The organism is Streptomyces sp. NPDC004610, from assembly GCF_040609715.1.
In the GTDB taxonomy this organism is placed as follows: domain Bacteria; phylum Actinomycetota; class Actinomycetes; order Streptomycetales; family Streptomycetaceae; genus Streptomyces.
The window spans coordinates 1-57,671 of record NZ_JBEXLA010000019.1 but is presented as its reverse complement, the minus strand read 5'-3'; the positions used below and the strand labels follow the sequence as shown (position 1 = coordinate 57,671).

The 57,671-nt window shown below is 71.4% G+C and carries 38 protein-coding genes (1 of these 38 running past the window's edge); 15 read left to right on the top strand and 23 right to left on the bottom strand.

Features of this window, described 5'->3' with window-relative positions:
• Window positions 1-1,869 carry the 3' portion of an AAA family ATPase gene (locus tag ABZX40_RS21785; RefSeq protein WP_355740862.1) on the top strand. Its footprint begins 963 nt before the window's first position, so 1,869 of the gene's 2,832 nt are visible here — the last part of the coding sequence; its start codon lies beyond the left edge, outside the window; its stop codon occupies window positions 1,867-1,869.
• A gap of 21 nt (window positions 1,870-1,890) precedes the next feature.
• Here the strand turns inward: ABZX40_RS21785 and ABZX40_RS21780 are convergent, their stop codons facing one another.
• On the bottom strand, window positions 1,891-2,643 hold the full coding sequence (locus ABZX40_RS21780) for a response regulator transcription factor (protein ID WP_355740864.1): 753 nt from the start codon (window positions 2,641-2,643) through the stop codon (window positions 1,891-1,893).
• The gene (locus ABZX40_RS21775; RefSeq protein WP_355740866.1) at window positions 2,640-3,971 is read right to left on the bottom strand and encodes a PspC domain-containing protein; all 1,332 of its coding nucleotides are present in this window, start codon (window positions 3,969-3,971) and stop codon (window positions 2,640-2,642) included. The genes ABZX40_RS21780 and ABZX40_RS21775 overlap by 4 nt, the downstream gene beginning before the upstream one ends.
• A 1,079-nt stretch (window positions 3,972-5,050) precedes the next feature.
• On the opposite strand from ABZX40_RS21775, the gene ABZX40_RS21770 reads away from it, so the two are divergent.
• Together ABZX40_RS21770 and ABZX40_RS21765 are read left to right on the top strand one after the other, a co-directional pair.
• Window positions 5,051-6,319, top strand: a complete 1,269-nt coding sequence (locus ABZX40_RS21770) for a PspC domain-containing protein (protein ID WP_355740949.1) — start codon at window positions 5,051-5,053, stop codon at window positions 6,317-6,319.
• Window positions 6,306-6,548 carry a hypothetical protein gene (locus ABZX40_RS21765; protein WP_355740868.1) on the top strand — a complete coding sequence of 81 codons (243 nt, stop codon included), beginning with the start codon at window positions 6,306-6,308 and terminating at the stop codon, window positions 6,546-6,548. Before ABZX40_RS21770 ends, ABZX40_RS21765 begins: the two co-directional genes overlap by 14 nt.
• Window positions 6,549-6,943: 395 nt before the next feature.
• Here the strand turns inward: ABZX40_RS21765 and ABZX40_RS21760 are convergent, their stop codons facing one another.
• Together ABZX40_RS21760 and ABZX40_RS21755 are read right to left on the bottom strand one after the other, a co-directional pair.
• Window positions 6,944-7,480 (bottom strand): DoxX family protein, encoded by a 537-nt coding sequence (locus ABZX40_RS21760; RefSeq protein ID WP_355740870.1) that lies wholly within the window; start codon window positions 7,478-7,480, stop codon window positions 6,944-6,946.
• Window positions 7,481-7,653: 173 nt separating this feature from the next.
• A complete protein-coding gene (locus tag ABZX40_RS21755) occupies window positions 7,654-8,931 on the bottom strand; it encodes a hypothetical protein (RefSeq protein ID WP_355740872.1) in 1,278 nt (425 codons plus the stop codon).
• Between the two features lie 281 nt (window positions 8,932-9,212).
• Between ABZX40_RS21755 and ABZX40_RS21750 the strand changes: the two genes are divergently transcribed.
• Window positions 9,213-10,391 carry a DUF4429 domain-containing protein gene (locus ABZX40_RS21750; RefSeq protein ID WP_355740873.1) on the top strand — a complete coding sequence of 393 codons (1,179 nt, stop codon included), beginning with the start codon at window positions 9,213-9,215 and terminating at the stop codon, window positions 10,389-10,391.
• Window positions 10,392-10,403: 12 nt separating this feature from the next.
• On the opposite strand, the gene ABZX40_RS21745 is transcribed toward ABZX40_RS21750, so the two are convergent.
• Window positions 10,404-11,198 carry a class II aldolase/adducin family protein gene (locus ABZX40_RS21745; RefSeq protein WP_355740874.1) on the bottom strand — a complete coding sequence of 265 codons (795 nt, stop codon included), beginning with the start codon at window positions 11,196-11,198 and terminating at the stop codon, window positions 10,404-10,406.
• 139 nt (window positions 11,199-11,337) lie between these two features.
• Between ABZX40_RS21745 and ABZX40_RS21740 the strand changes: the two genes are divergently transcribed.
• The gene (locus ABZX40_RS21740; RefSeq protein WP_355740875.1) at window positions 11,338-11,862 is read left to right on the top strand and encodes a pyridoxamine 5'-phosphate oxidase family protein; all 525 of its coding nucleotides are present in this window, start codon (window positions 11,338-11,340) and stop codon (window positions 11,860-11,862) included.
• A gap of 236 nt (window positions 11,863-12,098) precedes the next feature.
• Here ABZX40_RS21740 and guaA read toward each other — a convergent pair whose 3' ends face one another.
• Complete coding sequence (gene guaA / locus ABZX40_RS21735) at window positions 12,099-13,679, bottom strand: glutamine-hydrolyzing GMP synthase (RefSeq protein ID WP_355740876.1); 1,581 nt, start codon at window positions 13,677-13,679, stop codon at window positions 12,099-12,101.
• Between the two features lie 501 nt (window positions 13,680-14,180).
• Between guaA and ABZX40_RS21730 the strand changes: the two genes are divergently transcribed.
• Window positions 14,181-14,519, top strand: coding sequence for a chorismate mutase (locus ABZX40_RS21730; protein WP_355740878.1), 339 nt, complete (start codon window positions 14,181-14,183; stop codon window positions 14,517-14,519).
• A 796-nt stretch (window positions 14,520-15,315) separates the two neighbouring features.
• Window positions 15,316-16,329 (top strand): LAETG motif-containing sortase-dependent surface protein, encoded by a 1,014-nt coding sequence (locus tag ABZX40_RS21725; protein ID WP_355740880.1) that lies wholly within the window; start codon window positions 15,316-15,318, stop codon window positions 16,327-16,329.
• A gap of 171 nt (window positions 16,330-16,500) precedes the next feature.
• Here the strand turns inward: ABZX40_RS21725 and ABZX40_RS21720 are convergent, their stop codons facing one another.
• The 9 genes from ABZX40_RS21720 to ABZX40_RS21680 all read right to left on the bottom strand — a co-directional run bounded on the left by ABZX40_RS21720 (window position 16,501) and on the right by ABZX40_RS21680 (window position 34,802).
• On the bottom strand, window positions 16,501-18,312 hold the full coding sequence (locus tag ABZX40_RS21720; RefSeq protein WP_355740882.1) for a GMC family oxidoreductase: 1,812 nt from the start codon (window positions 18,310-18,312) through the stop codon (window positions 16,501-16,503).
• A 68-nt stretch (window positions 18,313-18,380) separates the two neighbouring features.
• Window positions 18,381-20,039 carry a succinic semialdehyde dehydrogenase gene (locus ABZX40_RS21715; RefSeq protein ID WP_355740884.1) on the bottom strand — a complete coding sequence of 553 codons (1,659 nt, stop codon included), beginning with the start codon at window positions 20,037-20,039 and terminating at the stop codon, window positions 18,381-18,383.
• A gap of 166 nt (window positions 20,040-20,205) precedes the next feature.
• Window positions 20,206-22,077 carry a serine/threonine-protein kinase gene (locus ABZX40_RS21710; protein ID WP_356162632.1) on the bottom strand — a complete coding sequence of 624 codons (1,872 nt, stop codon included), beginning with the start codon at window positions 22,075-22,077 and terminating at the stop codon, window positions 20,206-20,208.
• Window positions 22,078-22,331: 254 nt separating this feature from the next.
• Window positions 22,332-24,230 (bottom strand): serine/threonine-protein kinase, encoded by a 1,899-nt coding sequence (locus ABZX40_RS21705; protein WP_355740888.1) that lies wholly within the window; start codon window positions 24,228-24,230, stop codon window positions 22,332-22,334.
• A gap of 139 nt (window positions 24,231-24,369) precedes the next feature.
• Window positions 24,370-25,452, bottom strand: coding sequence for a serine/threonine-protein kinase (locus ABZX40_RS21700; protein WP_355740890.1), 1,083 nt, complete (start codon window positions 25,450-25,452; stop codon window positions 24,370-24,372).
• 314 nt (window positions 25,453-25,766) lie between these two features.
• Entirely contained in the window at window positions 25,767-27,479 is a 1,713-nt protein-coding gene (locus ABZX40_RS21695; RefSeq protein ID WP_355740891.1) for a serine/threonine-protein kinase, read from the bottom strand.
• A 167-nt stretch (window positions 27,480-27,646) separates the two neighbouring features.
• Window positions 27,647-30,466 (bottom strand): protein kinase, encoded by a 2,820-nt coding sequence (locus ABZX40_RS21690; RefSeq protein ID WP_355740893.1) that lies wholly within the window; start codon window positions 30,464-30,466, stop codon window positions 27,647-27,649.
• Window positions 30,467-30,646: 180 nt separating this feature from the next.
• Window positions 30,647-32,800: a serine/threonine-protein kinase gene (locus ABZX40_RS21685; RefSeq protein ID WP_355740895.1), complete on the bottom strand. Its 2,154-nt coding sequence runs from the start codon at window positions 32,798-32,800 to the stop codon at window positions 30,647-30,649.
• Between the two features lie 295 nt (window positions 32,801-33,095).
• Window positions 33,096-34,802 carry a glycerol-3-phosphate dehydrogenase/oxidase gene (locus tag ABZX40_RS21680; protein ID WP_355740897.1) on the bottom strand — a complete coding sequence of 569 codons (1,707 nt, stop codon included), beginning with the start codon at window positions 34,800-34,802 and terminating at the stop codon, window positions 33,096-33,098.
• 329 nt (window positions 34,803-35,131) lie between these two features.
• On the opposite strand from ABZX40_RS21680, the gene ABZX40_RS21675 reads away from it, so the two are divergent.
• Window positions 35,132-36,340, top strand: coding sequence for a nucleotide sugar dehydrogenase (locus ABZX40_RS21675; RefSeq protein WP_355740899.1), 1,209 nt, complete (start codon window positions 35,132-35,134; stop codon window positions 36,338-36,340).
• Window positions 36,341-37,198: 858 nt separating this feature from the next.
• Here the strand turns inward: ABZX40_RS21675 and ABZX40_RS21670 are convergent.
• From ABZX40_RS21670 to ABZX40_RS21655, 4 genes are all read right to left on the bottom strand, one after another.
• A complete protein-coding gene (locus ABZX40_RS21670) occupies window positions 37,199-38,323 on the bottom strand; it encodes a GuaB3 family IMP dehydrogenase-related protein (protein WP_355740901.1) in 1,125 nt (374 codons plus the stop codon).
• Window positions 38,324-38,430: 107 nt separating this feature from the next.
• On the bottom strand, window positions 38,431-39,936 hold the full coding sequence (guaB, locus tag ABZX40_RS21665) for an IMP dehydrogenase (protein ID WP_355740903.1): 1,506 nt from the start codon (window positions 39,934-39,936) through the stop codon (window positions 38,431-38,433).
• A gap of 221 nt (window positions 39,937-40,157) precedes the next feature.
• Window positions 40,158-40,745, bottom strand: a complete 588-nt coding sequence (locus tag ABZX40_RS21660) for a sigma-70 family RNA polymerase sigma factor (protein WP_355740905.1) — start codon at window positions 40,743-40,745, stop codon at window positions 40,158-40,160.
• A gap of 315 nt (window positions 40,746-41,060) precedes the next feature.
• Window positions 41,061-41,672: a response regulator transcription factor gene (locus tag ABZX40_RS21655; protein WP_003948568.1), complete on the bottom strand. Its 612-nt coding sequence runs from the start codon at window positions 41,670-41,672 to the stop codon at window positions 41,061-41,063.
• Window positions 41,673-42,052: 380 nt separating this feature from the next.
• On the opposite strand from ABZX40_RS21655, the gene ABZX40_RS21650 reads away from it, so the two are divergent.
• Window positions 42,053-42,388, top strand: coding sequence for a WhiB family transcriptional regulator (locus ABZX40_RS21650; protein WP_355740907.1), 336 nt, complete (start codon window positions 42,053-42,055; stop codon window positions 42,386-42,388).
• Between the two features lie 118 nt (window positions 42,389-42,506).
• Here the strand turns inward: ABZX40_RS21650 and ABZX40_RS21645 are convergent, their stop codons facing one another.
• Entirely contained in the window at window positions 42,507-43,430 is a 924-nt protein-coding gene (locus tag ABZX40_RS21645) for a LysR family transcriptional regulator (RefSeq protein ID WP_355740909.1), read from the bottom strand.
• Window positions 43,431-43,511: 81 nt separating this feature from the next.
• Between ABZX40_RS21645 and ABZX40_RS21640 the strand changes: the two genes are divergently transcribed.
• The 6 genes from ABZX40_RS21640 (at window position 43,512) to pglX (ending at window position 56,049) form a co-directional block, all read left to right on the top strand.
• Complete coding sequence (locus ABZX40_RS21640) at window positions 43,512-44,180, top strand: MOSC domain-containing protein (protein ID WP_355740911.1); 669 nt, start codon at window positions 43,512-43,514, stop codon at window positions 44,178-44,180.
• Window positions 44,181-44,267: 87 nt separating this feature from the next.
• Window positions 44,268-45,041: an SDR family oxidoreductase gene (locus ABZX40_RS21635; protein ID WP_355740913.1), complete on the top strand. Its 774-nt coding sequence runs from the start codon at window positions 44,268-44,270 to the stop codon at window positions 45,039-45,041.
• Window positions 45,042-45,149: 108 nt separating this feature from the next.
• Entirely contained in the window at window positions 45,150-49,598 is a 4,449-nt protein-coding gene (gene pglW, locus ABZX40_RS21630; protein WP_356162628.1) for a BREX system serine/threonine kinase PglW, read from the top strand.
• A 126-nt stretch (window positions 49,599-49,724) separates the two neighbouring features.
• Window positions 49,725-50,990: an ATP-binding protein gene (locus ABZX40_RS21625; protein WP_355740917.1), complete on the top strand. Its 1,266-nt coding sequence runs from the start codon at window positions 49,725-49,727 to the stop codon at window positions 50,988-50,990.
• A complete protein-coding gene (locus ABZX40_RS21620) occupies window positions 50,968-51,600 on the top strand; it encodes an RloB family protein (protein WP_355740919.1) in 633 nt (210 codons plus the stop codon). The genes ABZX40_RS21625 and ABZX40_RS21620 overlap by 23 nt, the downstream gene beginning before the upstream one ends.
• Window positions 51,601-52,218: 618 nt before the next feature.
• On the top strand, window positions 52,219-56,049 hold the full coding sequence (gene pglX, locus ABZX40_RS21615; protein WP_355740921.1) for a BREX-2 system adenine-specific DNA-methyltransferase PglX: 3,831 nt from the start codon (window positions 52,219-52,221) through the stop codon (window positions 56,047-56,049).
• A gap of 67 nt (window positions 56,050-56,116) precedes the next feature.
• Here pglX and ABZX40_RS21610 read toward each other — a convergent pair whose 3' ends face one another.
• From ABZX40_RS21610 to ABZX40_RS21600, 3 genes are read right to left on the bottom strand one after another with little or no spacing between them, the layout of a single operon-like run.
• Window positions 56,117-56,332, bottom strand: coding sequence for a DUF397 domain-containing protein (locus ABZX40_RS21610; protein ID WP_355740923.1), 216 nt, complete (start codon window positions 56,330-56,332; stop codon window positions 56,117-56,119).
• A 21-nt stretch (window positions 56,333-56,353) separates the two neighbouring features.
• Window positions 56,354-56,569, bottom strand: coding sequence for a DUF397 domain-containing protein (locus ABZX40_RS21605; RefSeq protein ID WP_355740925.1), 216 nt, complete (start codon window positions 56,567-56,569; stop codon window positions 56,354-56,356).
• Entirely contained in the window at window positions 56,553-57,395 is an 843-nt protein-coding gene (locus tag ABZX40_RS21600) for a Scr1 family TA system antitoxin-like transcriptional regulator (protein ID WP_355740927.1), read from the bottom strand. Before ABZX40_RS21600 ends, ABZX40_RS21605 begins: the two co-directional genes overlap by 17 nt.
• Window positions 57,396-57,671 lie beyond the last annotated feature (276 nt).

The window sequence follows — 57,671 nt, the reverse complement described above, 5'->3', positions numbered from 1 at the left end:
CCGGCGGACCACAGCCCGGCCTCGCCGACCGAGCCCGCGGAGACCCGCTACGACCCCACCACCCGCTTCTCGGCGCCGGATGTGCTGATCTCGTACCGCGCGGCCGACCGGGAGGCGGCAGGCCGGTTCCGCGATCTGCTCACCCGCGAAGGCGGGCTCCGGGTCGTCGAGCATCTGCCCGGCGAGCGGCTGGGGGACGGCTCGCGCGCCAAGCTCTGTGTGGTGCTCGTCGGTGCCTCGGGGCTGCTCAGCGTCTGGCAGTTGCGCGAGATCGAGAGTCTGGCCGTCCGCGGTGACGCGGGCGTCCTTCCGGTCCTGCTGCCCGGCGCCGAACAGCTGCCGGAGCAACTGACGGACCACACCGCCCTCGACCTCCGCTCGGGCTGGGACGACCCCCTGCTGGTGGAGACCGTACGGGCCGCGCTCCGGGCGGACGGAGCCGACCGCCGGGAGGCCCCCGAGGAACTCCGCGCCCCGTACCCGGGACGCGCCGCCTTCTCCATGGCGGACGCCGATCTGTTCTTCGGCCGGGAGTCCCTGGTGGAGCGGGTGCTCGCCACCCTGCACGAGTTCGGTATGTGCACGGTCGTCGGCGGCTCGGGCAGCGGGAAGACCAGCCTGGTGAACGCGGGTGTGATCCCCGCGCTGCGCGCGTCCGGCCTTTCCGGCAGCCATCTCTGGCCGGTCCTGGCCCAGGCTTCCATGGGGGACGCCCAGGACCTGCCCGCCCGGCTCCGCGCCCTGAGCGAGGAGCACGGACAGCCGGTCGTCGCCGTCCTGGACCACTTCGAGGAACTGTTCCGCTCCGTACCGCCCGGTGAACGCCATGCCCTGCTCTCCTCCCTGCGGTCCCTGACCGAGAACTCGTCGATCCTTCCGATCGCCGTGGTGCGCTCCGACTTCCTCGCCGATGTACGGCGCGAGGCGCACTCCTTCGCGGTGTGCACCGTCGAGGTACCGCCCTTCACCGCCCAGGAGATGCGGCAGGCGGTGGAACTGCCCGCCCGCACCTGTGCCGTCCAACTGGAGCCCGGCCTCACCGACCGGCTGGTGAGGGACATCGGCGAGGGCACCGGCGCCCTCCCCCTGCTCCAGGCGGTCCTGCGCAGGCTGTGGCTGCAACGCGAGGACGGCTACCTCACCCACCGGGCGTACGCGGGCAGCATCGGCGCGAGCCTCACCGACACGGCCGAGCAACTCTTCCAGGGCTTCTCGGCCGAGGACACCGACCGCGCCCGTGCCCTTCTGCTGCAACTGGTCGCCCTCGACACCGACGGCCGCCACCAGACGCCCGCCGTCCCCAAGTCCATCGCCGACGAACTCGACGCCGCCGACCTCTGCGACGAACTGATCCAGCGGCGGCTGCTCGTCAGCCACACCCAGGACGACCAGCAGCCGTACCTCCAGCTCGCCCACCCCGCCCTGACGACCGACTGGCCCCGGCTGGCCACCTGGATCGCGGAGTCCTCCGAGGCCCTCCGCGTACGGCCCCGCCTCTGGGCCGCGGCCCGTGAGTGGGAGGCCGACCCGGACGATCGGCGGGGACTGCTGAACGAGCGCAGCCTCTCCGCGGTCCAGACGGTGCTGGAGCCGACGCCGTTCCCGCTCTCGGCGGCGGAGACGAACTACCTGGCGGCGTGCAGGACCGAGGCGAAGAGACGGCGCAAGGGCTGGAGGATCGCCGTGTTCAACCTCGCGTATGTCGTGGCATCCAGCTGTGGGCTGACCGCCCTCGTCATCTGGGGCGACCCGAGCCTGTCCATGACGGCCGGTATCGGGGTGGCCGGCGCGACCATGCTCGCCAACCTCCTGGTCACCATGGTCGTGCTCCGCGCCCTGCGCGACGAACGCCGCTCCCTGACCCCCTGACCCGCACCCCGGGCGCCGGGCTCACACCAGTCTGCGTGCCGTCGCCCACCGTGTCAGCTCATGCCGGTTGGAGAGCTGGAGCTTTCTCAGCACCGCCGAGACATGCGACTCCACCGTCTTCACCGAGATGAACAGCTGCTTCGCGATCTCCTTGTACGCATAGCCCCGGGCGATCAGCCGCAACACCTCACGCTCGCGCTGGGTCAGCCGGTCCAGGTCCTCGTCCACCGGCGGCGCGTCCGTGGAAGCGAACGCGTCCAGGACGAACCCGGCGAGCCTCGGCGAGAACACCGCGTCGCCCTCCTGGACCCGGAAGATGGAGTCCACCAGATCCGTGCCCGTGATCGTCTTGGTGACGTACCCGCGCGCACCGCCCCGGATCACCCCGATCACATCCTCCGCCGCGTCCGACACCGACAGGGCCAGAAAGCGCACCGGCTGCTCGGCGTCCGCCATCAACGGCGCGCTGCGGCGCAGCACCTCCACCCCGCCGCCGCCCGGCAGATGCACATCCAGCAGGACCACCTCGGGCCGGGTGGCCGTGATCACCGTGACCGCCTGGTCGACGTCCGCGGCCTCACCGACCACCTCGACCCCGGTCTGCTCGGTCTGGCCGATCTCCGCCTGCACACCGGTACGGAACATACGGTGGTCGTCGACCAGGACCACCCGCACATGCCGCCCCGGGCCGCCCCCGGCGGGACCGCCGGGCTCGACAGCCTCGGCCGGCTCCGCCGCTCCGGCCGTACCGCTCGCCTCGGTCGGGTCGCTCATGTCGTGTTCTCCGCCCTCTCCATCTCCAGCTCGACCTCCGTGCCACCGCCCGGCACCGCGCGCAGCCGCGCCGTGCCCCCATGGCGCTCCATACGGCCGATGATCGATTCTCTGACGCCCATCCGGTCGGCGGGTATCGAGTCGAGATCGAAGCCGGGTCCCCGGTCGCGGACGGAGACGAACACCGTCCTGCCCTCGACCTCGGCGTAGACCTGCACGGCACCGCCCTCGCCACCGTACTTGGCGGCGTTCACCATTGCCTCGCGCGCAGCCTGCATCTGTGCCCCGATTCTGTCGTCGAGCGGGCAGTCACCGACCACGACCACCTCGATCGGGACGCCGTGCTTGTCCTCGATCTCTGCCGCGTTGCCCCGGACCGCGTCGGCCAGGGTGTCCGGCTCCTCGGCCTCTTCCTTGCCGGTGCCCTCGGGCTTGTAGAGCCAGGTGCGCAGGTCGCGCTCCTGGGCGCGGGCCAGGCGGCGCACCTCGCTCGCGTTCTCCGCGTTGCGCTGGATCAGGGTCAGGGTGTGCAGGACCGAGTCATGGACATGGGCCGCGACCTCCGCCCGCTCCTGGGCGCGGATGCGCATCAGGCGCTCCTGGGAGAGATCCTGCGTCATCCGCACCAGGTACGGACCGGCGAGCAGCGTTATTCCGACGAGAACGGCGAGCGCCGCCTGGAGCACCGACCCCAGATGGGCGGCCGAGCCCTGGAGGACGAAGATCGCGGTCACGCCGACGGTGACCAGCAGGACACCGGCGACCGCTCTGAGCAGGTTGAGCGTGCGCTTACGACGGCCCGCCTCGACCCAGCGGGCCCGGCGGGCGTTGTCCGCCTGCCGCCAGACCAGGGCGACACCGGCGCCGACCAGCACGGTCGGCCACAGATAGGCGGTGGCCCCACCGCCCACGTTGACATTGCCCACGAAGACCATGGCCACCACGACCATCAGCAGCAGGGCGATGATCTGGCCCTTGTCGGGCTTGCGGGCGACTATTCTGCGGCGGCCGTCGGGCGAGGTCTCGGTCGTGACGAAGGACGGCGGCCTCTGTGCCTCCACCCCTCCGACACCGAGCGGGACGAAGAACCAGAACGACGCGTAGAGCAGCGCGCCGAGGCCGTCCGCCATGAAGAGACCGACGAAGACCAGCCGCACCCAGATCACGGGCAGCCCGAGATGCCCGGCGAGCCCCCGCGCCACGCCACCCAGCCAGCGACCGTCGCTGCTGCGGTAGAGCTTGCGCGGCGGTCGCGGTTCGACAAGTGGTGGCGCTGCTGCGACGTCCGGCATGCCATCGATGTTCACACGGCCGGCGGAGCGGAGCATCAGGGTTGTCCCCCGAGACACCCCTGATCTTCGACCGGCCGTTCCGTCGAACGGTTCCCCCGGCCCGGCTCAGGGGCGATATCAGGGTCCGGCCAGGGTCATTCCGACTGCCGCGGCGGCGGCTCGGCCGTCACCATGGACTCATGACTGATCACCAGCACGCCGCGGACCCCGGGCCCGGCCCGAGCCCGTCCGGCGCCTCCGCCCCGCCCGCCGCGGAGAAGGAACCGCGCGCGCACGGGGGCGTGGGCGCGCGGGAGCGGGCGGGCGCGCATGGGAAGCAGGCGGAGTGGGCGGGCGCGCGGACGAAGCTGGAGGCCAGGGTCGAGGCGGTCCGGGACGCGGCGGGTTCGGCTGCGCATGGCCGCCCTGGCGACCCCGGCGACCGTGGTGCCGACGGAAGCGCGGGCGCCTTCGGTGGTGCGGGCGGTGCGGCTGGTGAGGGGGTCAGGGGTTCCGGTAGCAGCGACGGTGGGGGCAACGGCGGAGTCGCCGGCCGGGCCGACGGGCTGGGCAACAGCGCGGGTGGAAGCGGCGGCGCGGGGGGTCCGGGTCCGGGGGGTCCGGGTCCGGGGGGTCCCGGCAGCACCGGCGGTCCCAGCAGCTCCGACGATCCGGGCCCCGGCAGAGTTCCGGGCGACGCGGGCGATTCGGGGAGGCGGAGTGGGCCTGGCGGCCCAGGCAGTTCCGGCGCGGGCGATTCCCGCAGCACTGGCGGACGGGGCGGCGTCGCCGGACCGAGCAACGTCGCCGGACCCGGAAGCGCAGGCAGCCCTGGCGATCCGGGGGCCCCGGGTGAGTCGGTCGAATGGGGTGAGTCGGCTGACTCGGGTGAGTCGGCTGACTTGGGTGGTGCCGGTGGCCCTCGCCGCCCAGGCCATCCAGCGGACGCCCCACCTGGTCTCGGCGGCCCCGGCAATCCTGGCGGTCCCGGGAACCCTGGCAATCCTGGCAACCCCGGGAACCCTGGCGGCCCCGGCAACCCAGGCGGTCGCGGTGAGCCCCCCGCCGGTCGCGGGGGTGGGCCGGGTGCGGCCCAGGGGCCGGGTGAGCCGGGGCCCCCCGCTGAGCCGCAGCCGCTGCGCCGATTCCGCCGGGATCGGCCGCACAAGATGCTGGCGGGGGTGTGCGCCGGGCTCGGGCGGCAGTGCGACATGGACCCGGTGATCTTCCGGATCACGCTCGCCGTGCTCTCCGCGACCGGCGGCATCGGCCTTATCTTCTACGGCTTCGCCTGGCTCTTCGTGCCGTACGAGGACGAGGAGGAGAACGAGGTCAAGAAGCTCTTCACCGGCCGGGTCGACGGCCAGGCGCTGGCGGCCGTGCTGTTCGCGCTGGTCGGCTGCGGAGTCTTCCTGACCATGCTGGGCAACGGCGGGGTGCTGACCTTCGGTGTGGTCCTCTCGCTGCTGCTGGCGGGCGCGGGGTACTGGTCGCAGCGGCGCGGGGCGCCCGACCCCGATCCGCTGGCCGCGCAGGCCGCCGCCGACGCCCCGCCGGAGCCGCAGGCGCCGCCGGTCGGGGCCTCGTATCCGTCGTGGTGGCGGGACCCGATCGTCAAGGACGGAGGACATGTGGGTGGGACGGGATATCTGTGGGGTCCGCAGGACTCCCGGAGCCGGGACATCGCGGCGGCCGTCAACATCAGCCGCGGGCAGTCGGCGATCACCGCCCGGCTGGACCTGGCGCCGCGGCAGGGGTCCCCGAGGCAGCGGGGGCCGCGCTGGATCGGCGGCTGGACGTTCTTGCTCGCCCTGGTCGCGGGTGCCGTGGGGACGGGGCTGACCTGGGACGAGCACCCGCTCGGCACCAGCCTTCAGACGGGGCTGGTGTGCGCGCTGCTGGTCTTCGGGCTCGGGATAACCGTCAGCTCCTTCCTGGGGCGGACCGGAGCGGGCTCGGTGTTCTTGGCGCTGCTCACGGCCGGTCTGCTGGCCGGGGCGGCGGCGCTGCCCGCGGATGTCAGCACGCACTGGACACGGACGACCTGGCGGCCGGCGGCGGTGGCCCAGGTCGAACCGCAGTACGACCTCGGTACGGGCCAGGGCACCCTGGATCTGTCCCGGCTGGATGTGGCGAGGGGGCAGACCGTGGCGACGGGCGCGGACGTGGGTGTGGGGCGGCTCCGGGTGATCGTGCCCGCGGACGCCGAGGTGCGGGTGCAGGTGGATGTCGGGCTCGGTGACATCCAGTTGCCCGGCGAGAGACAGCAGGATGTGGATGTGGCGCCCGGCAAGTCCAGACAGGTCACGCTGGCGCCGACGCAGGACGCGAAGAACGCCGGCACGGTGGAGCTGCGGCTCCAGGTCGGCGTGGGACAGGCGGAGGTGCTCCGTGCTGCGTCATGAGTTCCAGCCCGGGAGGCTGGTCGCGGGTCTCGTGGTGATCCTGGCGGGTGTGGTCTATGCCGGGGACGCGGGCGGGGCGTGGGAGACACCCTGGTTCGCGATCTTCCCGCTGATGGTGGCGGGGCTGTTTGTGGCGGGTGCGGTGGGCGTGGTCGGCCGGGCGGTGCGGAGACGCCGGGCCGTGACGGACGGCACCGGCGCGAGTGGGCCGACGGAGGCCGGACCCTGAGCCGGGGCCGGCCGAACCGGGTCAGACACTGACAGCCGGACGGGCCGACGGAGGTCGGGCGCTCACAGACGGGCGGGCCGACCTGAGCGGCCCCGGACGGCCGAGCGGACCGACGGAGGCCAGGCATTGGCGACCGGGCGGGCCGACCCGAGCAGCCCCGGAAAGCCGGGCGGACCGACGGAGGTCAGGCACTGGCGACCGGGCGAGTAGACCCGGAAGGCCGGGCGGGCCAACGGAGGCAAGGCAGGAGGCAAGACACTGACACACCGGCGGGCCAACCGAGCAGACCCTGAAAGCCGCGCGGGCCACCCCGAGTCAGACGCCAACGGCAGGGAGGGCCGACCCAGGCCGGACCCCGACGGCAGGACCCAGGCCTCAACGGCAGGCCCCATGCCTCAGTAGTACCCGCCGCCGGACCTGGAGCGCCGTCGGGAGTGCAGGACGGCGTCCAGGGAGAGATAGGGGGCGCCCGCGAGGACCAGTGGCAGCCAGGCCATCAGATAGACGAGGTCGTTGCCGTAGTAGTAGGGGTCGGCGGACCAGCTGACGGTGAGCCAGAGGCTGAGCGAGATCAGGGCACCGCCGACGGCGGCGATCCGGGCGAGCAGCCCGATCAGGGTGCCGATGCCGACGGCGAGTTCGCCGAAGGCGATGGCGTAGCCGAAGCCGACGGGGTTGTCGAGGGCGGTGTCGATCAGGGCCGGGATCGCCGAGGAGCCGCGGACGCCGCGCATCAGATCGCCGATGGAGCCGACGCCCGATTCCTTCAGGAAGGCACTGTCCGTCAGCTTGTCCAGCCCGGCATAGATAAAGGTGACGCCCAGGAACACCCGGAGGGGCAGCAGGGCGTAGCGGGTGGCGTTGCTGCGCCAGTCCCGGCCGCCGCCGTCACCGTAGGGGGTGGGCGTATCCGTCCGGTAACCGTGCGTCATCGCTGTCAGCCACCTCTCACCGCGCAGTGCCGGGCCCGTCACTTGACCATACGTACGAAAGGAAGGAGCCGCTCAATGTCGTGGGCACAGTGTTTCGGGCCGTGGGCCTTCCGCGCCAGGGGGCGGGGAGGGGAGCCGTGCCGTGATCGGCCGGGGGCGGGGCGGTCGGCCGGTCAGTCGGTGACGTCGATGTCGTACGGATCGGTTTCCACGCCCGCGGCGGTGACGACCTGGACGGCGGCGCGGCCGGGTTCGACCTCGGCGGGGACGGGGACGGTGAGGCGGGTGTCGGACGGGTTGCTGAAGCCTCCGGCGACGGGGACCAGGGGGACATGGACATGGACGGCGCCGATGCGCACGACCATACGGGCGAGGCGGTCGGCACCCTGGGCGCCCGGCGGGACGAACCCGGCGCCGCGGATCTCGATGTCGTCGCCGGTGCGGATGGGCGCGTCCAAGTCCCCCGCCTCGCGGGCGCGGACGACGGAGAGGATCACGGGACGGCCGCCGTCGGCGTACTTCCCGGCGACATATGTGGCGGCCGAGACGAGGACGACGACGGCCAGGCCCCAGGGCAGGTCGGGGAGTTGGTCGGGGCGGCGGGCGAGCCGGACGGCGGCGAAGAGCAGGGCGACGGCGCTGATGACGACGTACTGGATGTCGGCGAAGGTGCCGCGGCCGGAGTCGTCGGTGAGCAGGTCGGCGGCGCGGGGGCGGTCCGCGCGGACCTTCTGGAGCCGTCTGTTCAGGACCCGCAGGCCCACCACCCGGCGGACGAGCACGGCGATGGCGCAGACCACGGCGAGGACAAGGACGGCTCCGGCGCCGCGGGCCAGGTCGAGGCCGGCGACGATGGCGTCGCGTTCGCCCGGGGTGGAGGCGGCGGCCAGCCGGCCCGCGAGGAGCAGGACGGCGTACGCGATGAACAGCACCCAGGCGGCGGCCACGGCGCGGGAGGTGGAGAGCCGGTTGTCCTCACCGATGACGGGGGCGAGGACGCCGCCGCGGGCGCGGTGGTACCAGGAGGCGGTGGTGAGCGCGGCGGCCACCAGGAGCGCGGCGAGGAGCGCGGCGGTGCGGGCGGCGGTCCAGCCGGTGCCGACGGCGGTGAGCGCCTGGCCGAGCAGGAGCAGGACGACTGCGGCCCAGACGGTGCAGGCGGTACGGACCCACAGCCGGTGGAGCCAGGCGTCGCCCTCGACGCGGCTGCGTTCGGCGACGTGCTCGGCGGATTGGGTCAGGGCCTCGGAGACCCATTGGCGGGACGCGGAGGCCGAGTGGGCGACGGCGGCCGGGAGTCCCTGTCCGGCGGCGAACTCGTCGCGGCGGCGGTGGAATTCGGCGACCGCGTTGCGATGTCCCGCGCGGACGCCGTGCGGGCAGTCCCCGCAGGTGCAGCCGCCGCCGTGCCCTCCCGTCCGGGAGCCCACCCCCGTCTCCTGCACCGCCACGCCCGACGACCGCCTTCCCCATGACTCGTTACGACACGCCCCGCCGCGACCGACCGACAGCGGCACCAGGACCGGCATCGGGACCGGCACCGGCACCGGGCGGCCCCGTCGACCGGTGATCCGGCCCCCCTCCGAGTCCCCGCCACCGGCGTGCAACTCCCCTGCGACGAAAGCGAATTGTGCCCTACCGGGGGCGGTGTCCGCCCGGCGGGTCCACGGACCGGGCCAGGGTGCGGGTGAAGCGCGGGTCGCCGTGTTGACCCGGCTGCGAGAATTTCCGTATGGCCGAGATCATCCAGCGGGACGGGACCTGGGCCTTCGACGGCACGACGGTACGGATCACTCCGGGGCTGCACCGCTCGGTGCCGCTGTTCCGGCAGACGTACGGGGAGATCACGGTCCCGCTGGAGGCGGTCGCGGGGGTGGTCTACGAGCCCGAACGCAAGCGGGGGCGGCTGCGGTTGCGGCTGCGCGAGGGGGCGGACCCGCTGCTCCAGGCGACCGGTGGGCGGCTGCCGGACCCGGCGGATCCGTACCGGCTGGCGGTGGAGACGGACCGGGCCGGGGTCGCGGAGTACATGGCGGAGGAGATCCGGCGGGCGCTGCTGCTGGACCAGATCCCCAAGGAGCCGACGGGGGCGTATCTGCTGGCGGGGCCGCCGGTGCCGGTGTCGGTGCGGTCGAGCGACGGGACGGTGTCGTTCGACGGGACACGGATCAGGATCGACTGGGCCGACACCTCGGACCGGGTGAAGCGGGCGACGGGGCCGCGGATCATCGATGTGCGGGACCTGGTGCAGGTGGAGTGGCTGCCCAACTCGGGTTACGAGGACGGGTATCTGCGGTTCGTGACCCGCGAGGCGGTGCTCGCGAAGCCGCCGCCGGAGAAGGATCCGTACGCGCTGGATCTATGGGGCAGTGTGCGGCGGGACCTGCTGACGGCGCTGGTGGCGACGGCGGTGACGGCCCGGCTGCCACATCCGTCCATCGGGCGGGATGCCGGGCGGGATACCGGACGGGACGCCTGGCGGGACTCCGGACGGGACGCCTGGCGGGACTCCGGACGGGACGCCGGGGGCGACTCCGGGGGCGACGAGATCGTCCGCGCCGGGAACCGCCGAGCACCGCCCCCGGCCCAAGCGCAAGCCCAAGGGCAATCGCAAGCCCGAGCCCGAGCCCGAGCAGAAGCCGAGGGTCCAGCGCAGGCATCCCCAGCGGCAGCGGCATCCGCAGAGGCATCGGCATCGGCAGCGGCAGCGGCAGCGGCAGCGGCAGCGGCAGAAGCGAAGGCCCTGCGCCGGGGCCTCCCCGGCGCGGGTGCCCGGCATCTCGGGGACGGTCACCATGATGTGCTGCTGCGGCGGCTGCGGGAGCTGGGGGAGCTGCACCGGGACGGGGTGCTCACGGACGAGGAGTTCGCGATGACGAAGGCCGTGGTGCTGCGGGGCTTCGAGGAGTGAGGGCGGGGCGGATCAGCTCAGCAGATCGGGTTCGCTGCGGCTGATCTCCTGCCAGAGGGGCTGGTAGTTGATCCAGGCCACCAGGTCGCCGCCGACTTGTTCGCGGGTGGCCACGGCGGGCTTGTGGTCGATCAGGACGGGGCGGCCGGCGGCCCGCGCGGTGAGCTGGACCTGGCTGGAGCGTTCCATGGACAGGAACCACCAGGCGGCGGCGTCGACCGAGTCGCCGACGGTGAGCAGACCGTGGTTGCGCAGGACCAGCGCCTTGCGGGTGCCGAGGGTGTCGGCGATCCGGCGGCCCTCGTCGGTGTCGACGGCGACTCCGGAGTAGCCGGCGTACAGGGCGTGGTCCTCGTAGAAGGCGCAGCTCTCCTGGGTGATCGGGTCCAGGAGGTCGCCCAGGGCGGCGAGGGCGCGGCCGTGCACGGAGTGGCAGTGGGCGACGGCGACGACATCGGGGCGGGCGGCGTGCACCTGGGCGTGGACGGTGAAGGCGGCCTGGTTGACATGGTGGCCGCCCTGGATGACCTGCCCGTCCCGATTGACGAGGACCAGGTCGCTGACGGTGACATGCCGGAAGGGCATACCGAAGGGGTTCACCCAGAAGCAGTCGGTGTACTCGGGGTCGCGGGCGGTGATGTGGCCGGATACCCCGTCCTCGAAGCCCTGGCGGCCGAAGATCCGCAGGGCGCCCGCGAGCCGTTCTTTGCGATGCCGGCGCTCGTCCTCCAGGGACTCGTGCATGGGTGGCATCGCGAAGCGGAGCCGGTCGGTGGGCAGGGGTGGGGGCGGAGTGGGGCCGAGCATGGTTCCTCCGGCAATGGAGCTGCTTTACGGGCGGGAAGTTACCGTCGGTCAGCCGAAGATGACAGAGCTGAGCGAGAAAGAGGACGCCTCTGGCCGATACCGGACAGTGGATGTCGGGATTCGGGGTGAGACTCGTCGTATGACGCGTACGAACGGTAAGAAGATCGTCGACTCTGCGGAGGGGAAGGCGGCGGGGGCGAGCTGGGGCCGCTTCGCCGCGGTGGAACCGGAGCTGGCGAGGACCGCGGAGGAGAGATTCGGGGCGTTCACCCACCATGTGCTGGCGACGCTCCGCAAGGACGGGTCGCCGCGCACGACGGGGCTGGAGGTGCGGTTCCTCGGCGGGGAGCTGTGGCTCGGGATGATGCCGGGGTCGGTGAAGGCGCTGGACCTGCTGCGGGACGGACGGTTCGCGCTCCAGGCGAACCCCGGGGAGGGGCAGTCGATGGGCGGGGGTGACATCCGGATCGCCGGGCGGGCGGTGGAGGTCACCGACCCGGCGCGGAAGGCGGCGTACAGCGAAGCGGTGGAACCGCCGGAGCCGTTCCACCTCTTCCGCACCGAGGTGACGGAGGTCGTACGGACCTTCGTCGAGGACGAGAAGTACCTGGTCGTGCAGGTGTGGCAGCCCGGAGCGCCGGTGCGGACGCTCAAGCGGACCTGAGGGGCCGCCGGGAGAGGTCACTCCCACGGACATGAGGAGTCACCTGGGGAAGTCCACCCCTGCGGACCAGACGAATCCCCTCCGGAGAAGACCACCCCCACAGACCAGACCAGTCCCCCGGAGAAAGCCACCCCCACGGACCAGACGAATCCCCCCGAGAAGACCACCCCCGCAGACCGGCCCGCTCACCCGGAGATGCCCACTCCCCCCAGACCAGACCACTCACCCCGAGAACATCACTCCCACTCGATGGTGCCCGGGGGCTTCGACGTGATGTCGAGGACGACGCGGTTGACGTCGGACACCTCGTTGGTGATCCGGGTGGAGATCTTCGCGAGGACGTCGTACGGCAGCCGGGACCAGTCGGCGGTCATGGCGTCCTCGGACGAGACCGGGCGCAGCACGATGGGGTGGCCGTAGGTGCGGCCGTCGCCCTGGACGCCGACGCTGCGGACATCGGCGAGGAGCACCACCGGGCACTGCCAGATGTCACGGTCGAGACCGGCGGCGGTCAGCTCCTCGCGGGCGATGGCGTCCGCGTCGCGCAGCAGATCGAGGCGGTCCTTGGTGACCTCGCCGACGATCCGGATGCCGAGGCCGGGGCCGGGGAAGGGCTGGCGCTGGACGATCTCGTCGGGCAGGCCGAGTTCCTGGCCGACCATCCGGACCTCGTCCTTGAAGAGCTTGCGGAGCGGCTCGATGAGCTGGAACTCCAGGTCCTCGGGGAGGCCGCCGACATTGTGGTGGGACTTGATGTTGGCGGTGCCGGTGCCGCCGCCGGACTCCACGACATCCGGGTACAGGGTGCCCTGGACCAGGAACTCCACGGCCGGGCCCGCGTCGGCGATGATCTCGGCCTGCGCCTGCTCGAAGACGCGGATGAACTCCCGCCCGATGATCTTCCGCTTCTCCTCCGGGTCGGAGACGCCCTTCAGCGCGGTCAGGAAGCGCTCCTCGGCGTCCACGACCTTGAGCTGGACGCCGGTCGCGGCGACGAAGTCCTTCTCGACCTGCTCCGTCTCCCCCTTGCGCATCAGACCGTGGTCGACATAGACGCAGGTCAGCTGGGAGCCGATGGCCTTCTGGACGAGGGCGGCGGCCACGGCGGAGTCGACCCCGCCGGACAGACCGCAGATCGCGCGCCGGTCGCCGACCTGCTCGCGGATCGCGGCGACCTGCTCGTCGATGACATTGCCGGTGGTCCAGTCGGGGGTGAGCCCGGCGCCCCGGTAGAGGAAGTGCTCCAGCACCTGCTGGCCGTGCGTGGAGTGCATGACCTCGGGGTGGTACTGGACGCCGTAGAGCTTCTTCTCGTCGTTCTCGAAGGCGGCGACCGGGACGACGTCCGTGGACGCGGTGACGGTGAAGCCCTCGGGGGCGGCGGAGCAGGCGTCGCCGTGCGACATCCAGACCGGCTGCTCGGCGGGGGTGCCCTCGAAGAGGGTGGACGACGACTTCGACACATGCAGCGGCGTACGGCCGTACTCGCGGGCGCCGGTGTTGTCGACCGTGCCGCCGAGGGTCTGGGCCATCAGCTGGAAGCCGTAGCACATGCCGAAGACGGGGACGCCGGCCTCGAACAGCGCGGCGTCCAGACGGGGCGCCTCGTCGGCGTAGACCGAGGAGGGGCCGCCGGAGAGGATGATCGCGGCGGGCTTCTTGGCGAGCATGTCCGCGACCGGCATGGTGCTCGGCACGATCTCGCTGTAGACCCGGGCCTCGCGGACGCGGCGGGCGATGAGCTGGGCGTACTGCGCGCCGAAGTCGACGACCAGAACGGTGTCGGGGGCCGGGGCAGCGGGGGGCGCTGATGACACGGGGTGCCTTTCGGCGGTGGGCGGGGCGGGGCTTGTACTTGCCGATTCTACCGAGGTGCGGGGTGGGGGTACGGGGGTGAGGGCGGGGGCGCGCTTCCCGCGGTACGGGTCGGGACCGTCCCGGGGCCGCCTCGGGGCCGCCCCGCCGTCGCCTCGGGACCGTCCCGCCGTCGCCTCGGGGCCGCCCCGCCGTCGCCTCGAGACCGTCCCGCCGTCGCCGAGGGCTCTGCCCCCGGCCCCTCGGCCTATGTCCACCCAGCCACCCCTCTCGGTGGAACAAAGGGTGCCGTGCCATACTCCCCCCATGCACAAGCACCCGACCTTCCTCTTTACCTATGGCACCCGGCCCGCCGGATGCCATGGTCGTGCCGCTTGAGCTGCTGACAAACGACCTCCCAGGCGCCCCGGGCCGACAAGGCCCGGGGCGTCTGGCGTTTCCCGGGTTCTGGTCGGTCCGGGCGCCACCCACCTCGACCGGCACCCACTCCAGGAGAACCCGACATGACCACCGCCCCCTCAACCCCGCAGAGCACCCCCCAGAGCACCCCGCGGAACGCCCAGGCAACCGCCCAGAAGACCGGCGCCCACACCGCCGAAGCCGCCGACGTCATCGCCGGCGCCCGCGAACGGATCGACGCCCTCGACGACCGGATCATCGGCCTGATCCAGGAACGGATGGCCGTCTCGGCCGTGATCCAGGACGCCCGTATCACCTCCGGCGGACGCCGGGTGAACCTCTCCCGCGAGATGGAGATCCTCGCCCACTACCGCGACGCCCTCGGCAAGCCCGGCACCACCCTCGCCATGACCCTGCTCGAACTGTGCCGCGGCAAGATCTGAGCCCCGAGCACAAGGGCAGGCAGGACAGACAGGGAACAAGGGGACAGAGGACACAGGGCACGCAGGGCACACAGGGCACACAGGGCACGTACGTACGCATGCCCTCTCACCCGTACGGCGCGTGACGCCCCGCGGGACCCTTCGTTGGTACCGATGTCCGTGTCAGCCAGGCGCGGGCCCGAAAGAACCACGCGTGGCTCGCTGGGGCGATGAGACATACGGATCGTGCCGTACGTCGTGGGACCTCGCTCCAGGGTCGTGACCGGACGGCAGGGGACAGCAGCCCGGTCACCCAAGAGAACGGCCGGCTCCGGGGACGCTCGGGGTCGGCCGGCGGGATCCGTCCATGAGTCCAGGTCCCGGGCAAACCGGTACGGCTCCGCCCTCACCATCTCCCCCAGCCCCACACCCACACCCACCACCCCGAAGCTCCCCACACCTCCCCCACGCCCGCCCGGCGTGCGAAGCCAGCGGCGCAACCCCCCGGCGCCGCTCCCCGGCACCGGCGCAGCCCTGACGCCGGTGCTGACGAAGGAAGGGCCCCGCGGCCAACCCCCGCGGGGCCCTTCTGCACACCGAAGGCCCGCCCCTCACCACCCACCCACACCTCCCCCACACCCACCCCCACCCTCCCCATGTGACCCAGACCACATAAATATTATGTGAATGAAGGACAACCATTCACAGGTGTCACTGATCCAACCCCTCGAATCAACGGACACACCCGCGCCCCACAAGCGGGGGCCGACCGATGCCTGCTGCGCGAGATCGCAGCACTGGATGTTTCGAGGTCTTCATGAAGCTCCGCCGTGCCCTGGCGGTGGCCGCCGCGACGGCCGTCATCTCACCGCTCGCGCTGCTCACCACTGCGCCCCTCGCGTTCGCCGACGGCGAGACGACCCCGTCCGCCACGGCGTCCGAGTCCCCCACGGACGAGGAGTCGCCGACCGCCTCGCCCACGGCGTCGCCGACGGACACCAAGACCTCGGAGCCGTCCGGCGGCACCACTCCCACCACCACCCCGCCGGTCGACAACTCCACCGAGCCGGGCGGCACCCCCACGGGCACGCCGACGACCACCCCCGCGACCACCCCGCCCGCGAGCACCACCCCGCCGGCGGAGACCGAGACGCCCGACCCCGAGCCCTCGAAGTGCGCGGACGAGACGGTCGATGTCAGCATCACCGGCCTCCCGGGCAAGATCCCGGCGGGCAGCGGCTGGCGCGAGTTCTCGCTGGACGTCCTGAACACCTCCGACTCCACCCTCACCGACCTGGGCTTCTTCGCCGGTGCCTCCTCCGACGAGGCAGGGCTCGACCTGTTCCTCACCAAGCAGGTCCAGCTCCAGGCGTGGGACCCGGAGAGCGAGACCTGGGGCGACCTCAGTGAAGAGGGCTACGCCGTCGGCTACGTCGGCTACACCGACGAGCTGAAGCCCGACTACGAGGTCAACATCCCGCTCCGGATCAATGTGAAGTCCTCCGCCCCGGTCGGCTCCGGCTTCTCGCTCGGCGCGACGATCTACGGCGACCCGGACGCCGAGTGCACCGGCTACGGCGAGGTCGCCTACCGCTTCCAGATCGTGGCCGCCGGCACCGACACCGAGGGCAGCCGCCCGCAGGAGGGCGGCAAGGTCCCCATCACCGACGAGCGGCCCAGCGGCAACACCCCGCAGGTGACCGGCAACCTCGCCGAGACCGGTTCCAGCTCCGCGCTGCCCGTCATCGGCCTGGTCGGCGGCGCGGCTGTCGTGCTCGGCGCCGGTGCGGTGTTCGTGGTCCGCAAGCGCAAGACCGGCAGCGTCGCATAACACCGTCAGCGTCGCGTAACACCGCTGACGTCCCGGACACCGGGAACAGAAGGACCTGCGCTCGGAGGGGGGCGCAGGTCCTTCTTGCTGCCCGACAAAAACCCGTGCCCCTCGCACCCCACCCGCTCCCCCCTCCCCCACCCGCACAACCCCCTACGCCCGCCCCCACCCTCACACCCCCTTACCCCCCTCCCATCCCCCCGGCATCCCCAAAAACGTCCGCAGTTCCCCGAACGCCCCCGCCGGTACCGCCGGACTCCTCGGCGCCACCGCCGCCACCGGGACGTACCCCTCCCCCGGCGTCGGACGCGGATCGGCGTCGCCCTTGTTCGGCCAGTAGGCCATCGCCCGCTCCGCCTGCGCCGTGATCGTCAGCGACGGATTGACGCCCAGGTTCGCCGAGACCGCCGCGCCGTCGACGACCGAGATGCCCGGGTGGCCGTACAGCCGGTGGTACGGGTCGATCACGCCGGTCTCGCGGGACGCGCCGATGGGGCAGCCGCCGAGGAAGTGCGCGGTGAGCGGCGTACCCATCAGTTCGCCGATGTTGGAGCCCGCGAAGCCGTTGATCTCGGCGGCGAGGGCCGAGGCGCCCTCGACGGCCGCCCTGATCTGCTTGGGGTTGGGTTCGCCATGGCCCTGGCGGGCGGTGAGCAGGCCCTTGCCGGGGCCGGACGGTTTCAGATACGTCGTCAGGGAGTTGTCCAGCGACTGCATCACCAGGCCGATGATGGTCCGCTCGGACCAGCGGCGGTTGGAGAGCGAGCGCAGGACCAGCAGCGGATGCCGGACGGCGTTGCCGAGCCAGGCGGCGACCCGTGACGACCCCTCGGCGTAGGGGACCTGGAGTATGGACAGGCCGCCCATGGAGTTGGAGCCCTTGCCGTAGCGGACGGGTTCGATATGGGTGCTGGCGTCGGGGTGGATGGAGGAGGTGATGGCGACGCCACGGGTGAAGTCGGCCCTGGGCTCGCCGCCGAGCCTGCGGTAGCGCCGGTCGTCGGTCTGGGCGCCGACCAGCGCCTCGGAGTTGGTCCGGGTCAGCTCACCGAGCCGGTCGGAGAGGTACGGCAGTTGCCCGCCGGCCTTCATCCGGTGCAGCAGGGTCTGGGTGCCGTACGTCCCGGCGGCCAGGACCACCCTCCGGCAGGTGAACACGCGCCCCCGCCCCCTCCGCCGCTCCGTCGGGAGGGTCGTCACCGCGTACCCGCCCCGCGAGTCGTCCGTCACCGCGACCACCGTCGTCAGCGGATGCACCACCGCGCCCGCCCGCTCGGCGAGATGGAGATAGTTCTCGTTGAGGGTGTTCTTCGCGCCGTGGCGGCAGCCGGTCATGCACTCACCGCACTCCACGCACGCCCGCCGCTCGGGCCCGGCCCCGCCGAAGTAGGGATCCGCCACCTTCTCCCCCGGCCGCGCCCGCCGCGAGGAATCTCCGTCCCCGTCCTCGCCGTCGCCGAAGAACACCCCGACCGGCGCCATATGGAAGGTGTCGCCGACACCCATCCGCCGGGCCGCCGCCCGGAGATGGACGTCCGAGGGGGTCATCGTCGGATTGAGCCGGACGCCGAGCATGCGCCGCGCCTGGTCGTAGTACGGCGCCAGCTCCCGCTGCCAGTCGGTGATGTCCCGCCACTGGGGGTCGTCGAAGAACGGACGCGGCGGTATGTAGAGGGTGTTGGCGTAGTTGAGGGAGCCGCCGCCGACGCCCGCGCCGGCCAGGACCATGACATTGCCGAGCAGATGGATGCGCTGGATGCCGTACATGCCCAGCGCGGGGGCCCAGAGGTAGTTCTTCAGGTCCCAGGAGTTCCGGGGGAGGGTCTCGGGGGTGAAACGGCGGCCGGCCTCCAGGACCCCCACCCGATAGCCCTTCTCGGTCAGCCGCAGCGCGGTGACGGACCCACCGAAGCCCGAGCCGACGACAATCACGTCATAATCGCACGAATCGCCGCGTTCAAGGGCATACGAATCCTGCGGCACGGGGTCTCCTCACAAACGAAGGAAAGGGAAAGGGGAAGAGAAGATACGAGAAGATAAGAGAAGAGAACTCAGCGGAACCGCAGCGCCTTCATCACCCGAAGGCTCGTACTCATGAAGCGCGCGTACTGCTCATCGCTCATCCCCAGCGCGGGCGCCATCGGCAGGACCCGCTGCGCCGCCACCGTCTGGGCCTCGGTGCACTTGAGGATGCCCTCGGAGCCGTGCCGGCGGCCGAGGCCGGAGTCCTTCATGCCGCCCATCGGGGACTGGACGCTGCCATAGGCCGAGGCGTACCCCTCGTTGACATTGACCGTGCCGGTGCGCAGCCGGGCCGCGACCTCACGGCCCCGCCGGGCGTCCTTCGTCCAGACCGACGAGTTCAGGCCGTACGGGGAGGAGTTGGCGCGTTCGATCGCGTCCTCCTCGTCCCGGAAGCGGTAGAGGGAGACGACCGGGCCGAAGGTCTCCTCCGCGCAGACCGCCATCGGGGCGGAGACGTTGTCGAGGATGGTCGGCTCGTAGAAGTACGGGCCGATGTCGGGGCGGGCTACGCCTCCCGCGATCACCGTCGCCCCCTTCTCCACCGCCTCCGTCACATGCCGCTGGACGGTCTCCAGTTGCCGTTCGCCGACCAGGGAGCCCATGTCGGCACCGTAGGCCAGGGCGGTGCCCAGCCGCATGGCGCGGGTGCGGGCGGCGAACCGCTCCACGAAGGCGTCCGCGACCGACTCATGGACGTACAGCCGTTCGATGGAGACGCACAGCTGGCCCGCGGAGGAGAAGCAGGAGCGGATCGCGCCCGCCGCCGCCTTCTCGATGTCGGCGTCCGCCAGGACCAGCATGGCGTTCTTGCCGCCGAGTTCGAGGGAGACACCGACCAGCCGGGCGGCGGCGCCCTGGGCGACCTCGCGGCCGGTGCGGGTGGAGCCGGTGAAGGAGACGTAGTCCGCGTGACGTACCACTTCCGGGCCGATGACCGGGCCCTCCCCCAGCACCACCTGGAACACCTCGGCGGGCAGCCCGGCCTCGATCAGCAGGTCACGGGCCCACAGCGCGGTCAGACAGGTCTCCGTGTCCGGCTTCATCACCACCGCGTTGCCCGCCACGAAGGCCGGGAGGGCGTCGCCGACACTCAGCTCCAGGGGGTAGTTCCAGGGAGCGATCTGGCCGACGACCCCGCGCGGGTGGCGCAGTTCGGTGACCCGGGTGAGGGCGGGGATCGCGCCGGTGTGCCGCCGGGGGCGCAGATAGGCGGGGGCCCGGCGGCCGTAGTGCCGGGCGGCGACGGCGACGGCCTGCACCTCCTCATGGGCGTGCAGCCGCGCCTTGCCGGTCTCCAGCTGGATCAGGTCCAGCACCTCGGCCTGCCGCTCCAGCAGCAGATCGTGGAAGCGCAGCAGAACCGCCGCCCGCCGCCGCACCGGGATCCGCGCCCACACCGCCTGCGCCGCCCGCGCCGCCTCGAACGCCCCCGCCACATCCTCCGGCGTCGACTCCGGCAGCTCGGCCAGCCTCTCCCCGGTGAAGGGGGTGTGGTTCGCGGTCCGGCCCGAGCCGGTCACGCCCTTGGTGAGCTGGGCGATCAGCTCCGGGGTGACCACATCGGCGGCGGTGCGCACACCGGCCGGGACGGGAGCGACCGGGTTCGTACCGGGGGCGGCGGGGACGGCGGTGGTGGTGGCGGTGGTGGTGGCCTGCTCGGCAGCGGGCTGCGGCGCATCGGTCATGAGCGGCAGGGTATGCCGCCGCGCAGGCTTTGGGTACCCGTCCGTACCCGCCGGTAATGGAGATTCACCGAGCACCCCCAACCCGCCAGTGATCACTGGCAACGAAGCCCCTGATCAGCGCGTTGCGCAAGGACCGCCGACCTCCGGCACCGATCGGGGCCCGGCGCTACGAGGTCAGTTCCAGCCGATCCCGCACGCCCTTGAACACCGCCGTGCCGCGCCGCTCGTCCGGCGTCCCCTTGGGCATGTCCACCCGCAGCTCGTACAGCCGCCCGTCCCCCGGGAGGATGATCAGCTGCATCACCCGGGCGGTGATCCCCTCGGAGGTGTACGTGGTGTCCGCGATCACCGCTTCGGCGCCCTGGAAGCTGGTCCGGGTGTACTGCGTCCGCGCCTCGGCGTCGTACCCCGCCCAGACCTCGTGCGCCTCCTCCGCCCGCCCCATCGCGTCCTTCGGCGCCCGGTCCCACTGGGTGAGACGTACGTCCACGGATCCGGCCGAGTAGACCACCAGCCGCGGCTGGTCCTCGGGCCCGCCCTGCCGCGCCAGTTCCCGGTACTCGGCCGGGAGTACGAGGACGGCGGCCATCTCGGGTTCCTCGTAGGGCACCCAGGCGGTGGCCGAGGCGCTCACCGAGGGGCTGCCCCCGACCGACTCCGCCGCCTGCGACGCGCCCGGCGTCCGGGACGCCTCCGCCCCTTCGGCTCCGGCCCCCTGGCCGTCGATCAGCGCGACCCCGGCCCCCACCCCGCCGACGAGCAGCGCACCGACCAGGGCGAGCGCGAGGGGGTGGCGGTGCGCGGGGCGGCGCCGTGGTGGTGGTGCCGGCAGGGGTATGCGGTCCTCCGGAGGGGCGGAGGCGGGGTCGCCGGGCTCGGCGGGCGCGGCGGGCTCAACGGGGCCGGTGGGCTCGACGGGCGCGGTGGGCTCGACGGGCTGAGGCTCAGCGGCAGCAGCCGCTTCCCCCTCACCAGCCGCCGCCTCCTCCCCGGCAACCACAGCCACCCCCTCCGCAGCCGCCGCCTCCCCCAACCGCACAGTCCCCCGATCGTCCCCGAACTCCCGCAACCCCTCCGGCCGCTGAGCCTCCACCGACTCACCTGACTCACCCGACTCCACCAGCTCACCCGACTCACCCAACTCCCCCAGCTCACCAAACTCCCCCAGCTCACCCAGCTCACCCGACTCCCCCAGCTCACCCAACTCACCAAACTCCCCCAACTCCCCCGCCGCCCCCTCCCCCACCACCCCCCGCAGCACCGCCGCCGTCTCCGCCGGGCCCGGCCGCTCGTCGGGGTTCTTGCGCAGCAGCCCGGCGAGCAGCGGCCCCAGCCCCCCGGCGTGCTCCGGCTCGGGCGGATCCGCGGAGAGGATCGCGGCGAGCGTCGATTCCAGCGTCGTCCGGCGGAACGGCGAGCCGCCCTCGACGGCCGCGTACAGCAGGACACCCAGCGACCAGAGATCGGACGCGGGCCCGGCGCCGCGCCCCGACATCCGCTCCGGCGCGATGAACTCCAGCGAGCCCACGAACTCACCGCTGACGGTGAGCGACTCCTCCCCCTGGACGTGCGCGATCCCGAAGTCGGTGAGGACGACCCGGTCATGTGGGCCGAGCAGCACATTGGCCGGTTTCACATCCCGGTGCACGATCCCCACGGAGTGCGCCGCGCGCAGCGCGCCCAGCACGGCGAGCCCGATCCGCGCGCACACGGCGGGCGGCAGCGTGCCGCGCCGCAGCCGCTCGTGCAGGGACTCGCCCCGGATCAGCTCCATGACGATCCAGGGCAGCCCGTCCTCCACGACCACGTCATGGATGGTGACCGCGGACGGATGGTCGACGCGGGCGGCGGCCCGCGCCTCCCGGTGCAGCCGGTGCGCGGCCCGCTGATGGGCGGGGTCCTCGGGATCGCCGGGCAGCCGCGGCTGCTTGACGGCGACCTCCCGGCCGACCAGTTCGTCGTACGCCCGCCACACCGTGCCCATACCGCCGGAGCCGATCCGCTCGACGAGCCGGTACCGCCCGCCGACCAAAGACAACGGCCCCCCGGCCATCCGCTCCCCGGTCAACCGCTCCCCAGGCACCCCTCCCCCAGCCAACCGTCCCCCGGGGAGCCCTCCCTCGGGGGGCCTTCCCCCTGGGTGCCTTCCCCCGGTCAACCGCCCCTCGGGCAACCGCCCTTCGCCCGCCGCCCCGTCGGGCCGATGCGCCCCACCGTCACTCATGCCCCATGCCTACCGCGCGGACCCGGCCGTTGTCGACGCGGGCCCCGGTGCCGCAGCCCGGCCCCGGCTCACAGCTCGGAGATCTCCAGGTTCTCGATCGCCGTCCGCGCCACATCCCGCCCGCGCGCGGTGAAATCGCCCTTGCCCGGATACCCGACGGTGAGCTTGTACATGTCCCCGCCGGATGTCTTGTAGTAGAAGATCCGCACCTCACGGGGGCGTGGATTCTGGGTGTCGGTGGTGGTGTAGGTCACGGTGTTCTCGGCGGCCTTCCGCTCGCCCTCGTACGCCATGTCCGGCCGGGGCGCGGTCCTCGGCGCCTCCGGCATGCTCAGCTCGTACGAACCGGTCTCCTTGAAGCCCGCGTTGTCGTCGTACATCTCCGCCGACGCCGAGTCCGCGATCTCCCCGCTCGTGTCCTCGGCCTTCCGCTCCAGGGTCAGCCCGATCCACACGGCCCCGCTCGCGTCGGTGTACGTCACCCAGTGCGACTCGTCGTCCTCCTCCGGCACCGCCCGCTTGTAGTCGCCGGGCACGGCGAGGGTGGCGCCGAGCGCCTTCTCCTGCCGGGTCTGCCAGCCCTCCGGCAGCGGCCCGGCGAACGGATCCGCGACCACGACGTACGACGTCACCGCCGCCGCGGCCACCAGCGCGCCCAGCGCGGTCCAGGCCACCGCACGGAACCGGCGTCCCCGGCGGGGCGGTCCGGCCGGGATGACCACCTGCGTGGGCGTCGGCGGCAGGGGCGCCGGCGGGACCGGCGAGCGGACGGCGGCCTCCAGCAGCGCCCGGACCCGGGCGGCGTCCGGACGGCGGGCCGGGTCCTTCTGGAGCAGGCCGTTGATGGCCTCGGCGAGCGGCCCGGCCGCGACGGCGGGCGGGGCGGGCGCGGCGTTGAGGACGGACTGGAGGGTGGCGGGGGTGTTGCTGCGACGGAACGGCGAGACGCCCTCGGTCGCCGCGTACAGCACCACCCCCAGCGACCAGAGATCGCTCGCCGGTCCGGGCCGCTGGCCGAGCACCCGCTCCGGCGCGATGTACTCGGGCGAGCCCACGAACCCGCCGGTGTCGGTCAGATTGGTCTCGCCCTCGATCTGCGCGATCCCGAAGTCCGTGAGCACCACGCGGTCGTGCCGGCCGAGCAGGACGTTGTCCGGTTTGACGTCCCGGTGCAGGATCCCGGCGGCATGGGCCGCCTCCAGCGCGCCCAGCACCTCCAGACCGACCCGGGCGGCCTCGCGCGCGCCGAGCGTGCCCTCCTGGAGCGCATGGCCGAGGGAACGTCCCTGCACCAGCTCCATCACGATCCAGGGCCGCCCGTCCACGACGGCCACGTCGTACACGTTCACCACGGCCGGATGGTCGAGCCGGGCCGCGGCCCGCGCCTCGCGCCGCATCCGCTCGAACGCGTTGTCCCGTTCACGCTCGGGAAGATGATCGGGGACCCGGGGCTCCTTGACGGCGACCTCGCGGTCCACCGTCTCGTCCTTGGCCCGCCAGACCGTGCCCATGCCGCCGTGCCCGAGCTTGGAGAGCAGCCGGTAGCGACCGTCGATCAGCCGCCCGGCCCCGGGATCCTGCGCCCCGTACGGGACACCGGCGACCTGCGGCGGCGGCAGCACGGCCCGCGATGGAACGGAGGGCTGCGGGACGGGGGGCTGCTCGGCCGGATGCGGGTGCGGGTGCGGATGCGGGTGCGGATGCGGGTGCGGATGCGGGTGCGCCGACGGCTCGTGCCCGGACTGGGCATGCGGCGGGACGGGCGGCCGGGGTTGGGGTTGGGGCTGAGGATGGGACTGGGACTGGGGCTGAGGCTGGGGCTGGGCCGGGGGCACCGGGGTCGCATACGGGTTGCCCGGCTGCGGAGCGCCCTCGCGCGGCTGCCGGTCCGCCGCCGGGCGTGGCGGTTGCAGTTCGAAACTCGTCGGCTCATCGGCCCCGTTACGGGCTCCCCCGTTGCTGCTCATGAGCCCATCCATATCGCGCGGAACGCCCCCGTATCCACCACGAAAGCGGTCCGGTCACACACCCGTGACCAAGACCGCAACTTATCTCCCTTTTATGGCACTGTTCATGGCTGTGCCATGGCAGCGCTCATGGCACTGCTCATGGCAGCGCGCCCGTGCTCGCCGTACTCGCCGTGCTCAAGGGCGGACGCGCGGACGGGCTCACCGGTGCCGGTGAGCTGACCCCGCCGCTCGGCCGCCCGCCCGGCTTCCCGTCCCCGTCGTCGTCCCCCGCCGCCAGCAGCGCCGCCGACACCCCGGCCCCGATCAGCGCGGCCACCAGCAGCGCCGCGGCCAGCAGACTCCGGCGCCGGGACAGCAGCCGGTCCCAGCGACGCCGTTCGGCCCGGCCGGTGTCCAGGAAGACCCGCAGCATCCGCTCGGCCCCGGCCGCGTCCAGCCGTCGTTCCGGATCCCGCTCCAGCAGCCGCCGTACGACGGGCAGCAGCGGGCCCGCCTCGGCCGGCAGCCGGATCTCGCCGGAGGCCACCGCGTTGAGCGTGCCGCCCACCGAGGCCCGCTGGAACGGCGAGTCACCGCTCATCGCCGCGCACAGCAGCGCGCCCAGCGACCACAGATCGGACGCCGGTCCGGTGCCCGTGCCCGAGATCCGCTCCGGCGCGGTGTACTCCGGCGACCCGACGAACGTGCCGCTCTCGGTGAGCGTGGAGGCCCCGGCCACCCGCGCCACCCCGAAGTCGGTGAGCACCACCCGCCCGGTGCCGGACTCGATGAGCACATTGGCGGGCTTGAGGTCGCGGTGCAGCACCCCCGCCGAGTGGGCGGTGCCGAGCGCGCCCAGCAGGGCGACCCCGATCCGGGCGGCCTCCCGGGGATCGACGGGACCGTCCGCCGCGACCCGGTCGGCGAGCGAGCCGCCCGCGATCAACTCCATGACGAGAAAGGGCCGCTCCTCGTGCTCCACCACGTCATGGACGACGATCAGATGCGGATGGTGGAGACGGGCGACCGTACGGGCCTCGCGCAGAATCCGCTCGCGCTGCGACCGGGCCCGGTCGGGCGAGAGGGAGGAGGTGTCGAGGGTGAGTTCCTTGACCGCGACCAGACGGCCGAGCAGTTGGTCGGTGGCCCGCCAGACGATCCCCATACCGCCCCGCCCGAGGAGACCCTCCAGCCGGTAGCGGCCCGCGATCACACGACCATCCGCGCGCTCGGTCCCCATGCGCCCCATGATGCCCGACCCGGAGCCACCGCTTCCGACCCACGGGCCCCCAGGTGGCCGACAACCGACGCCCGTCCTGGCACGTCAGCGCCGGTCCGACGCGACAACTACCGCGAGCCACCGGGGGATCACCCTACGAAACCCGATCCCCCGACACGACCGAATCCCGCCCCCACCGATGGCCCAACGACCCCCACCCTGAGCCCCGTACGACCACCCCGAGCGAGCCCCGTACAACCAACCGCCCCGCTCATGCGCCACCGGCGCATTACGCGGTACCCAGCACCCAGCACCCAGCACCCAGCACCCGCGCACTACACCCCCGGCTCGCTCCAACTGCGCAGGATCGTCTCGAACTCCGCGAGAGCCGTCTCCCACTCCTCCGCCGGGGCGGCCATGTAGAGGGCGTACTCGACGCCGTCCCGGGCCAGATACATCTGGTCCACCGCCCGGTACGCGCCCGGGAACGCGGTGTCCTTGGCGAGGGCCGTCCAGTTGTACTCCCAGCGGGCGCCGGGCCGGTCCCGGTAGGTGTTCCGGTCCAGCGCGGTCCGCCGGTAGTCCACCAGCCGGTCGCCGAGCTGCTGGTCGAGATCGACCAGGTGCGCGTAGGGATCGGAGTAGTCGGGCGAGCTGTCGACGGCTACGCGCAGGAAGTACCGTCCGCCGTCCGGGGTGTAGTCGACGTGCTGGAGATCGCCGGAGACGCTCGGCTCCTGGCGCTCCCAGCCCTGCGGCAGCGCCAGCCCGAACCCGATCGGGTCCGAGACCGTCGCCCAGCCCTCGGGCAACGCGCCCAGATCCTGCCCGTTCTGGGTCGGTGACGGGCCCTCGACCGGCGCGGAGTCGTCACCGGCCGGCTGGTCACCGCCCGCCACCGGGTCGTCGGCCGTCGCCGGGTCGTCGGCCGTCGTCGTGGACCGCGACCCGTCCGCCCGGCCCTCGTCGCCGTACCGCTGCTCCAGTACCACCGCGGTGCCGCCGCCGACCAGGGCGGCGACCGCGATCACCAGCGCGAGGGTGCGCAGCCGGCGCTGCCGGCGCGGCGGGACGGACCGTGCCGGGGGCGGCGCCACGGAGGTCGGCCCGGTCCCGGACGGATACGCCGCCGGTACGGAACCCGGTGCCGGACCCGGTGCCGGACCCCCGTCGGTGGCCGTCGCCCCCGCCGGGTTCAGCATGGTCGGCACATATGCCTGGGCCTCGCGCGGACGGCGTCCTTCCGCGGCCTCCGCGAGGAGTTGCTCGGTCTCGTCGGTGCCGGGGCGGGTGGCCGGATCCTTGCGCAGCAGCGCGGTGATGACGGGGCCCAGCGCCCCGGCGCTGCGCGGCGGCTCGGGTTCCTCCTCGACCACCGCCTGCATGGTGCCCAGCGGCGAGGTGCGGCGGAACGGCGAGAGACCCTCCACCGCCGTGTAGAGGGTCGCCCCGAGGGCCCAGAGGTCGGCGGACGGCCCGGGATCGTGGCCGCGCACCCGCTCAGGAGCGAGATAGTCGACGGAACCGACGACCTCGCCGGTCCGGGTGATGGTGCTGTCGCCCTCTATCTGCGCGATCCCGAAGTCGGTGAGCAGCACCCGGCCGTCCCGCGCGAGCAGCACATTGCCCGGCTTCACATCGCGGTGCAGCACCCCGGCGGTGTGCGCGGCGCGCAGGGCCCGCAGCACCCACAGCCCGACCCGGGCCGCCTCGACCGGTGCGATCCGGCCGTTCTCCTTCACCGCGTCGGCGAGCGAACCGCCCTCGACCAGCTCCATCACGATCCACGGCCGGCCGTCGTGTTCGAGGACGTCATGGACGGTGACCACGGCCGAGTGGTTGATCCTGGCCGCCGCCCGCGCCTCGGCCCGGGTGCGCGCCAGCAGCACCGTCTGGTCGCTGTCGGAGGCGTAGAGGGCGGCCGTCAGTTCCTTGATGGCGACCATCCGGTGGAGCACTTCGTCATGGGCGCGCCACACCCGCCCCATGCCTCCGCTGCCGATGGTGTCGGTCAGCCGGTAACGGTCCCCCAGGAGCAGGCCCTGCATCTGATTCACGTTTCCCCGCAATGCTCTTGACAGGGTCAGCGTAGGGACCGCCCCGGCCGCGCGGAACCGGTGGGTGGGCACGGAGACAGCACTGTGACGGTTGTCGCTTTCCGTGACGGGAGTGAACCACCCCCGCACACCGCCCTACTGCCCCGTCCCGCCAGGGCTCAGTCCGTCACCTGATAGGTCGCCGCCGCCTGTTCGTACAGCCGGGTCACCTCGTCGCGCTCGGCCTCCGGGCCGCGCAGCTGCACCACGTGGTACCGGCCGTCGACCAGGATGGCGAGATTGCGGACGAACAGCTCCCGGCCGTCGTCACCGGTCCAGGTGAACTGCCCCTCCGCCATGCTCCGCCCGCCCACCTCTATGGACTTCAGCCCGGTGGCGACGGCCCAGCTGGAGTCGCGGTACGGCTGGAGTTCGGGCTCGCTCTCCCGCTGGTACTCCATGGGGTCCGAACCGAACTCGGCGGCCGAGTCCCGCCCGGGGACCAGGATCAGCTCGAAGGAGCCCTGTGTGTAGACGACTTGCCCGCGTCCGTTCTCCGCCGTGCGGTCCCAGCCGTTGGCGACGGCCACCCGGAAGCCCTCCGGGTCGTTGCGCAGGGTGAATCCGTCGGCGACGTCCGGTCCGGCGGTCTGGGTCTCCGCCGAGCCGGTGGACCCCTCGGTGTCCTCGCCGCCGGGTGTGGTCTGGTCCGGGCGCGGTTCGCTGCTGGCGTCCGGCGGCGCGGACTCCTCGCTCACCCCGCCGGCCGCGCCGGTCCGGTCGGTGCCGCTCGCGCCGTCCGCCCCCTCCTCGCCGGCCTTCGGCAGGAACAGCGCCGCGTACGCGATGGCGCCCGCCATCGCCAGCAGCACCAGGACGAGCAGGGTGCGGCCGAGTCTGCGGGGCGGCCGGTTCTCCTCGCGGGCCCGCTTGTGCCGCCCATGGGCCGCCGGGAGCCCGGCCTTGCGCCGGCGCACCAGCTCGCCCCGGCGGCGCACCACCGGCAGCCGGCTGGTCCCGGCGGGGGGCGCCGCCACCACATGCACCCCGGCCTCCGGCTCGGGCGCCGAACGCACCAGCGAACGCAGCCAGCCCCGCAGCTCCTCGAAGTCGATCCGCTCGGTGGGGTCCTGACGCAGCAGCGACTCCACGACCGGCCGCAGCGGCCCGCACTCCTCGGCGAAGGCGGGCGGCTCCGCGCACACCATCTGCACCAGCTCGGCCGTCGACTCCTCCGGATAGGGCGCATGGCCCTGTACGGAGCGGAAGAGCAGCGCGCCGAGCGCCCACAGGTCGGTCGCGGGGCCGATCGGCGCGGCCAGCTGCCAGTTCTCGTGCACCGGCCCGGCCTGCTCCGGCGCCCAGCGCTCGGTCACCGGTCCGACCACGGCCATCCGCGCCTGCCGGGCCCGCTCGGCGGCCAGCGCGGTCGCGGGCCCACGCCGCACGGGCCGCGCCCCGACATCCGGTTCGTCCCAGCGGGCGGTCCCCGGGGCCTGCGCTCCCGACACCTCGACCGGCGCCGGGCCACCCTGGGCCGGTACGCCGTGGGCGTGGACGTCGTGGATGGGCACGCCCTGCGCCGGGACTCCGTGGGCAGGCAGTCCGTGAGCGGGCACTCCGTGGGCCGGGACGCCCGCCCCGTACCCGCCGTGTCCGGCGGATGGGCCCTGGCCGCGTGGTGCCGCGGGCGGCAGCGCCCCGGCCGACGCGGGCCCCGGCTCGACCTGGCGCCCGCTGTCCCGCACCCCGTAGGGATCGGCGATCTGTCCGGGCGGCCCGGACGGCTGCCCACCCTCCGGCGCCGGACGGGCCTCCGGCAGCGCCGTCCGTCCGCTCTGCGTCTCCTGCACCCGGGCCGCCGCCCGCGCGCCCGCGCGGTACGCGGCGATGGCGCCGGCCCGCGCCGCCCTGATGTCCCCGCCGTTCTCCGGCTCCCGCCGGGCCGGCACCGCCGGACTCCCGGCTCCCCGCTCGCCCCCGGCCACCGGCAGCCCACCGGCCGCCCGCGCCTCGATCGCGGCCCGCCGCGCGGCCTCGGGATCCCCGGCGGCGAACCCGGCGGACCCACCCGGAGCCGCACCTCCCGAGTGCCCCGCCGGTGGCAAGGGACCGCCGGGCGCACCGGCCCGCCCCTGCCCGAGCGGCGACGCACCACCGAAACCCACGGCACCACCGGAACCGACCGCACCCCCGGCGCCACTGGCAAACGTCCCCGGCACACCCTGCGCACCCGGCATGCCCGGCACACCCGTCCCACCGGGCAGCCCCGGCGCCCCGTGCGGCCCACCGCCACCCAGCGCACCGGGCGGCACCCCGGGTCCACCAGACCCTCCGGCCGCCGCCCCGCCACCCGCACCGCCCCCGTCATCGCCCTCCGGCGGCGGCACCGGGTCGTACCCGCACAGCGCCTCCTCCGCCGCGCCGACCGCGAGACCGGTCAGCAGGACCCGGCCGTCGTCGCAGACCAGCACCGTGCGCGCGGTGATGTTGCGGTGCACCCAGCCATGGGTGTGCAGCACCTTGAGCGCCATCAGCACATCCGAGGCGACCTCGGCGGCGCGGTAGGGGGTCAGCGGCTGCTCGGCCAGCAGCGCGGCGAGCGGCCGGGCCGGTACCAGTTCACTGACTATCCACAGCGACCCGCCCTCGGCGAACACATCGAAGACCTGGTCGAGCCGGGGATGGTCGGGAATCCGCGCCGCGGCCTGTGCCGCCTCGACGGCCCGCCGTACGGCCGGATCGGCCGGCCTGCGCGGACTCGCCCCGCGCGCGGGCGGCCTGCGTCCGGGACCACCGCGCGCGGTGAATCCCTCGGGCAGTCCCTCCGCGTCGAGCACCTCCGCCTCGACGATCTCCGGCAACGGCACCTGCCGCACCAGGACTTCCTGTCCGCTGTAGGTGTCGAAGGCGCGGCTCTCGGCGAGTTCGTACTCGTCGGAGGGCGGCAGCGGCAGGCGGTAGCGGTCGGCGAGCACCCGTCCCGCGTAGTCGTCCACGTTGCCTCCCCCGGGCGTCGGGTCCGGTCCCTTCCGGGTCGGTCAATTCCGTTCGTCAGGCGTCCCGTTCCGGATGCGTACGGTTCGCAAGCACTCACGATACGTGCCGGAGGCAATTCGCATTGAAGGATGGGACATCTCATCGTCCCTACCCGCTTTCCGCCCCCGGCTCCCACCCGCTCACGGCTTGGGTTCGAAACTCTCCGTCAGCGTCCGCCAGGTGTCGGCGCGTTCACTGTCGCCCCAATTGGCCGCTTTCGCGGTGTACATCAGCGCATAGCCCTGATCGTCGTCCACGACGAACCCCCGGTCGATCGTGCGGTACTTGGTACCGCTCTCGGAGTAGGTGAACTCCCAGTCGGCCGTGTTCCAGCCGCGGTAGTCCACCGCCGCTATTCGGATCCGCTCGTACTGCGCGCGGGACATCGAGCGCTCCTGGTTCTTCCAGTCCGCCACCGGGTCGTCCTTGGGCGTCGAGGTCCAGCCGATCAGCAGCCGCTGTCCGTCGGGGCCGGTGAAGCGGTCCCCAGCGGCATCGGAGGACGTGTACTTCCAGCCCTCGGGCAGCCCGATCGAGTAGCCCTGCTGCCCCTCGTGGTTCGTGGCCGCCCCGCTGTCGCCGCCCGGCGCCGAACTCTCCGAGTCCTCACCGGCGTCGTCGGAGGCGTCGTCCGACTGCTCGTCGTCGTCCGGCTGGGCGCCGCCACCGCCCGCCGCGGGCGAACCGCCGCCGGTCGCCGGGTCGGTGGCCCGGTCGTCGGGGTCGGTGCCGCCGCTCTCGTCGGACCGGGTGTCGGCGCTCGCCGAGGCACTGGAGTCTGCCTTCGCGCCGCCCCCGGACTGGGCGTCCGAGTCGTCGTTCCCGGCGAACGCGATGGTCAGCACCACGCCCAGCACCGCCAGCACCGCGACCACGGCGATGACGATCAGCGTCCGCTTCGGCACCACATCGGTGAGGGACGCCTTCGGCGCCGACCGCGCGGGCAGATCCGGCGGCGGCACCACGGGCCACCCGGACGGACTCCGCCCCGCCTGCGCACCGTTCGAGGACGAGGAGGAACCGACGGAGGCGCCGGACGGGGAACCCGAAGCGCCGGAACCGGAGGACGAACCGGAACCGGAACCGGAGGACCCCGAAGACGCCCCCGCCCCGGAAGCCGCACCCGCACCCGTACCGGAACCCGTACCCGCCGAGCCCCCCTTCGTGGCCGCCGGCATCCCGGACGTCACCGAGGCAGAACTCTCCCCGGCGGTCGCACCGGACGCCCCCGCACCACCATCCTGCGCACCCGCACCCGCACCCACCGCCGCAGCCGTACCGGCAGCCGCCGCCGCGCCCTTGCGTCCCGAGAGCAGCGACCCGCGCCGCCGCTCCGTCGGTTCACCGGCCTTCTTGCCCCCCGGACGCCCCTGCTCCGCACGCCGGTCGGGCTGGGGCGGGAGCGGCACCAGCTTGGTGGCGTCGGCCGCCTCGCCCGGTTCGGGCGCCCGGATCACGGCCTGGAGCCCGGCCCGCGCCCCGGTGTCGTCGAGCCGCTTGGCGGGGTCCTTGTTGAGGAGACCCCGGATGACCTCGGCCAGCGCCCCGGCGTTCTTCGGGTCTTCCAGGGGCTCGGTCATCACCGCTGTGAGCGTGGCGATGGCGGAGCCCTTGTCGTAGGGCGGGGCGCCTTCGACGGCCGCGTAGAGCAGTCCGCCGAGCGACCAGAGGTCGGCGGCCGGGCCGGGCTTGTGGCCGCGGGCGCGCTCCGGGGAGATGTAGGAGGGGGCGCCGACGAGCATGCCGGTCGAGGTGATGGAGGGGTCGCCCTCGACCTGGGCGATCCCGAAGTCGGTGAGGACGACCCGGCCGTCCTCGGCGATCAGTACGTTGGACGGCTTCACATCGCGGTGCAGGATGCCCTCGCGGTGCGCCGAGCGCAGCACGTCCAGGATCGCGAGGCCCACCTCGGCCGCGCGCCTCGGCTCCAGCAGCCCGTCCTCACGGATCACCTCGGCCAGGGACTTGCCTTCGACCAGCTCCATCACGATCCAGGGCCGGTCGTCCTCCTGGACCACGTCGAAGACCGTGACCGCGCTGGTGTTCCGGATCCGGGCGATGGCCTTGGCCTCGCGCAGGGTACGGGTGATGAGGCGGCGCTTCTCCTCCTCGTCGATGCTGGAGGGGAACCGCAGCTCCTTGACGGCCACCGTCCGCCCCAGTGTCTCGTCCTCGGCCCGCCAGACCGTGCCCATGCCGCCGCGGCCGAGTACGCCGCCCAGCCTGTACCGCCCGGCGAGGAGACGTGCGCTCTGGTCCTGTCGGGGTGCCCCCGCTCGCTCCGCGTCCGACATGCGTCCCCTCATGCAACCCGCCCTGACAGAGCCTCCATTGTCTCTCACCCGACAAGTGCTCGGCGCCCCGGGTGTCCTTCGCCCACCCCCACAGGAGTCCCTCCCTCCCCCACCACCCCAATGCGGCCCGCACACCGCCCGACACCCGATGAACGAACCGCCCCCGAACAGAGATCCCGAGCCACTACACCCGTTCGAGTGACATCGAAGACAGGGGAGGCAGGGGACGCAGGGAAGACCGCCTCCCTCCACGCCCCCACCCCCACCACACCCCCACCCACCCACCCACCCACCGTCAGCGCGGCACGATGTCCGGTGCCCCCAGCCGCGCCGCGTCCGCCGTCAGGTCGTCCGGCTGGCGCTGGGACTCCCGCTCGGCCTCCACCCGCTTCTCGTAGTGCTCGACCTCGCGCTCGATCTGGTCCTTGTCCCAGCCGAGCACCGGCGCCATCAACTCCGCGGCCTCCCGGGCGCTGCGGGTGCCCCGGTCGAAGGTCTCGATCGAGATACGGGTTCGGCGGGTCAGCACGTCGTCCAGATGCCGCGCGCTCTCGTGCGAGGCGGCGTAGACGATCTCGGCGCGCAGATAGTCGTCGGCGTACTTGAGGGGCTCGCCCAGCGAGGAGTCGGCGGCGATGAGTTCGAGGACCTCCTCGGCCAGCGACCCGTACCGGTTGAGCAGATGCTCGACCCGCACCACATGGATCCCGGTCCGGGCGGCGATCCGCGCCCGCGCATTCCACAGCGCCCGGTAACCCTCCGCGCCGATCAGCGGAATGTCCTCGGTGACGCACTCGGCGACCCGCATGTCCAGCCCGCGCGCCGCCTCGTCGACGGCGTCCTTGGCCATCACCCGGTACGTCGTGTACTTGCCGCCGGCCACCACGACCAGGCCGGGTGCCGGATGGGCCACGGTGTGCTCGCGGGACAGCTTGCTGGTGGCGTCGGACTCGCCGGCCAGCAGCGGGCGCAGCCCGGCGTAGACCCCTTCGACGTCGTCGCGGGTCAGGGGCACGGCGAGGACCGAGTTGACGTGCTCCAGCAGATAGTCGATGTCGGCGCTGGAGGCGGCCGGGTGGGCCTTGTCGAGGTCCCAGTCGGTGTCGGTGGTGCCGATGATCCAGTGCCGCCCCCAGGGGATGACGAACAGCACGGACTTCTCGGTGCGCAGGATCAGCCCGGTGGTGGAGCTGACCCGGTCCTTGGGGACGACCAGATGGATGCCCTTGGAGGCGCGGACGTGGAACTGGCCGCGCTCGCCGACCATCGCCTGGGTGTCGTCGGTCCACACCCCGGTGGCGTTGACGATCTGTTTGGCGTGGATCTCGTACTCGCCGCCGCCCTCGTCGTCCTGCACCCGGGCGCCCACGACCCGCTCGCCCTCGCGCAGGAAACCCGTCACCCGCGCGCGGTTGGCGACCTTCGCGCCGTAGGCCGCCGCCGTCCGGATCAGGGTGGCCACATAGCGGGCGTCGTCCATCTGGGCGTCGTAGTACTGCAACGCCCCCACCAGGGCGTCCTTCTTCAGGCAGGGGGCGACGCGCAGGGCGTGACGGCGGGTCAGATGGCGGTGTACGGGCAGCCCCCGGCCATGGCCCCGGGCCATCGACATGGCGTCGTAGAGGGCGACGCCCGAGCCCGCGTAGAGGCGCTCCCAGCCGGCGTGCTGGAGCGGGTACAGGAACGGCACCGGTTTGACCAGGTGCGGGGCGAGCCGCTCCAGCAGCAGGCCGCGCTCCTTGAGGGCCTCGCGCACCAGGGTGAAGTCCAGCATCTCCAGATAGCGCAGCCCGCCGTGGATCAGCTTGCTGGACCTGCTGGAGGTGCCGGACGCCCAGTCGCGGGCCTCCACCAGACCGGTGGCGAGCCCGCGTGTGACGGCGTCCAGCGCGGTGCCCGCGCCGACCACCCCGCCGCCCACGACCAGCACGTCCAGTTCACGCTCGGCCATCGCTGCCAGGGACTCCGCACGCTGCTCCGGCCCCAGTGTCGCTGTCCTCACCACTGCCTCCCGCTCGTCGGTCGCGCCGGCCGTGCCGGTCGGGCAGGGCTCCGTCCGAGATACCCCTGCCCAGATTCTGACCGTCCTGCCCGACTCCGGCCAGCACACACCTCCAGCCTGTGGACAACCCGCCCGCCCGCGCAACGCGAGCGGGTCGCCGGAACGGGCGTCCCGCCCGACGACACAAGGGCGCAATGCCGTATTTCGGTCATATTTACTCCTAGTCTGACATTGCGCTGCCCCGTTCTGTCCACAGGGCTTGCGCACCCGCCCCACCCCTGCTAGCACCCGCTACTCGTTTTCGGCCCCTGGGAAGGACGGCTCACGCCATGCCCGCAGATCTCGCCGTCATCGGACTCGGCGCGCTCGGCCTCCCCCTGGCCCAGGCCGCCGTCGCCGCAGGCATCCCCACCGTCGGCTACCCCACGGGGCCCGGCACCGGCGGCCTCAGCCCCGCCGACATGCGCCGTATGCTCGCCGAGGGCTACCGCCAGGCCCCCGCCCCCGCCGAGCTGGGCCGCGTCCGCTACGCCGTCATCTGCGCGCCCACCCCGCGCGGTGCCGACGGCGACCCCGACCTCACCCAGGTCGAGAGCGCCGCCCGCGCCCTCGCCGCACGGCTGCGCCCGCACACCACCGTCATCCTGGAGTCACCGGTCCACCCCGGCACCACCGAGACGTTTCTGCGCCCCCTCCTGGAGACCGGCTCGGGCCTGCGCGCGGGCCGCGACTTCCACCTCGCCTACTCCCCCAGCCGGGTCGACCCCGGCAACCGCGACGCCACCCCCGCCACCACCCCCAAGGTCATCGGCGGCCTCACCCCCGCCTGCACCGAGTCCGCCGCCGCCTTCTACAGCCGCCTCACGGACAAGGTGGTACGCGCGCGGGGCCTGCGCGAGGCCGAGACCGTCCAGCTCCTGGAGACCAACTTCCGCCACGTCAACATCGCCCTCGTCAATGAGATGGCCGTCCTCTGCCACGACCTCGGCGTCGACCTCTGGGACGTCATCCGCTGCGCCGAGACCAAGCCCCACGGCTTCCACGCCTTCCGCCCCGGCCCCGGCGTCGGCGGTCACACCGCCCCCCAGGCCCTCACCGGCCCCTCAGGCCGCGGCCTGCGCCTGGTCGAACTGGCCCGCGACGTCAACGAACAGATGCCCCGCTACGTCGTCCAGCGCGCCGCCACCCTGCTCAACGAGCACGGCAAGTCCGCCCGCGGCGCCCGCGTCCTGCTCCTCGGCGTCACCTACAAGCCCGACCTCGCCGACCAGCAGGGCACCCCGGCCCATGAGATCGCCATCCGCCTGATGGAACTCGGCGCCGCGGTGAGCTACCACGACCCCCACATCGCGTCCTGGAACATCCTCGACCGCCCCGTCCCCCGCGCCGACTCCCTCTACGAGGCCGCAGCCGCCGCCGACCTCACGATCCTCCTCCAGCAACACCGCACCTACGACCTCCAGGGCCTGTCGGTGAAGGCCCAGCTCCTCCTGGACACCCGGGGAGCGACCCCGACGGGGGCAGCGCACAGGTTGTGAACAAGGGGCGCGCAGAGGCACGGGGCGGGAGGGGTTGGTGGCATACGGGGGGTGCGGCCAGTACCGTGGGGAGAGGTGGAGCCCACCGCAGTGGCCACTGCGGCAGGCTCCTGGATGGATCACGGAGTGTCCGCCCCTAATGTGCTTGGGGACGGCCGCTCACCATCCGAAAAGGTGGAGCCCACCGCAGTGGCTTCTGCGGCGGGCTCCTGGATGGATCACGGAGTGTCCGCCCCTATTGCGTATGGGGGCGGCCGCTCGCCAACCGAAACAGGTGGAGCCCACCGCAGAGGCTGCTGCGGCGAGCTCCTGGATGGATCACGGAGTGTCCGCCCCTAGAGTGCTTGGGGGCGGCCGCTCACCATCCGAAAATCCGCAAGATCCACCTCCTTCGGCACTTCACCAGCGAAAGCCGGATCCGGTCCCAACGGGTGGGCCTGCGGTGACGTCCCATGGACGCCCCCTTCCACGATGCCGCCCATTAGCCCGGTAGGCGGTCCGCTGGATATCGGGCCGGGCCCCGAGGGGCCGGGGTCCGGATCGCATCCTTGGAAGGGGGCGTCCCACACAACTGGGGCGCCACACAGGAAAGTTATCGCCCCGATTAACCCGTTCAGCCCAGAAACCCCCTGAACACCACCGCGCGCCCCCGGCGCGCACCGCACGCCCCCGTCACCACCCCGAATCACCCCGGAATCACCCCGGAATCACCCGACGATCTCCCCCGCGATTTCCCCGTGATCTCCTCCGCGTGATCTCCCTCGCGATCTTCTCCGCACAGCAAAAGGCCCGGACCGATTAAGGTCCGGGCCTTCTCCGACAACGGCGTCAGCCGTGCCGCCTCTTGCCTACGATTACCTACCGCCGGTGCTGTGAATCCGCGACCGTGACCTCCACCCGCTGGAATTCCTTCAGCTCGCTGTAGCCGGTCGTGGCCATCGCCCGCTTCAGCGCGCCGAAGAAGTTCATCGAGCCGTCGGGGATATGGGACGGGCCGGTGAGGATCTCCTCGATCGTGCCGACCGTGCCGAGGTCGACCTTCTGGCCGCGCGGCAGTTCGGCGTTGACCGCCTCCATGCCCCAGTGGTGGCCCTTGCCCGGCGCGTCGGTCGCACGGGCGAGCGGCGAGCCCATCATCACCGAGTCCGCGCCGCAGGCGATGGCCTTGGAGAGGTCGCCGGACCAGCCGACCCCACCGTCGGCGATGACATGGACGTACCGGCCGCCGGACTCGTCCATGTAGTCCCGGCGCGCGGCGGCGACATCGGCGACCGCCGTGGCCATGGGGACCTGGATGCCCAGGACATTGCGGGTGGTGTGCGCGGCGCCGCCACCGAAGCCGACCAGGACACCGGCCGCGCCCGTACGCATCAGATGCAGGGCGGCGGTGTAGGTGGCGCAGCCGCCGACGATCACCGGGACGTCGAGCTCGTAGATGAACTGCTTCAGGTTCAGCGGCTCGTGGGAGGAGGAGACATGCTCGGCGGAGACCGTCGTACCGCGGATGACGAACAGGTCGACGCCCGCGTCGACCACGGCCTTGGAGAACTGGGCCGTGCGCTGCGGGGAGAGCGCGGCGGCGGTGACCACGCCCGCGTCGCGCACCTCCTTGATGCGCGCGCCGATCAGCTCTTCCTTGATGGGGGCGGCGTAGATCTCCTGGATGCGCCGGGTGGCGGCCTCGGCGGGCAGCTCGGCGATCTCGTCCAGCAGCGGCTGCGGGTCCTCGTAGCGGGTCCAGAGTCCTTCGAGGTTGAGGACGCCGACGCCGCCCAGCTCGCCGATGCGGATGGCGGTGGCCGGGGAGACGACCGAGTCCATGGGGGCGGCCAGGAACGGCAGCTCGAAGCGGTAGGCGTCGATCTGCCAGGCGATCGAGACCTCCTTCGGGTCCCGCGTACGGCGGCTGGGGACGACGGCGATGTCGTCGAAGGCGTACGCCCGGCGGCCGCGCTTGCCGCGCCCGATCTCGATCTCAGTCACGTGTGTGGCCTTTCCCTGATGCGTTGCAGCGCCTTCCAGTATCACCGACGGGCACGGCGAGGGCGGCCCCGGAGCCTGCCGGGGCCGCCCTCGCCGGGAGCCGGTGACTAGGCGCGGCTGTAGTTCGGCGCCTCGACCGTCATCTGGATGTCGTGGGGGTGGCTCTCCTTGAGTCCGGCGGAGGTGATCCGGACGAACCGGCCGCCTTCCTGGAGGTCCGGGACGGTCCGGCCGCCGACGTAGAACATCGACTGGCGCAGGCCGCCGACCAGCTGGTGGACGACGGAGGCGAGGGGGCCGCGGTAGGGGACCTGGCCCTCGATGCCCTCGGGGACCAGCTGCTCGTCGGAGGCGACGCCCTCCTGGAAGTAGCGGTCCTTGGAGAAGGACTTGCGGTCGCCCCGGGTCTGCATGGCCCCGAGCGAGCCCATCCCGCGGTACGACTTGAACTGCTTGCCGTTGATGAAGAGCAGCTCGCCCGGCGACTCCTCGCAGCCCGCGAGGAGCGAGCCCAGCATCACCGTGTCGGCGCCCGCGACCAGGGCTTTCGCGATGTCGCCGGAGTACTGGAGGCCGCCGTCGCCGATGACCGGGACACCGGCCGCCTTGGCGGCGAGGGCCGCCTCGTAGATGGCGGTGACCTGCGGGACGCCGACGCCGGCGACCACGCGGGTGGTACAGATCGAGCCGGGTCCGACGCCGACCTTGATGCCGTCGACCCCGGAGTCGATCAGGGACTGGGCGCCGTCGCGGGTGGCGACATTGCCGCCGATGACATCGACGCCCGACGCGTTCGACTTGATCTTGGCGCACATGTCGCCGACCAGCCGGGAGTGGCCGTGGGCGGTGTCGACCACGATGAAGTCGACACCCGCGTCGACCAGCGCCTGGGCCCGCTCGAAGGAGTCCCCGGCGACCCCGACCGCGGCACCGACCAGCAGCCGCCCCTCGGAGTCCTTCGCGGCGTTCGGGTACTTCTCGGCCTTGACGAAGTCCTTGACCGTGATCAGGCCCTTGAGGATTCCGCCGTCGTCGACCAGCGGCAGCTTCTCGATCTTGTGGCGGCGCAGCAGCTCCATGGCGTCCACCCCGGAGATGCCGACCTTGCCCGTGACCAGCGGCATCGGCGTCATGACCTCGCGCACCCGGCGGGTGCGGTCGCTCTCGAAGGCCATGTCACGGTTGGTGACGATGCCCAGCAGCCGCTTGTCGCCGTCAGTGACGGGGACGCCGCTGATGCGGAACTTGGCGCAGAGCGCGTCGGCCTCGGCGAGGGTGGCGTCCGGGTGGATGGTGATCGGGTCGGTCACCATGCCGGACTCGGACCGCTTCACCAGATCGACCTGGTTGGCCTGGTCCTCGATGGAGAGATTGCGGTGCAGTACGCCGACGCCGCCCTGGCGGGCCATCGCGATCGCCATCCGCGATTCGGTGACCTTGTCCATGGCGGCGGACAGCAGCGGGATGTTCACCCGCACATTCCGGGAGACATGCGAGGCGGTGTCGATCTCGTCGGGAGCCATGTCCGACGGGCCCGGCAGCAGCAGCACGTCGTCGTAGGTCAGCCCGAGGGTCGCGAATTTTCCGGGCACTCCGTCGACGTTGGCAGTCATGACACCTTCCCCATATGGCCTTGCTCGGTGCGGATGTCCATGCTAACGGGAAGCGGGGGGCTCGAATTCCACGGCCCCGGGCCACCCCGGGCTTCGTATGTTCATACGGGAGAGTGCGAGATCGGGAGGCTGTACATCATTTCCGGGCGGCATTTCGCGATTCCTCCGCAGGATTGCCGTACGGGAGGCCGTGCCGAACCGTTCAGCCGGGGGCTTCCGGCCTACTGCTCCGCCAGGGCTCTGAGCCGGCTGAGAGCCCGGTGCTGGGCCACCCGGACGGCGCCCGGTGACATTCCCAACATCTGCCCGGTCTCCTCCGCCGTCAAGCCCACGGCGATCCGCAGCAGCAGCAGCTCACGCTGGTTCTCGGGGAGGTTGGCGAGGAGTTTCTTGGCCCATTCGGCGTCGCTGCTGAGCAGGGCGCGCTCCTCGGGGCCGAGGGAGTCGTCGGGGCGCTCGGGCATCTCGTCGGACGGGACGGCCGTGGACCCGGGGTGGCGCATGGCGGCGCGCTGGAGGTCGGCGACCTTGTGCGCGGCGATGGCGAAGACGAACGCCTCGAAGGGGCGGCCGGTGTCGCGATAGCGCGGCAGGGCGAGCAGCACGGCGACGCACACCTCCTGCGCCAGGTCCTCCACGAAGTGCCGGGCATCGCCCGGGAGCCGGGAGAGCCGGGTGCGGCAGTAGCGCAGCGCGAGGGGGTGGACATGGGCGAGCAGGTCGTGCGTGGCCTGCTCGTCCCCGTCTACGGCGCGATGGACGAGCGCGCCGATCGCCCCTTGGGGGGTGCCCGCATCGTCGTCACGCATCGGACCATGGTGCCTTGGCGCTGTCGCCTCCGTGGCACCGCCTTGGTGGTTGTGCACCGAAGCGTTATGAGCAGGTGCGCCGGAACTCATCCCCTGCGCCCTCCCCTTCCGCTCGACCGACTCGTCCCCGAGGAACTCCACACCCTCAAGGATGCGGCATCGGCGGCGAAACGAGCAGCGGGCGTCCTCAGGACCGCCGAACCGCCCCCCGTCCGCCGCACGGCGGACGGGGTTTGACGACATCCGGGGCCCGGTCGGCGACCCGCTCCCCGCCTCGGCCGCTCCGCGTATGAAGGGGGAGTGTGGCGGCGGGCCCTAGCGGACCAGCCCCCAGCGGAAGCCCAGGGCGACCGCGTGGGCGCGGTCGGACGCACCCAGTTTCTTGAAGAGCCGGCGCGCGTGGGTCTTCACCGTGTCCTCGGAGAGGAACAGCTCGCGGCCGATCTCGGCGTTGGAGCGGCCGTGACTCATGCCCTCCAGTACCTGGATCTCCCGTGCGGTGAGGGTCGGCGCCGCGCCCATCTCGGCGGAGCGCAGCCGGCGCGGGGCCAGTCGCCACGTGGGGTCGGCGAGCGCCTGTGTCACCGTCGCCCGCAGTTCGGCGCGCGAGGCGTCCTTGTGCAGATAGCCGCGGGCCCCGGCGGCGACCGCGAGGGCCACTCCGTCGAGATCCTCGGCGACGGTGAGCATGATGATGCGCGCTCCGGGGTCGGCGGACAGCAGCCGCCGTACGGTCTCGACGCCGCCCAGTCCGGGCATGCGTACGTCCATCAGAATCAGGTCCGAGCGATCGGCGCCCCAGCGGCGGAGGACTTCCTCGCCGTTGGCCGCTGTCGTCACACGCTCTACGCCGGGCACGGTCGCGACCGCGCGGCGGAGCGCCTCTCGGGCAAGCGGGGAGTCGTCGCAGACGAGGACGGAAGTCATGGCCGCCCTCCGCAGCTGATGCGCGTCACCTTGAGCCTCCAGGCTGGTACGTATCGTCACCTGTGCGGTCGACCGTCTCGGACGCTTGCCCGAGCACATGTGTTTTCAACCGCCTCCGCACTCTCAACGACGGTCACTCGAAAGAGTTACGGGGCCGTACGCCGTCTCCGGCACTCTACGTGAGTGAGCGGACACAGTGCAGACATGCACAACGGACCCTCAAGGTTTCGTCACAAGCTATGCCCCATTTAGCCCATTTTCTTCCCTTTTGTTGGTGTCTGAGGCTAGATTCGCAAGTGGTCATATTTTCATCTCCTTAGATCGTAGTTGTACGGTCGTGGGCACCGTATCCGCTCGAAACGGCTACAAGGGGTCACGTAATGGCAGATTTCTCCCGCCTTCCCGGACCGAACGCGGACCTGTGGGACTGGCAGCTGCTGGCTGCCTGTCGCGGGGTGGACAGCTCGCTCTTCTTCCATCCGGAGGGTGAGCGCGGTGCGGCGCGGAGCGCTCGTGAGAACTCGGCCAAGGAGGTCTGCATGAGGTGCCCGGTCCGCGCGGAGTGCGCGGCCCACGCCCTGGCGGTGCGTGAGCCGTACGGCGTGTGGGGCGGGCTCACCGAGGACGAGCGCGAAGAGCTGATGGGACGGGCGCGCAACCGGCTGGTACCGGCGAGCGCGACGAGCACCGGCGGCCATGCCGCTTCCCGGCACTGAGGTCACTGGGCCGCTTAAGCCGATGAAGTAACGTTTCTGCAACATCACCGCACCGCCGGGCACGCGCTGACGTGCCCTTCCTTGCGTGTCGGCTCCTCGGGCGGCGGCGAGGGTGCGGTCAGCGGGACGAGGGGAGCAGCCGGCCCGCCGCCCGTTCCAGTTCGTCCAGGGTCGCCGCGACCGCCGGGACCTGGGCCAGATCGGGCAGGGTCAGGGCGACGATCTCCCGCCGGACCGCCGGTTCCAGGGTCACCGTGCGCGCCCCGCGCGGCCGTACCGACTCCACCGCAAGCTGCGGGAGGACGGCCACGCCCAGACCGGCGCCGACCAGGGCGACCACCGCCGGGTAGTCGTCGGTGGCGAAGTCGATCCGGGGCGCGAAGCCCGCGCTCTCGCACACCTCGACCAGTTGCCCCCGGCAGCGCGGACAGCCCGCGATCCAGGGGTCGGCGGCGAGGTCGCCGATGGCGACGGACGTGGCGCGGGCCAGCCGGTGGCGCTCGGGCACCAGGGCGACGAGCCGGTCGCGCAGCAGGGGCCGTACGACGAGGTCGTCCCATTCGGCGGCGGCCTCGGCTCCCCCGGCCCCCTCGTAGCGGAAGGCGAGGGCCAGATCGCAGTCGCCCTCGCGGAGCAGTTCCACCGAGCGCGGCGGTTCGGCCTCCTCCAGGGAGACCCGGGTGCCGGGGTGGGCGGCGCGCAGGGCGGCCAGCGCGGTGGGGACCAGGGCGGAGCTGCCGCTGGGGAAGGAGACCAGCCGGACCCGGCCGGCCCGCAGCCCCGCGATGGCGGCGACCTCCTCCTCGGCGGCCGTGAGCCCGGCGAGGATGCCGGAGGCGTGCCGGACCAGGGCCTCGCCCGCCTGGGTCAGCCGCATCTCGCGCCCGCTGCGCACCAGCAGCGGGGTGCCCACGGACGACTCCAGGGCCTTCATCTGCTGGCTGACGGCGGGCTGGGTGCAGCCCAGCTCGCGCCCCGCCGCCGAGAAGGACCCGGTGGTGGCGACGGCGCGCAGAACGCGGAGGTGGCGGGCCTCGATCATCTTTCGAGCATAAGCGGACCTTGGGGCGAGCGCCGGATAATAGGCGGTGACTTTGACCTGGGGTGGACATACCGTGAGGTCATGAAGCTTTTGTCAGTGAATGTGGGCCGCGCGCGGGCCGTGCCGTACACCGACCACCCCGAGGGGGTGACCGGGATCGACAAGCGGCCGGTGGCCGGGCCGGTGCGGGTGACGGCACCCGGGCCGAAGGGGACCGGCGGCAGCGGGCTGGCCGGGGACACCATCTGCTCCCTGCGCCACCACGGCGGCGACGACCAGGCGGTGTACGCCATGGCCCGCGAGGATCTCGACGCCTGGCAGGGCGAGCTGGGCCGGGGGCTGGCGGACGGGGCGTTCGGCGAGAATCTGACCACCCTGGGCGTCGAGGTCTCCGGCGCGCTGATCGGGGAGCGCTGGCGGGTCGGGGCGGAGCTGCTGCTGGAGGTGACCTGCGGGCGGGTGCCGTGCCGGACGTTCCAGGGGCATCTGGGCGAGGAGCGCTGGGTGCGGCGGTTCACCGAGCGGGCGGCGCCGGGGGCGTATCTGCGGGTGATCGAGCCGGGGGAGATCCGGGCGGGCGACCCGGTGGAGATCGTGCACCGGCCGGAGCACGGGGTGACGGTCGCGCTGGAGTTCCGGGCGAAGACCACGCGGCGGGACCTGCTGCCGGAGCTGGGGCCCGCGCGCGCGGCCCTGCACCCGGAGTCGGTCGAGCTGATGGACAAGTACCTGGCGAAATACGCCTCTTGACGTCCCCTCGGGGATGGGGAAGGCCGAAAGCCCGGGGACGGGCTCGCGTGGTCCGCGGAGAGTGGCGCGGGTCACTAACCTTGCGCCATGACAAGGGCTCTGATTACGGGATCGACGGCGGGCATCGGTGCCGCTTTCGCGCGTCGGCTGGCCGCCGACGGGCATGACCTCGTCCTGGTGGCACGGGACGACGAGCGGCTGCGTGAGCAGGCGACCGAACTGCACGACCGGCACGGCATCGAGGCGGAGGTGCTGCGTGCCGACCTCGCCGGGGACACCGGCATCGAGGCGGTCGCCACCCGGCTCGGCGACCGCAAGAACCCGGTGGACCTGCTGGTGAACAACGCGGGTTTCGGCAACAAGGGCCGCTATCTGGACGTACCGATGGCCGATGAGCTGCGGATGCTCAAGGTGCACTGCGAGGCGGTGCTCCGGCTGACCTCGGCGGCGACGGAGTCGATGCGGGCGCGGGGGCGGGGCGGGGTGGTGAACGTGGCCTCGGTCGCGGCGTTCGTCCCGCGCGGGACGTACGGGGCGTCCAAGGCGTGGGTGGTGCAGTTCACGCAGGGCGCGGCGCGGGATCTGGCCGGCAGCGGGGTGCGGCTGATGGCGCTGTGCCCCGGTTTCGTGCGCACCGAGTTCCATGAGCGGGCCGGGATGGGCACCGACAGCATCCCCGGCTGGATGTGGCTCGACGCCGACAAGGTGGTCGCGGAGGCCCTCACGGACCTGGCCCGCGGCAAGTCCGTGTCCATCCCCGACCCCCGCTACAAGGCCCTGATGGGCGCGGCGAAGCTGGTGCCGCGGGGGGTGCTGGGGGGGATCAGCTCGCGGACGGGGCGGAGGTATGGGCCTCGGTAGGAAGGCCGTAGTAAAAGAAATAAGGAGTGCGTTCCGGCGGCAGGGCCGACTGTCAGAGCGGGCGACTAGGATTTCGGTCCTGTCATCGGAGAAGGTGCGGGCGCTCAGGTGTCCGTGCCTTGTCCGTCCGCTGCCGCGTTGCGGAGGTGCTCGGTGTCCGCTGCTCCCAGGCCGACTGCTCCCGCTCCCCGTGAGCGGTGGTTCCAGCCTCGGCGGTCCCCCTTCCCCTGGGAACAGGAGGGGTTGGACCATCTGCGCGATCTGATGCCCAAGACCGAGCCCCACCGGGCGTGGGCGACGTTCCAGTTCACCGCCGCGTCCGGGCGGATCAACGAGTGCGATGTGCTGATCGCCGTGCCGGGAGGGCTCTATCTGCTGGAGCTGAAGGGGCATCCGGGCCGGGTGGTGAACCACGGTGACACCTGGCAGTTCCACGGCGACGACCGGGTCCGTACGATCCGCAATCCCCTCCATCTGACGGATCTGAAGGCCAAGGAGCTGAGGGGTCAGCTCGACCGGGCGGCCCGCGCACTGCGGATGGACCCCCGTCAGGTCCCGTTCATCAAACCGGCGGTCTTTCTGCACGACCCGGGCCTGGTCAGCGAACTCGACGAGTTTCAGCGCACCTCCGTGTACGGGCGCAACGACGGGGCGAGCGGGCTGCCGAAGATCTGGGACGACCTGCTGGGGCGTCCGCCGGAGCGGGAGAGCTGGCGGATCACTCCCTTGGTGAGTCAGCGGCTCGAACAGTTGATGCAGCGGATCGGCATCAGTCACTCCACCGCGCATCTGCGGTACGGGGAGGGCTGGAAGCTCGAACCGCGAGCCCTCGACGCGGGGCCGGGCTGGGAGGACCGGCTCGCGGTGCGGGACGACGAGCTGGTGAAGGAGCGCGGCCGGGTCCGTATATATCTGTCCGGCGCCGCCGCCTCCGACGAGCAGCGTGCCAGGGTGGATCGCGCGGCCCGGCGCGAGTACCAGGTGCTCCAGGGCATCAATCATCGCGGGATCGTGCAGGCGGTGCAGATCCGTGAGCACCAGGGCGGTCCGGCGATCCTGTTCCGGCACCGCGAGTCGGATCTGCGGCTCGACGCCTATCTCGACGCGTACGGGGGGCGGCTCACACCCGTACTGCGGCTGGATCTGGTCCGGCAGCTCGCCGAGGCGGTGCGGTACGCGCACCACCGGTCCCTCTACCACCGCGCGCTGTCCGCGCGGTCCGTCTATGTGTCGGCGCGGGAGGACGGCGCCGATCCGGTGCTGCGCATCGCCGATTGGCAGACCGCCGCCCGTGACTTCGAGACATCCGTGCATGTGTCCCTCGGTGAGACACCGCTGGACGCGGCGCTGATCGCCGACACCGCTCAGGTGTATCTGGCGCCGGAGACCGACCAGGAGTTCGCCGACCCGGTGGACCTTGATGTGTTCGGGCTCGGTTCGCTGGCCTATCTGCTGCTGACGGGGCGTTCCCCGGCGGACCGGCGCAGTGCCCTGCTGGAGCGGCTCCAGAACGACAAGGGGCTGCACCCCTACGCCGTCTCCGACGCGGTGTCCGCGGCGCTCGACGCGCTGGTCTTCCGCGCCACGGCGGCGGACGTACGGGACCGGCTCGCGTCCGTGGATGAGTTCCTGGAGCTGCTCGCCGCCGCGGAGGCCGACGAGGCGGCTCCGCGCTGCGGCGTCCCCGGTGTGGACCCTCTCGTCGCACAGGCGGGGCAGCAACTGGACGACACCTGGACGGTGGTCCGGGTCCTCGGCACGGGGGCGACGGCCCGCGCGCTGCTGGTGCGCCGCACCGAACCCGCGGACGACGAGAACTCCGTCCGGGTCTTCAAGGTCGCCCTGGACCAGGAGAAGGACGCGCGGCTGCTCGCGGAGGCGAAGGCGCTCGGGGAGGTCGGCGGCGGAAAGATCGTCAAGCTGTACGCCGAGCCGCGTGACCTCGGCGGGCACACGGCGCTGGAGATCGAGTACGCGGGCGGTTTCCGTTCGGACGACGACCGCGAGCCGGTGAGCCTGGGGTCCCGGCTGCGGGATCAGGGTCCTCTGGGCTATGACCAGTTGGAGCGGTTCGGCAACGACCTGTTCGAGTCGCTGGACACCCTGGCGGCGCGCGGGGTGCGCCACCGTGACATCAAGCCGGACAATCTCGGCCTGTTCAAGCGCAGTGACGGCTCCTGGCAGCTCATGCTGTTCGACTTCTCCCTGGCCGACGCGCCGGACCAGGATGTGCAGGCCGGTACGCGGGCGTACCTCGATCCGTTCCTCGGGGGCGTCGGCCGTTCCCGGTACGACGATCACGCGGAGTGGTACGCCGCCGCCGTCACCCTGCACGAGATGGCGTCCGGGGAGCGTCCAGTGTGGGGGGACGGCCAGGGCGATCCGCGGATGGTCTCGGACGCGGCGCTGCATGTGTCGGCCGAGTTGTTTCCGCAGGCGCTCAGTGAGGGGCTCAAGGGGTTCTTCGAGCGGGCTCTGCACCGGGATGTGGAGCAGCGGTTCGACAGCCTGGGTCAGTTGCAGGAGGCGTGGCGGCAGGTGTTCCGCCGGGCGGACGCGGCCCGGCCCGCGACCACTCCGGCGACGGTGGGGATCAGCGCGGACGATCTGGAGGACGCGCGGGAGCAGGCCGCCGAGGCGGCCCGGCTGGACACCCCGCTCGCGGCTGCCGGTCTGTCACCGCGGGCGGTGTCGGTCGCCGAGGGGCTGAAGGCGCACACGGTCGAGCAACTCCTCGACATCCCACCGCACCACATCTCGCGGGCGCGCGGCGCGGGCAACGCGATCCGCAAGGAGCTGAACCGCCGGCACCGGCAGTGGACGCAGGAGCTGCGGCGCCGGGCCGCCGTGAAGCGGCCGGTGGTCATCGAGCCGGACGCGCCGGAAGAGATCCTGGAGTCGGTGGACACGCTGGCCGCCCGGCTGACCCCGCCGGAGGGCAAGCGCCGCACCAGGCCGCGTCCCGATGTCGTCCGGGCGACGCTGCAACTGCCCGGGGTGCTGGAGGACGGGGAGGCGCTGGAGCCCTGGCCGGCGCAGAGCCAGATCGCGCGGTCGCTGGGCATCAGCCAGCCGACCGTCTCGCAGAACCAGCAGGTGGCGGTCGAGCGGTGGGCCGCGCTGCCGTGGCTGTCCCGGGTGCGCGACGAGCTGGTGGCGATCCTCACCGACCGTGGCCGGGTGTCGACGGCGGAGGAGCTGGCGACGGAGCTTCGGGCCCGGCACGGGGCGGGGACGGGTGAGGCGCGGGTCGCCGAGGGCCGGGCGCTGGCCGTGGTGCGCGCCGCCGTCGAGACCGAGTTGCGCAAGCGGGAGGCGGGTGGGGCCGAGGAGGCGGAGGAGGCTCCGGCCCGGTTCGATGTGCAGCGCCGGGGTGGCCGTGTGGTCATCGCGCTGGAGGATCAGCCGGGCTCGGACGACCCGACTCCGGCGGAGCTGGCCGACTACGCGACGGCCCTGGGTGAGCAGGCCGCGGACCTCGCGGCGCGGGAGCCGCTGCCGGGCCGGGCCACCGTGCTGCGGGTGCTGCGGGCCGTGCCCGCGCCCGAGGGCATGGCGCCGGTCGCCGACACCCGGCTGGTGGAGCTGGCCGCGTCGATGGCGGGCGGGGTCGCGGTCTCCCCCCGTCTGGAGCTGTTCCCGCTGGCGCTGGGGCTGACCCGGGCCCTGCGGATCTCGCAGGCGCCCGCGGGGGTCCGGCCCGAGTCGGGGATCACCACCGACGATCTGCTGGCCAGGGTCCGGGCCCGCTTCCCCGGCCTGGCGGTGCTGGAGCAGACGACGTACGTGGAGCTGGCGGAGGCGTTGGCCAAGGCCGAGTTCCCCTTGGTGTACGACCCGAACCGGCGCCGTTTCCTGCCCCGGCAGCAGAACGGCTCGGCCGGTCTCCCGGCCGGTTCGTCGTCCGTGCTGACCAGCACGAGTTCCCTGTACGCCGCGGCCCAGGGGCGGATCGCCGAGGGCAAGGACCCGCGCGAGGTGCTGTCCGCGCGGCTCACGGAGGCACAGCGCCGCGGGGGCTTTCTGGCGCTCACCCTGAAGGGTGCGGAGCTGCCGGGTGTCGCACAGGCACTGGCCGAGCGCTATGACGTGACGCCGGTGTCGGCGAACGCGCTGTTCCTGGACGCCCTGCGCGCACTGTCCGAGGAGCAGTCGGTGCGGTGGGAGGCCCTGGTCAAGGCCGACGCGAAGTTCGCGGTGACCGGGACGCTGGGCGCGGCGCTGGCCTCGTACACGAGGGCGGCGGCGGAGCGGGTCGGGCAGCGGGTGGTGGAGCGGGCGGAAGCGGCCGGTCCCCGGTCGGTCGTCCTGGTCCATGAGGCCGGGCTGCCTGCCCGCTACTGGGAAGCCGGAGGCCGGGAGTTGCTCGCCGCGCTCCAGCAGGCGGCCCGCCGTCCGGCCGATGTCCCGCACGGTCTGTGGCTGCTCCTGCCGGCCGAGGACCCGCGTGCGACGCCCACGCTGGACGGGCGGACGGTGGAGGTGGTCGACCGGGTCACCGAGTGGGAGGTGCTGGACGGGCTGTTCCTGAAGGGGTTGCGGACGGTGTCGGAGTGACGTCGAGGGCGCCTGCCCCGTAGGGCTGTTCGATGGCCTGATTGGCCTGTTCTGCTTGCCAGACCCCCTTACCGGCGATTCACTTGCACGAAAGCTGGTGAAACTAGGCTGAGGGAGGGGGTGCTCATGCTCTTGAACTTCAGGGTGGCCAACCACCGCTCCATCCGTGACGAGCTGGAATGGCAGCTTCAGCCGGTCTACGAGGGGGATCGCCCGCCGGGTACGGCGTGGGAGGCGGTACCGGTCGCGGGGATCTTCGGGTCGAACGCGGCGGGGAAATCCAACGTGGTGGACGCGCTCCGCTACATGGCCAGGATGGTCATCCGCTCGCATCTGCTGGCGGAGGACGGCGAGGGGGTGAGCAGACGCCCCTTCCTGGCGGACGTGGTGCACAGGGAGTCGTCCTGGTACGTCGCCGATCTCCTCGTGCGCGGGGTGCAGTACACGTACGGCTTCGAGGTGGACGACGAGCATGTGGTGAGCGAATGGCTCTACGCCTATCCGGAAGGGCGTAAGCGGGTCGTCTTCGAGCGGAACGGGGAGACATTCAGCGTCGGTAGTTTGCAGGACCATCCGCGGCAGTTACGTACCGTCGCGGAGGTGACGGCCCCGAATGCCCTGTTCCTTTCGGTGGCGGGTCGGTCCAGGATGGCGCTGGATGTGGTGGGCCCGGTCTATCGCTGGTTCCGCGAGAGTCTGGTGTTCGGTGGTCCTCTCAGCTCGGGGTCGGGGTCACGGCATCTGATGCTCAGGCATCTGGCCCTGCGGCTGGACCGCCGACGTGAACCGGCCCACCTGCGCGAACTGCTGCGCGTCGCGGACCTGGGTATCGAGGACTTCCGTGTGGAGACCTCGGAGAGCAAGGGCACCCCTGAGGAAGTGCCGTACACGCGTCATGAGCTGCTGCTGAAGCACACCGGCAGGAACGGCCCCTTCGAGGTGCCGCTGTCCGCCGAGTCCGCCGGTACGCAGGCGCTGGTGGACTACGCGCTGACGTTAGAGGGGGTTGCCCGCTGGGGCGGCACCTTGGTGGTGGACGAGCTGGGCAGCAGTCTGCATCCACGGCTGAGCGCGTTCCTCGTCGCCCTCTTCCAGGACCCGGCCCGCAATCCGTACGGCGCGCAGTTGCTGTTCACCAGCCATGACGTGAGTCTGCTGGGGCGTCGGGCAGGTGAGGACATCCTGAAGCGGGATCAGGTCTGGTTCATGACGAAGAACGAGTTCGGGGAGAGCTCGCTGTATCCGCTGTCGGACTTCCGCCCGCGCCAGGAGGAGAACCGGGAGCGGCGCTATATGAGCGGAAGTTATGGCGCGGTGCCGATGATCGACGACACGTTCACGCTGGCGCTCGCCAGCCGGGGGGACACAGGTGGCGAGGGAGCCGAAGCCTGACGGCCGGAAGAAGCCGAGACGGGATTCCACGCTGTACAGGAAGCCCGCCTATCGGGACGAGTTACCGGCGATCCTGGTGGTGTGCGGTGCGCGGAACACCGAACCGATCTATGTGCGGGGGCTGCTGAGGACGGTGGACAACCGCGCGGTCGACGTGGAGGTCAAGGTGTGTCCACGCGATCCGGTGTCGGTGATCAAGTACGCGGTGGGGGCGCGAGCGCGGGCGCGGGACCATTACGAGCAGACGTGGTGCGTACTGGATGTGGACGATTTCCCCCAGTTGGACGAGGCACTCAGGTTCGCTGAGGGCGAGGGCATCGAAGTCGCCCTGTCCAATCCCTGTTTCGAGTTCTGGTTGCTGCTGCATTTCTGTGAGCACCGTGCAGTATTGAACGGATATCAGCAGGCCAAACGGAAACTCGCCCCCCATCATCCGGGCTACAGCAAGTCGGCCGACAGTTTCGACTTCGCCCCCTACAGGGGGAAGTGGCCCGCGGCCATGGAGCGCGCCCGCGCGTTGGCGAAGACCGGTGAGGAGCACAAGACGAATCCCTCGACCGGGATGTGGCGACTGTTGTCCGAGATCGTGCCGAGTCATCTCCGGCCCTGAGCCCCGGCGGTTCGCGGGCGGAGTGAGGACGTCGAGGATCGTCGGCGGGTCGGCATCGGGTGGACCCGGCGGGCGTACGCGTCGGGGAGGACGGCACCCGGCGTGGTCTGGGCCCGCCGAGCCGGTCGGGCAGGCCCAGCACATGCGACGGGGTGAGGGCCTCGGCATGACCGCCTGGCGGCCCTCGCGCAGGTGACCGGCGTGTTCGGGGGCCCGCCCCACCAGGTGCTGGGCTCCCGGGGCGCTTCCCCACCGCCGCCGAAGGTCCGCCCCACGGCGCCGGCCACCAGGGCGCCGGGCTCCGCGACCGGTTCCGGGGCGGGCTCGGCGGAGTGGGTACGAGGGGTGTCGCGAGAGGTAACGGTCCCGCTCGGGGAGCGGTCGGCGGGGCAGCGCGGACCCGGTTGTCGAGCCGGTACGGCGTCCGCCTCCGTGCCGCCTCGATCGTGAGCGTGCTGCGGTGTGCGGGAGGAGAAGGGGGTCGGGTGATCTTCCCGGTTACGGATCGTTCGTGTGCGGTGCGGTTGCGTGCTGGCAGGATGGGGCGATGGGCCGTGGGGGCCCGGCCCGGTTGGGTGCGGTGCGTGAGCGCGTGAGCGGTGAGGGAGTGTTCCGACGGTGACGACGACGACGGCTGCGGCGGTGGGGACGGGGTCCGGGGGGTCCGGAGGGGCCGGGCTGGACCGCGTACGGCTGCTCAAGGATCTCCAGGCGCAGGCCCGCCTCCTGGAGGACGACCTCCGCACCCGGACCGACACCGAACCGGAGTTCCGCGACGCCCTCCACGCCGAGTACGGCAAGGCCGTCGCCGCGGAGCGTACGGCGGCGATGTACGAGACCTGGCGTGACGAGCGGGTCGTCCAGATCGCGGCGGCGTGGGTACTGGCCTGTGTCTTCGTCCGTTTCAGCGAGGACAACGGGCTGATTCCGGAACCGTGGCTGTCCGGTCCCGGCGAGCGCCTCGCCGAGGCGCAGGACCGCCACGACGGGTACTTCCGCGAGCACCCCACGAAGAACGACCGCGACTGGCTTGAGGAGTCCTTCGCCGCGCTCGCCGCGTCCCACGCGACCGTCGCGGGGCTCTTCGACCGCGCGCACAACCCGCTCTACGAGGTCACCCCGTCCTACGGGGCGGCGACCGCGCTCCTCGCGTTCTGGCGTGAGCGGGACGCCGAGGGCGGGATCGTCCACGACTTCACCGACGCGGACCTGGACACGCGTTTTCTGGGTGACCTGTATCAGGACCTGTCCGAACACGCCCGCAAGACCTACGCGCTCCTTCAGACGCCGGTGTTCGTGGAGGAGTTCATCCTCGATCTGACGCTTGAGCCTGCGGTCGAGGAATTCGGTCTCACCCCGGAGTGGAAGCACCGGCCCCGTGGGTGGGAGGGCGAGGTTTTCGCGGATGGGGTGGGGGGTGTTGAGGTTGTCCGGGGGTTGCGGTGCATTGACCCCGCGTGCGGGTCGGGGCACTTCTTGCTGGGGATGTTCGAACGGCTCCTTGAGAAGTGGCGGGAGGCCGAGCCTGGGAGTGAGCCGTGGTTGTTGGTACGGCGGGCTCTGGAGTCGGTCCACGGGGCCGACAAGAATCCGTTCGCCGTGGCTATTGCCCGATTCCGGTTGCTCGTCGCCGCGTTGAAGGCGGGCGGGGTGCGGGAGTTCAGCGCGGCGCCGGGGTTGCCTATTCGGGTGGCTGTGGGGGACTCGTTGTTGCATGGGCGGTCACTGGATACCGTGACGGAGACGCTTGACACGCTGTTCGAGGAAGAGGAGACCTTCTATTACCGGACGGAGGATGTGGAGACGTACTCGCGCGAGGTGGATTTGCTTGGGCGGGGTACGTATCACGTTGTCGTCGGGAATCCGCCGTACATCACGGTGAAGGACAGCCAGGAGAGTCAGAACTACCGGAAGGCGTATTTCTCGTGCGCCGGCCAGTATGCTCTATCCGTTCCGTTTGCGCAGCGGATTTTCGAGCTAGCAATCCGCGCCGAGGGAAGCCGCAAGAACGGAGGCTTCACGGGGCAAATCACCTCGAACTCCTTCATGAAGCGCGAATTCGGGAAGGTTTTGATCGAGGCATACTTCCACGGCGGCCGAGAATACAAGGACCCCAGTACAGGTCGGAAGCGGGACTTCGCCGGAATTAGCCTCACTCATGTAATCGACACTTCAGGTGCATTCATCCCAGGACACGGCACACCAACAGTAATTCTGGCTGGACGCAATCAAAAGGCGCGACAAGCAGACCCTATTCGAGCCGTACTCGCTGTCCGTAGTGAACCTAAGCAGCCAAAGATCCCAGCAAAGGGGATGGTTTGGAGTGCCATCGTCAGGCAGGCAGGGGTACCAGATAGTGAATCCGAATGGGTGACAGCAACAGACCGCAATCGTCAAGCATTCGCGAACTTCCCGTGGAGTCTTTCCGGTGGCCGCGCTGCGACTGTACTGGAGGAGGTGGAAAAGGCACCTCGCACACTCGATAATCTATTGGGCCGACCAATTGGGTTTGCCAGCTTTCCAGGCCAGGACGCCGTCTTCTTCTTGTCCCGCCCGTGGTTCAACCAGCGCATGGACACCGGCCTCCTCAAGCGAGACCTGGTTATCGGAGAAGGAGTACGTGACTGGGGCATCGCATCTGACGAGCCAGCACTTGTCCCCTACGACACACAGCAAGAGCCGATGCCACTCGACGATTCCACTTCATGGGGGCGACATCTCTGGTCAATGCGCACGACGCTTGGTTCGACAACTGGCTTCGGTGGCAAAACGCGGGCCGAATCAGAAGATCCTTGGTGGACTTGGTACCGATGGGTTGCAGAAAGATATCGAACTCAACTGTCGATTGTTTACGCCGAAGTCACCACACACAATCATTTCGCGCTAGATCGCGGAGGTAAGGTCTTCACTCAGACCGCACCAGTAATCAAACTACCCGGCAACACTTCAGAGAAGGAGCATATCGAGCTATTGGGTTTGCTGAACTCGTCAGCAGCTTGCTTCTGGATGAAGCAAGTCAGCCACAACAAGGGCCGGCCGGGGGCCGAGCAAGCTGGGGCAGACGAGCCTTGGGAGCACAGATTCCAGTTTTCCGCCACGAAACTACAAAAACTCCCCGTTCCAGACCTTCTACCGTTCGACATTGCACACGAACTCGATTCACTCTCCGGAGAGTTGGCCAAATCTGAGCCACACACCGTGGCCAGCCAAGGAGTACCGACACGAGAGCAACTCGATGCAGCACGCCTAAGGCAAGACAAGATCCGCACCTTGTTGACCATTCTGCAAGAAGAACTAGATTGGAATGTATACGGCGCCTACGGCCTACTCACACCCACGGAGGTTCAAACCACTACCCTGAAACACATCCCGAATATGGAAAGTGCAGAAATCTCCAACACTTCGCCAAGTCACCGCGCTTTCGCAATTCACCTTGCACGCGATCGGGAAATTGGCAAGATCGCGACAACGTGGTTCAGCCACCATAATCATCGGTTTTCTTCGGTAACGGAAATTCCAGCGAACTGGCCGGACGCTTACAAGAAAGTCGTCCAAGCCCGCATCGACCTCATCGAAGCCAACAAAGACATCCGCCTCATCGAGCGCCCCGAATACAAGCGCCGCTGGTCCATCGAACCCTGGGAGAAGCGCGAGGCCGCCGCCCTCCGCTCCTGGCTGCTCGACGCCGCCGAGCGCGAAGACCTCTGGTACGAGGAGCGCGAAGGCTTCACCGTCCCCCGCCCCCTCACCATCAACCAACTCGCCGACGCCCTCCGCAGCAACCCAGACGTCCTGTCCGTAGCCGAGCTGTACGCCACCGACCACCTCAACAAGCGCGACGCCTCCCTCGCCACCGTCCTCGCCGCCGTCATCGAGGCCGAACACGTCCCCCACCTCTCCGCCCTCCGCTACAAGGACTCCGGGCTACGCAAGCGCGCCCAGTGGGAGCAGGTCTGGGATCAGCAGCGCGAGGAAGACCGGACCGGCCAGCGGCTCGACATCAAGGTCCCGCCGAAGTACACGAGTGCCGACTTCGCCAAGAACTCCTTCTGGGCCAACCGAGGCAAGCTCGACGTCCCCAAGGAACGCTTCATCTCCTACCCCGGCGCCTCCCCCGACTCCGACCCCTCCCTCCTCCTCGGCTGGGCCGGCTGGAACCACCGCGACCAAGCCGACGCCCTCGTCGGCCTGATCCGCAACCGCGTCGAGAACGACGGCTGGGAGAAGACGGACCCCCGACTCGTCCCCCTCCTCGCCGGACTCCGGGAAGCCCTGCCCTGGGTGCACCAGTGGTACGGCGAGTACGACGAGGAGTGGGAGGGCAACCCCGCCGAAGAGTTCCAGGCCGCCCTCGACACCGGTCGCGCCGACGCCGGGGTGTCCGAGACTGACCTCGTGAACTGGCGCCCCGAGAAGAAGACGCGCGGACGGCAGAAGAAGAGCGAGTAGTCAGCACAACAGAGGGCGGTAGCAAGCCAGGCATCGGCTTGCTACCGCCCTCTTCGCGTAGCCGGGCTCAGACGGCCAGACCTCGGACATGGCCCACGAAGGCCGACCAAGCGGGCTCCGCGACCGTCAGGGACGGACCCGTCGGCACCTTGCTGTCACGCACTGGGACGAGACCTGAAGTGGTGGCCACATCGGGGGCCCACTCAACACAGTTCCCCCCTCCGTTACCGGTGTAGCTCGACGCAACCCACCGGACAGCAGTGGGCTCGGACGACTCACTCATGCGAAGTGCCTCCAGACTGAATCAGACAGTCAGACCCCGAGCATGGCCCAGGAAAGCTGACCAGGCGGGTCCAGCAACCATCAGGGCGGGGCCAGTGGGCGCCTTGCTGTCCCGAACTGGGACCAGGCCAGACGCGGTCGCGACATCAGGGGCCCACTCAACGCAGTTCCCCCCTCCGTTGCCGCTGTAGCTCGACGCAACCCACCGGACAGCAGTGGGCTCAGGGGACTTGCTCATCAGGAAGTGCCTCCAAAGTGGACCGGATGAAGTCCGCAGACTCAGCGGGCGACAGCGCCGACGCACTGAGCAGATCGTAGGCTCGGATCAGGCTCAGAACCTCGGTCTTTTCTTCAAGCAGTGTCCCGGTGCTGATGCCCTCTTCATAGGCTACGTGCCGCCCGTCATCGAGCGTCCAGAGGGATAGCGATCCCCCTGCCAAGCCCTGACCCCCGGTAGAGAAGGGCACTACCTGGATGAACGTGGTAGCTGTCAGGGAAAGATCCAGCAATTTGGCCAGTTGATCCCTCATGACGGACGCACCGCCGTAGCCCCGGAGCAGCACGCCTGCGTCCAGGATGGCCGCGTAGTCCGGCCGGGGCTCCCTCAAGAGGAGTGCCTGACGGCCCAGTCGCAGCGTCCACAGCTCGTCGATCCGCTGCTCTGTAGCCCTCGGATCATGCATGCGGAACAACGCTCGCGCGTACGCCTCCGTCTGGAGCAGGCCAGGAACGAGCTGCGGCGTGTATTCGCGTATCCCGACCGCCTTGTCTTCAAGCTCCATCCGACGCCGGAACTTGTCCGGATGCGCTTCCTTCCTGCACAGCGCATACAGCTCCGTGAAGTACTTGTCCGTACCGAACAACCCATCCAACTGCGCGGGCAGCTCCGGCGGCGGCATGTACTCAGCCACCTCCACCCGGGCCAAGTGGCTCTTGCTGATGGCAAGTCGGCTCGACATCGCTTCGAGCGTCCACCCTTGCCGCTCGCGGTGACTGCGCACCTTGAATCCGAATAGGTCCCGAACACTTCGCTCAGGACTCAATTCCTTGGGGGGCCTTGGCATTTGTGCGTCCGTTCTCCCAGGAACGAGGTTGGGACTTCAACTCGTAGAGAGCGTAGGGGACTGACAGTGACGATGTAGGCACACAGGGAAATCAACCCAAGGAATCCCCCATGCCCGACGACCCCACCGCAACCACCCAAGGCCCCCTCCACCTCCGCACCGGCGGAGCCACCCCCACCCGCAACGCCTCCCAAGACGCCTACGAGTCCCTCCTGGACCTCCTCACCCGCCTCGGCGTCACCCCCACCCACGCCCGCGTCGACTGGGCCACCGACG

Bases quoted from the DNA above. Each gene is read 5' to 3' on its own strand.
- ABZX40_RS21780 (WP_355740864.1), bottom strand. From the start codon at position 2,643: ATGAGCGACCCGACCGAGGCGAGCGGTACGGCCGGAGCGGCGGAGCCG.
- ABZX40_RS21775 (WP_355740866.1), bottom strand. From the start codon at position 3,971: ATGCTCCGCTCCGCCGGCCGTGTGAACATCGATGGCATGCCGGACGTC.
- ABZX40_RS21760 (WP_355740870.1), bottom strand. From the start codon at position 7,480: ATGACGCACGGTTACCGGACGGATACGCCCACCCCCTACGGTGACGGC.
- ABZX40_RS21750 (WP_355740873.1), top strand. From the start codon at position 9,213: ATGGCCGAGATCATCCAGCGGGACGGGACCTGGGCCTTCGACGGCACG.
- ABZX40_RS21745 (WP_355740874.1), bottom strand. From the start codon at position 11,198: ATGCTCGGCCCCACTCCGCCCCCACCCCTGCCCACCGACCGGCTCCGC.
- ABZX40_RS21740 (WP_355740875.1), top strand. From the start codon at position 11,338: ATGACGCGTACGAACGGTAAGAAGATCGTCGACTCTGCGGAGGGGAAG.
- ABZX40_RS21730 (WP_355740878.1), top strand. From the start codon at position 14,181: ATGACCACCGCCCCCTCAACCCCGCAGAGCACCCCCCAGAGCACCCCG.
- ABZX40_RS21725 (WP_355740880.1), top strand. From the start codon at position 15,316: ATGAAGCTCCGCCGTGCCCTGGCGGTGGCCGCCGCGACGGCCGTCATC.
- ABZX40_RS21715 (WP_355740884.1), bottom strand. From the start codon at position 20,039: ATGACCGATGCGCCGCAGCCCGCTGCCGAGCAGGCCACCACCACCGCC.
- ABZX40_RS21705 (WP_355740888.1), bottom strand. From the start codon at position 24,230: ATGAGCAGCAACGGGGGAGCCCGTAACGGGGCCGATGAGCCGACGAGT.
- ABZX40_RS21700 (WP_355740890.1), bottom strand. From the start codon at position 25,452: ATGGGGACCGAGCGCGCGGATGGTCGTGTGATCGCGGGCCGCTACCGG.
- ABZX40_RS21695 (WP_355740891.1), bottom strand. From the start codon at position 27,479: ATGCAGGGCCTGCTCCTGGGGGACCGTTACCGGCTGACCGACACCATC.
- ABZX40_RS21685 (WP_355740895.1), bottom strand. From the start codon at position 32,800: ATGTCGGACGCGGAGCGAGCGGGGGCACCCCGACAGGACCAGAGCGCA.
- ABZX40_RS21675 (WP_355740899.1), top strand. From the start codon at position 35,132: ATGCCCGCAGATCTCGCCGTCATCGGACTCGGCGCGCTCGGCCTCCCC.
- guaB (WP_355740903.1), bottom strand. From the start codon at position 39,936: ATGACTGCCAACGTCGACGGAGTGCCCGGAAAATTCGCGACCCTCGGG.
- ABZX40_RS21660 (WP_355740905.1), bottom strand. From the start codon at position 40,745: ATGCGTGACGACGATGCGGGCACCCCCCAAGGGGCGATCGGCGCGCTC.
- ABZX40_RS21655 (WP_003948568.1), bottom strand. From the start codon at position 41,672: ATGACTTCCGTCCTCGTCTGCGACGACTCCCCGCTTGCCCGAGAGGCG.
- ABZX40_RS21650 (WP_355740907.1), top strand. From the start codon at position 42,053: ATGGCAGATTTCTCCCGCCTTCCCGGACCGAACGCGGACCTGTGGGAC.
- ABZX40_RS21645 (WP_355740909.1), bottom strand. From the start codon at position 43,430: ATGATCGAGGCCCGCCACCTCCGCGTTCTGCGCGCCGTCGCCACCACC.
- ABZX40_RS21640 (WP_355740911.1), top strand. From the start codon at position 43,512: ATGAAGCTTTTGTCAGTGAATGTGGGCCGCGCGCGGGCCGTGCCGTAC.
- ABZX40_RS21635 (WP_355740913.1), top strand. From the start codon at position 44,268: ATGACAAGGGCTCTGATTACGGGATCGACGGCGGGCATCGGTGCCGCT.
- ABZX40_RS21625 (WP_355740917.1), top strand. From the start codon at position 49,725: ATGCTCTTGAACTTCAGGGTGGCCAACCACCGCTCCATCCGTGACGAG.
- ABZX40_RS21610 (WP_355740923.1), bottom strand. From the start codon at position 56,332: ATGAGTGAGTCGTCCGAGCCCACTGCTGTCCGGTGGGTTGCGTCGAGC.
- ABZX40_RS21605 (WP_355740925.1), bottom strand. From the start codon at position 56,569: ATGAGCAAGTCCCCTGAGCCCACTGCTGTCCGGTGGGTTGCGTCGAGC.
- ABZX40_RS21600 (WP_355740927.1), bottom strand. From the start codon at position 57,395: ATGCCAAGGCCCCCCAAGGAATTGAGTCCTGAGCGAAGTGTTCGGGAC.